At 36.1% G+C, this 57,671-nt stretch carries 59 protein-coding genes, 2 pseudogenes and 1 riboswitch (2 of these 62 only partly in view); of the genes and pseudogenes, 15 read left to right on the top strand and 46 right to left on the bottom strand.

The features are described from left to right. Nucleotides 1-336, bottom strand: the 5' portion of a protein-coding gene (locus LCM23_RS01465) for a TetR/AcrR family transcriptional regulator (protein ID WP_224934906.1). The gene continues 270 nt to the left of window position 1, outside the view; 336 of the gene's 606 nt are visible here — the first part of the coding sequence; its start codon is at nt 334-336; its stop codon lies beyond the left edge, outside the window. A 29-nt stretch (nt 337-365) separates the two neighbouring features. Beyond that, the gene (locus tag LCM23_RS01460; RefSeq protein ID WP_224934904.1) at nt 366-800 is read right to left on the bottom strand and encodes a DUF5392 family protein; all 435 of its coding nucleotides are present in this window, start codon (nt 798-800) and stop codon (nt 366-368) included. A 368-nt stretch (nt 801-1,168) separates the two neighbouring features. On the opposite strand from LCM23_RS01460, the pseudogene LCM23_RS26030 reads away from it, so the two are divergent. From LCM23_RS26030 to LCM23_RS01450, 3 genes and pseudogenes are all read left to right on the top strand, one after another. Next, nucleotides 1,169-1,345: pseudogene (locus tag LCM23_RS26030) on the top strand (MerR family DNA-binding transcriptional regulator); the annotation flags it as partial. A gap of 33 nt (nt 1,346-1,378) precedes the next feature. After that, on the top strand, nt 1,379-1,597 hold the full coding sequence (locus tag LCM23_RS26025; protein ID WP_251162868.1) for a hypothetical protein: 219 nt from the start codon (nt 1,379-1,381) through the stop codon (nt 1,595-1,597). Nucleotides 1,598-1,735: 138 nt separating this feature from the next. Continuing rightward, nucleotides 1,736-3,070 carry a hemolysin family protein gene (locus LCM23_RS01450; RefSeq protein WP_224934902.1) on the top strand — a complete coding sequence of 445 codons (1,335 nt, stop codon included), beginning with the start codon at nt 1,736-1,738 and terminating at the stop codon, nt 3,068-3,070. Between the two features lie 21 nt (nt 3,071-3,091). On the opposite strand, the gene LCM23_RS01445 is transcribed toward LCM23_RS01450, so the two are convergent. The 6 genes from LCM23_RS01445 to LCM23_RS01420 all read right to left on the bottom strand — a co-directional run bounded on the left by LCM23_RS01445 (nt 3,092) and on the right by LCM23_RS01420 (nt 7,865). Beyond that, nucleotides 3,092-3,310: a hypothetical protein gene (locus LCM23_RS01445; protein WP_263624089.1), complete on the bottom strand. Its 219-nt coding sequence runs from the start codon at nt 3,308-3,310 to the stop codon at nt 3,092-3,094. A gap of 262 nt (nt 3,311-3,572) precedes the next feature. Further along, nucleotides 3,573-4,766 (bottom strand): thiolase family protein, encoded by a 1,194-nt coding sequence (locus LCM23_RS01440; RefSeq protein WP_224934900.1) that lies wholly within the window; start codon nt 4,764-4,766, stop codon nt 3,573-3,575. Next, nucleotides 4,763-5,407: a 3-oxoacid CoA-transferase subunit B gene (locus LCM23_RS01435; RefSeq protein ID WP_224935716.1), complete on the bottom strand. Its 645-nt coding sequence runs from the start codon at nt 5,405-5,407 to the stop codon at nt 4,763-4,765. Before LCM23_RS01435 ends, LCM23_RS01440 begins: the two co-directional genes overlap by 4 nt. Before the next feature lie 7 nt (nt 5,408-5,414). Further along, a complete protein-coding gene (locus LCM23_RS01430) occupies nt 5,415-6,101 on the bottom strand; it encodes a CoA transferase subunit A (protein ID WP_224934898.1) in 687 nt (228 codons plus the stop codon). Beyond that, nucleotides 6,098-6,817 carry a carboxymuconolactone decarboxylase family protein gene (locus tag LCM23_RS01425; RefSeq protein WP_224934896.1) on the bottom strand — a complete coding sequence of 240 codons (720 nt, stop codon included), beginning with the start codon at nt 6,815-6,817 and terminating at the stop codon, nt 6,098-6,100. Before LCM23_RS01425 ends, LCM23_RS01430 begins: the two co-directional genes overlap by 4 nt. Before the next feature lie 202 nt (nt 6,818-7,019). After that, the gene (locus LCM23_RS01420; RefSeq protein ID WP_224934894.1) at nt 7,020-7,865 is read right to left on the bottom strand and encodes an alpha/beta fold hydrolase; all 846 of its coding nucleotides are present in this window, start codon (nt 7,863-7,865) and stop codon (nt 7,020-7,022) included. 322 nt (nt 7,866-8,187) lie between these two features. Here LCM23_RS01420 and LCM23_RS01415 point away from each other — a divergent pair, with 322 nt between their 5' ends. Beyond that, nucleotides 8,188-8,496, top strand: a complete 309-nt coding sequence (locus tag LCM23_RS01415; protein ID WP_095370307.1) for a hypothetical protein — start codon at nt 8,188-8,190, stop codon at nt 8,494-8,496. A gap of 451 nt (nt 8,497-8,947) precedes the next feature. Here LCM23_RS01415 and LCM23_RS01410 read toward each other — a convergent pair whose 3' ends face one another. Next, a complete protein-coding gene (locus LCM23_RS01410; protein ID WP_095370308.1) occupies nt 8,948-9,073 on the bottom strand; it encodes an FbpB family small basic protein in 126 nt (41 codons plus the stop codon). 530 nt (nt 9,074-9,603) lie between these two features. Between LCM23_RS01410 and LCM23_RS01405 the strand changes: the two genes are divergently transcribed. Then, nucleotides 9,604-10,047: a GNAT family N-acetyltransferase gene (locus LCM23_RS01405; RefSeq protein ID WP_224934892.1), complete on the top strand. Its 444-nt coding sequence runs from the start codon at nt 9,604-9,606 to the stop codon at nt 10,045-10,047. 117 nt (nt 10,048-10,164) lie between these two features. Here LCM23_RS01405 and LCM23_RS01400 read toward each other — a convergent pair whose 3' ends face one another. Continuing rightward, complete coding sequence (locus LCM23_RS01400) at nt 10,165-10,431, bottom strand: hypothetical protein (protein ID WP_224934890.1); 267 nt, start codon at nt 10,429-10,431, stop codon at nt 10,165-10,167. Nucleotides 10,432-11,133: 702 nt separating this feature from the next. Next, nucleotides 11,134-11,178, top strand: a riboswitch (PreQ1 riboswitch). Nucleotides 11,179-11,184: 6 nt separating this feature from the next. Between LCM23_RS01400 and LCM23_RS01395 the strand changes: the two genes are divergently transcribed. Then, on the top strand, nt 11,185-11,703 hold the full coding sequence (locus tag LCM23_RS01395) for a QueT transporter family protein (RefSeq protein ID WP_224934888.1): 519 nt from the start codon (nt 11,185-11,187) through the stop codon (nt 11,701-11,703). A gap of 37 nt (nt 11,704-11,740) precedes the next feature. On the opposite strand, the gene LCM23_RS01390 is transcribed toward LCM23_RS01395, so the two are convergent. From LCM23_RS01390 to LCM23_RS01375, 4 genes are all read right to left on the bottom strand, one after another. Next, complete coding sequence (locus LCM23_RS01390) at nt 11,741-12,562, bottom strand: TerC family protein (RefSeq protein ID WP_224934886.1); 822 nt, start codon at nt 12,560-12,562, stop codon at nt 11,741-11,743. 317 nt (nt 12,563-12,879) lie between these two features. After that, the gene (locus LCM23_RS01385) at nt 12,880-14,505 is read right to left on the bottom strand and encodes a M20/M25/M40 family metallo-hydrolase (protein WP_224934884.1); all 1,626 of its coding nucleotides are present in this window, start codon (nt 14,503-14,505) and stop codon (nt 12,880-12,882) included. A gap of 325 nt (nt 14,506-14,830) precedes the next feature. Continuing rightward, nucleotides 14,831-16,201, bottom strand: coding sequence for an aspartate kinase (locus LCM23_RS01380; protein WP_224934882.1), 1,371 nt, complete (start codon nt 16,199-16,201; stop codon nt 14,831-14,833). Between the two features lie 431 nt (nt 16,202-16,632). Next, on the bottom strand, nt 16,633-19,380 hold the full coding sequence (locus LCM23_RS01375; RefSeq protein ID WP_224934879.1) for a GTP-binding protein: 2,748 nt from the start codon (nt 19,378-19,380) through the stop codon (nt 16,633-16,635). Nucleotides 19,381-19,710: 330 nt separating this feature from the next. On the opposite strand from LCM23_RS01375, the gene LCM23_RS01370 reads away from it, so the two are divergent. Further along, complete coding sequence (locus LCM23_RS01370) at nt 19,711-20,628, top strand: DUF1002 domain-containing protein (RefSeq protein WP_224934877.1); 918 nt, start codon at nt 19,711-19,713, stop codon at nt 20,626-20,628. 448 nt (nt 20,629-21,076) lie between these two features. Here LCM23_RS01370 and LCM23_RS01365 read toward each other — a convergent pair whose 3' ends face one another. The 3 genes from LCM23_RS01365 to LCM23_RS01355 form a co-directional block, all read right to left on the bottom strand. Beyond that, a complete protein-coding gene (locus tag LCM23_RS01365; RefSeq protein WP_224934875.1) occupies nt 21,077-21,970 on the bottom strand; it encodes a M23 family metallopeptidase in 894 nt (297 codons plus the stop codon). A 113-nt stretch (nt 21,971-22,083) separates the two neighbouring features. Beyond that, nucleotides 22,084-22,437, bottom strand: a complete 354-nt coding sequence (locus LCM23_RS01360) for a hypothetical protein (RefSeq protein ID WP_224934873.1) — start codon at nt 22,435-22,437, stop codon at nt 22,084-22,086. Between the two features lies 1 nt (nt 22,438). Next, the gene (locus tag LCM23_RS01355; protein WP_224934871.1) at nt 22,439-22,906 is read right to left on the bottom strand and encodes a GNAT family N-acetyltransferase; all 468 of its coding nucleotides are present in this window, start codon (nt 22,904-22,906) and stop codon (nt 22,439-22,441) included. Between the two features lie 194 nt (nt 22,907-23,100). On the opposite strand from LCM23_RS01355, the gene LCM23_RS01350 reads away from it, so the two are divergent. Continuing rightward, a complete protein-coding gene (locus tag LCM23_RS01350) occupies nt 23,101-24,759 on the top strand; it encodes a glutamine--tRNA ligase/YqeY domain fusion protein (RefSeq protein WP_224934869.1) in 1,659 nt (552 codons plus the stop codon). Nucleotides 24,760-24,908: 149 nt separating this feature from the next. Here the strand turns inward: LCM23_RS01350 and LCM23_RS01345 are convergent, their stop codons facing one another. The 3 genes from LCM23_RS01345 to LCM23_RS01335 form a co-directional block, all read right to left on the bottom strand. After that, nucleotides 24,909-25,232 carry a hypothetical protein gene (locus tag LCM23_RS01345; RefSeq protein WP_224934867.1) on the bottom strand — a complete coding sequence of 108 codons (324 nt, stop codon included), beginning with the start codon at nt 25,230-25,232 and terminating at the stop codon, nt 24,909-24,911. A gap of 577 nt (nt 25,233-25,809) precedes the next feature. Then, nucleotides 25,810-26,160: a DUF4260 domain-containing protein gene (locus tag LCM23_RS01340; protein WP_224934865.1), complete on the bottom strand. Its 351-nt coding sequence runs from the start codon at nt 26,158-26,160 to the stop codon at nt 25,810-25,812. Continuing rightward, nucleotides 26,153-26,587 carry a MerR family transcriptional regulator gene (locus LCM23_RS01335; RefSeq protein ID WP_224934863.1) on the bottom strand — a complete coding sequence of 145 codons (435 nt, stop codon included), beginning with the start codon at nt 26,585-26,587 and terminating at the stop codon, nt 26,153-26,155. Before LCM23_RS01335 ends, LCM23_RS01340 begins: the two co-directional genes overlap by 8 nt. Before the next feature lie 167 nt (nt 26,588-26,754). Here LCM23_RS01335 and LCM23_RS01330 point away from each other — a divergent pair, with 167 nt between their 5' ends. Continuing rightward, nucleotides 26,755-27,402: an SIMPL domain-containing protein gene (locus LCM23_RS01330; RefSeq protein ID WP_224934861.1), complete on the top strand. Its 648-nt coding sequence runs from the start codon at nt 26,755-26,757 to the stop codon at nt 27,400-27,402. A gap of 56 nt (nt 27,403-27,458) precedes the next feature. Then, complete coding sequence (locus LCM23_RS01325) at nt 27,459-27,704, top strand: DUF2164 family protein (RefSeq protein WP_224934859.1); 246 nt, start codon at nt 27,459-27,461, stop codon at nt 27,702-27,704. Between the two features lie 44 nt (nt 27,705-27,748). Here the strand turns inward: LCM23_RS01325 and LCM23_RS01320 are convergent, their stop codons facing one another. After that, a complete protein-coding gene (locus tag LCM23_RS01320; protein ID WP_095370323.1) occupies nt 27,749-28,468 on the bottom strand; it encodes a glycerophosphodiester phosphodiesterase in 720 nt (239 codons plus the stop codon). A 157-nt stretch (nt 28,469-28,625) separates the two neighbouring features. Between LCM23_RS01320 and LCM23_RS01315 the strand changes: the two genes are divergently transcribed. Then, nucleotides 28,626-29,468, top strand: a complete 843-nt coding sequence (locus tag LCM23_RS01315; RefSeq protein WP_224934858.1) for an MBL fold metallo-hydrolase — start codon at nt 28,626-28,628, stop codon at nt 29,466-29,468. A 93-nt stretch (nt 29,469-29,561) separates the two neighbouring features. After that, complete coding sequence (locus LCM23_RS01310; RefSeq protein WP_224934856.1) at nt 29,562-30,521, top strand: D-2-hydroxyacid dehydrogenase; 960 nt, start codon at nt 29,562-29,564, stop codon at nt 30,519-30,521. Between the two features lie 94 nt (nt 30,522-30,615). On the opposite strand, the gene LCM23_RS01305 is transcribed toward LCM23_RS01310, so the two are convergent. The 5 genes from LCM23_RS01305 to LCM23_RS01285 form a co-directional block, all read right to left on the bottom strand. Continuing rightward, complete coding sequence (locus tag LCM23_RS01305) at nt 30,616-31,563, bottom strand: DMT family transporter (RefSeq protein WP_224934854.1); 948 nt, start codon at nt 31,561-31,563, stop codon at nt 30,616-30,618. A 150-nt stretch (nt 31,564-31,713) separates the two neighbouring features. After that, nucleotides 31,714-33,111 (bottom strand): M20/M25/M40 family metallo-hydrolase, encoded by a 1,398-nt coding sequence (locus LCM23_RS01300; RefSeq protein ID WP_224934852.1) that lies wholly within the window; start codon nt 33,109-33,111, stop codon nt 31,714-31,716. 418 nt (nt 33,112-33,529) lie between these two features. Next, the gene (locus tag LCM23_RS01295; protein WP_224934850.1) at nt 33,530-34,090 is read right to left on the bottom strand and encodes an NAD(P)/FAD-dependent oxidoreductase; all 561 of its coding nucleotides are present in this window, start codon (nt 34,088-34,090) and stop codon (nt 33,530-33,532) included. A gap of 85 nt (nt 34,091-34,175) precedes the next feature. Next, nucleotides 34,176-34,622, bottom strand: coding sequence for a GNAT family N-acetyltransferase (locus LCM23_RS01290; RefSeq protein WP_224934848.1), 447 nt, complete (start codon nt 34,620-34,622; stop codon nt 34,176-34,178). Between the two features lie 12 nt (nt 34,623-34,634). Then, entirely contained in the window at nt 34,635-34,814 is a 180-nt protein-coding gene (locus LCM23_RS01285; protein WP_224934845.1) for an excisionase family DNA-binding protein, read from the bottom strand. A 175-nt stretch (nt 34,815-34,989) separates the two neighbouring features. On the opposite strand from LCM23_RS01285, the gene LCM23_RS01280 reads away from it, so the two are divergent. Further along, entirely contained in the window at nt 34,990-36,642 is a 1,653-nt protein-coding gene (locus tag LCM23_RS01280) for a PAS domain S-box protein (RefSeq protein WP_224934843.1), read from the top strand. Between the two features lie 162 nt (nt 36,643-36,804). Here the strand turns inward: LCM23_RS01280 and LCM23_RS01275 are convergent, their stop codons facing one another. The 5 genes from LCM23_RS01275 to LCM23_RS01255 form a co-directional block, all read right to left on the bottom strand. Continuing rightward, a complete protein-coding gene (locus LCM23_RS01275; protein WP_224934841.1) occupies nt 36,805-37,986 on the bottom strand; it encodes a toxic anion resistance protein in 1,182 nt (393 codons plus the stop codon). Further along, complete coding sequence (locus LCM23_RS01270; RefSeq protein ID WP_224934839.1) at nt 37,983-38,639, bottom strand: 5-bromo-4-chloroindolyl phosphate hydrolysis family protein; 657 nt, start codon at nt 38,637-38,639, stop codon at nt 37,983-37,985. Before LCM23_RS01270 ends, LCM23_RS01275 begins: the two co-directional genes overlap by 4 nt. Before the next feature lie 297 nt (nt 38,640-38,936). Then, entirely contained in the window at nt 38,937-40,379 is a 1,443-nt protein-coding gene (locus LCM23_RS01265; protein WP_224934837.1) for a PAS domain S-box protein, read from the bottom strand. Nucleotides 40,380-40,440: 61 nt separating this feature from the next. Continuing rightward, nucleotides 40,441-41,364 carry a ketopantoate reductase family protein gene (locus LCM23_RS01260; protein ID WP_224934835.1) on the bottom strand — a complete coding sequence of 308 codons (924 nt, stop codon included), beginning with the start codon at nt 41,362-41,364 and terminating at the stop codon, nt 40,441-40,443. 140 nt (nt 41,365-41,504) lie between these two features. Further along, nucleotides 41,505-42,038 (bottom strand): class D sortase, encoded by a 534-nt coding sequence (locus tag LCM23_RS01255; RefSeq protein ID WP_404826575.1) that lies wholly within the window; start codon nt 42,036-42,038, stop codon nt 41,505-41,507. Between the two features lie 387 nt (nt 42,039-42,425). On the opposite strand from LCM23_RS01255, the gene LCM23_RS26145 reads away from it, so the two are divergent. Next, a complete protein-coding gene (locus tag LCM23_RS26145) occupies nt 42,426-42,497 on the top strand; it encodes a ZinT/AdcA family metal-binding protein (RefSeq protein WP_373370939.1) in 72 nt (23 codons plus the stop codon). A gap of 182 nt (nt 42,498-42,679) precedes the next feature. Then, nucleotides 42,680-42,928 (top strand): annotated as a pseudogene (locus LCM23_RS01250) (ZinT/AdcA family metal-binding protein); the annotation flags it as partial. 115 nt (nt 42,929-43,043) lie between these two features. On the opposite strand, the gene LCM23_RS01245 reads toward LCM23_RS01250, so the two are convergent. The 15 genes from LCM23_RS01245 to LCM23_RS01175 form a co-directional block, all read right to left on the bottom strand. Then, a complete protein-coding gene (locus LCM23_RS01245; protein ID WP_224934831.1) occupies nt 43,044-43,871 on the bottom strand; it encodes an STAS domain-containing protein in 828 nt (275 codons plus the stop codon). Nucleotides 43,872-43,987: 116 nt separating this feature from the next. Then, nucleotides 43,988-45,253 (bottom strand): dicarboxylate/amino acid:cation symporter, encoded by a 1,266-nt coding sequence (locus LCM23_RS01240; protein WP_224934829.1) that lies wholly within the window; start codon nt 45,251-45,253, stop codon nt 43,988-43,990. A 142-nt stretch (nt 45,254-45,395) separates the two neighbouring features. Beyond that, a complete protein-coding gene (locus LCM23_RS01235; RefSeq protein WP_224934827.1) occupies nt 45,396-46,313 on the bottom strand; it encodes a phosphotransferase in 918 nt (305 codons plus the stop codon). A 220-nt stretch (nt 46,314-46,533) separates the two neighbouring features. Beyond that, nucleotides 46,534-47,253 carry a glycerophosphodiester phosphodiesterase gene (locus tag LCM23_RS01230; protein WP_224934825.1) on the bottom strand — a complete coding sequence of 240 codons (720 nt, stop codon included), beginning with the start codon at nt 47,251-47,253 and terminating at the stop codon, nt 46,534-46,536. A 4-nt stretch (nt 47,254-47,257) separates the two neighbouring features. Continuing rightward, nucleotides 47,258-48,583 (bottom strand): ABC transporter substrate-binding protein, encoded by a 1,326-nt coding sequence (locus tag LCM23_RS01225; RefSeq protein ID WP_224934823.1) that lies wholly within the window; start codon nt 48,581-48,583, stop codon nt 47,258-47,260. 22 nt (nt 48,584-48,605) lie between these two features. Continuing rightward, entirely contained in the window at nt 48,606-49,418 is an 813-nt protein-coding gene (locus tag LCM23_RS01220; RefSeq protein WP_224934821.1) for a carbohydrate ABC transporter permease, read from the bottom strand. Beyond that, a complete protein-coding gene (locus LCM23_RS01215) occupies nt 49,415-50,326 on the bottom strand; it encodes a carbohydrate ABC transporter permease (protein WP_224935715.1) in 912 nt (303 codons plus the stop codon). Before LCM23_RS01215 ends, LCM23_RS01220 begins: the two co-directional genes overlap by 4 nt. Before the next feature lie 19 nt (nt 50,327-50,345). After that, nucleotides 50,346-51,431: an ABC transporter ATP-binding protein gene (locus LCM23_RS01210; protein ID WP_224934818.1), complete on the bottom strand. Its 1,086-nt coding sequence runs from the start codon at nt 51,429-51,431 to the stop codon at nt 50,346-50,348. Between the two features lie 339 nt (nt 51,432-51,770). Then, complete coding sequence (locus LCM23_RS01205; protein ID WP_224935714.1) at nt 51,771-52,031, bottom strand: YciI family protein; 261 nt, start codon at nt 52,029-52,031, stop codon at nt 51,771-51,773. A gap of 39 nt (nt 52,032-52,070) precedes the next feature. Next, nucleotides 52,071-53,390 carry a GntP family permease gene (locus LCM23_RS01200; protein ID WP_224934816.1) on the bottom strand — a complete coding sequence of 440 codons (1,320 nt, stop codon included), beginning with the start codon at nt 53,388-53,390 and terminating at the stop codon, nt 52,071-52,073. A 37-nt stretch (nt 53,391-53,427) separates the two neighbouring features. Beyond that, nucleotides 53,428-54,711 (bottom strand): histidinol dehydrogenase, encoded by a 1,284-nt coding sequence (gene hisD / locus LCM23_RS01195; protein ID WP_224935713.1) that lies wholly within the window; start codon nt 54,709-54,711, stop codon nt 53,428-53,430. Nucleotides 54,712-54,919: 208 nt separating this feature from the next. Next, nucleotides 54,920-55,903 carry a LacI family DNA-binding transcriptional regulator gene (locus tag LCM23_RS01190; protein WP_224934814.1) on the bottom strand — a complete coding sequence of 328 codons (984 nt, stop codon included), beginning with the start codon at nt 55,901-55,903 and terminating at the stop codon, nt 54,920-54,922. Between the two features lie 144 nt (nt 55,904-56,047). Beyond that, on the bottom strand, nt 56,048-56,590 hold the full coding sequence (gene lepB / locus LCM23_RS01185; protein ID WP_318247521.1) for a signal peptidase I: 543 nt from the start codon (nt 56,588-56,590) through the stop codon (nt 56,048-56,050). Nucleotides 56,591-56,671: 81 nt separating this feature from the next. Then, nucleotides 56,672-56,857 carry a cysteine-rich CWC family protein gene (locus LCM23_RS01180; RefSeq protein WP_224934812.1) on the bottom strand — a complete coding sequence of 62 codons (186 nt, stop codon included), beginning with the start codon at nt 56,855-56,857 and terminating at the stop codon, nt 56,672-56,674. A gap of 102 nt (nt 56,858-56,959) precedes the next feature. Further along, on the bottom strand, nt 56,960-57,671 hold the 3' portion of the coding sequence (locus tag LCM23_RS01175) for a helix-turn-helix domain-containing protein (RefSeq protein WP_224934810.1). Its footprint extends 167 nt past the window's final position; only the last 712 of its 879 coding nucleotides appear in the window; its start codon lies off the right edge, out of view — the gene reads right to left on this strand; its stop codon occupies nt 56,960-56,962.

The raw sequence follows: 57,671 nt of genomic DNA, 5'->3' as shown, positions 1-57,671 counted from the left end.
AAACAAATTTTTGAGAAAGTTCCGATTCTCATCTTGTTCTGTAATCACCTTTTCGAAAAAAGCAATCATCATTTCAAAAATATCCCCATTGTGCTTATTCAATAAAAAGTAAACTTCACTTTGATTCCTTTTTACTCTCTCTTCTAGCAAGTAAAAAAAAGCATCTTCCTTATCTTCAAAATATTGATAAAAACTCCCCCTTGGAATACGGGCAGATTTTACAATATTACTGATGGATGCTTGCGATAGTGGAACTCGAGAAAACTCTTGCTTCACAGCATTGATAAGCTTTTCGCGTTTTTCAATTGATAAATTATAAAAAGTGATTTTTGGCATTATATACTCCCCTCCCTAAAGGAATCAATCTAAAACGAGGAACGGCGCTGTTCTTCACGCAGGAATTCCATGAATTGTGCAAGCGCCATAACAGGCTTCTCATTAATAATTATGATATATCTTTTTTTCATTTGTTCAGTTGCTATTTTGCTTTCATTAATACGTTGGATCATATAATCAACGCTTATTTTCTCAATTGCTTTTCTGCGGATTTTCGATTCTTTTGATAAAGCCATACCTACAGCACCTAAAATGGAGTAGATGAGCAAAGTAATCCAAGTGTTTTCATCCATGGGCATGGTGAAAAGAACAATGATGATATTCATGATTGAGAAAACAACAAGCGGAAATGAAAATAACGAATAACGAGAAGCAACTCTCATCGTTGGCGCTAAACGTTCATTTAATAATTCAATTTCTTTCTTAACAAATACAGGCATATCAGTAAAAGGATTCATATTCATGTGAATGCCATCCTTCCTATTTTATTTAAAAATAAATAAGGTTTTCCCCTATCTATAGTTTCCCCTCACCTAATGGGAATACTGCCGGTAAATACATGCCGATGTTACCAAAATCAGCTGTGCATATTCCTTAAACCTTGTGGCTTTTTACATATAGAAGCCTTTATCCCTTGCAAACGAAGTTTCTTAACGATTTGGTTTAATGGCGTATTCAATATTTCCCCTCCCAAAAATGACAGTGTGTCATAATTAGTTTTAATCTTAAATGACAACGTGTCATATGTCAATTGAAAAACGATTGGATTTATTTTGTAAGTCGAAACTATTGTCAACTAAACTGGACAGGAGTATAATTTAACCATAACGTTATAGTTTGGAGGTATCACGTTGGGAACGAGAAACTAAAAATCGGTGAATTAGCAGAAAGAGTAAATTTAACTAAAAGAACCATTGATCACTATACAAACCTTGGGTTGCTTGAAGCAGAACGTTCTCCTTCAAATTATCGCTATTATGACGTATCAGCCATAGAAAGATTACATTTAATTGAAAAATGGAAATCAGAGGGTATGTCATTAGTGGATATTAAGAAAAAGTTGGATGAAAAAGATGTTCAAGAAGCAGAAGAAATTGATGTACGTGAATTAAGAATTAAGATTAATGGGTTAAAGGATGATGTTTCAGAGGTGCTTGCCCATTTAAACAAGACTGATGTAACAAGTCAGGAGTATATTAAGAAAAATGTCTCTTCCGAAAGTATGTCCCTTATTCAAACATTGCTTTTACTCTTAAAATAAACAAATAAAAAGGCATTGCTTATAGGAAAGTTGGACAATGTAATGGTAAGACATGAATTCTCGTCACTTCCTGAGACTTACATTCATGAAGCAAAATATAGGAGGTGAAAGTCTTACCAAAAGTAAGACGATTACATTTTGACGGTAACGTTAAATTTAATATTACTTGTTATACTTATTGCTTTAACTGCTTTTTTCGTGTCGACGGAATTTGCAATAGTTAAGGTTCGAATGTCTAAGATTGATCAATTGATAGCGGAAGGGAATAGTAAAGCTGTCTCAGCAAAAAAAGTAGTCACCCATTTAGATGAATATCTATCCGCATGTCAGCTAGGAATCACTGTAACAGCACTTGGATTGGGGTGGTTAGGTGAACCCACAGTACTCAAGTTATTACAGCCATTATTTAATAATTTTAATCTTAATGCCTCTCTTACACATGTGATTTCGTTTGGTGTATCATTTGCGATTGTGACTTATTTACATGTGGTCCTTGGTGAATTGGCCCCAAAAACGATCGCTATTCATAAGGCAGAAGCCATTACTCTTGGTTTTGCTAAACCTATTATTTGGTTTTACCGCATTACCTATCCTTTTATTTGGGTGTTAAATGGATCAGCCCGTCTAATTGTAGCTCTTTTCGGTTTTAAACCCGCATCTGAGAGCGAAGCAGCACACTCGGAAGAAGAGTTACGAATTTTAATGTCTGAAAGTTATAAGAGTGGGGAAATCAACAAAAACGAATTAAAGTACATGAATAATATATTTGAATTCGACGAAAGAGTAGCGAAAGAAATCATGGTACCACGAACAGAAATTATTACTTTTTCTATCGATGATTCCTTTGAAAACCTTAGAAATATTATCAAACAAGAACGTTACACTCGTTATCCAGTTGTCGACGGTAATAAAGATAATATTGTCGGTTTTGTTAATGTTAAAGAGTTTCTCACCGCAAACCTTCAGCCTGAACAAACAAAGAAGCTTTCTATACATGATTTCATTAATCCTGTGTTGCGCGTTATTGAAACCATTCCTATTAACGACTTATTAATAAAAATGCAAAAAGATCGTATACATCTCGCAATCTTAATGGATGAGTATGGTGGAACGTCAGGATTAGTAACCGTTGAAGATATTGTTGAAGAAATTGTAGGTGAAATTCGTGATGAATTTGACGAAGATGAAATTCCTGAAATTCGTAAGATAAAAGAAGGCCATTATATTCTTGATTCTAAAGTATTAATTGAAGATGTTAACCATTTGTTAGACCTTGACTTGCCGGATGATGAGATTGATACAATTGGAGGATGGTTCCTCACATTAAATTTTGATGTTAAACTTGGTAGCCAATTAGAGTTAGATGGATACTTGTTTACTGTAACCGAAATCGATGGTCACCAAATTCATTATCTCGAGGTAAAAAAAATGGATGATCCTATCATAATAAACAAAGAGCCGCTTATTGATTAATGAACGGCTCTTTGTTTTCACTTATACTAACTTTTTATCATCGAGTTTGAGCTGTGCTTCTAATTCTCTTCTCATTTTATCCGTTTCTAATAAATAATTTTGATGTTTTAGTTCTTCTAATTTTATTTGATCTTCAATTATTTTCGCCTTTAATTCGGTTTGAGAACTTAAATGGCTAGTAATAATCGCAACAATCGGTATACCAAAAATCATTATGACTGATACTAATCCAATAATCATTCTGCCTATCCCTCCTCTAACAAATCGATCTTATTTACTATATTCTATGTTCAAACAGCATTTCCTTTACTCTTAAACAACAAATGAGGTAATGCTTCACTTATCAAAAAGCAAAGTCCTGACCTATATTCATTCATTTATGAAGTTACTTTCTTGGTACGAACCTTTATATATATACGGTTTGTGCGTAAAGAAGTTTCATTTTTCAGGTATGAATGACTATTTCAAAATAAAAAGGACACCGTCAATCGATGTCTATTGGTTAAATTTGTAAATTTTCTATAATGGTGGATATACCAAGTCCACCGGCGATACAAAGTGTAACAAGAGCATATCTCTTTCCTGTTCTCTCAAGTTCATAGATAGCCTTTGTTAAAAGAATTGATCCAGTAGCTCCAATTGGATGCCCCATAGCAATGGCCCCTCCGTTCGGGTTTACTTTTTCTATGGGTAATCCAAGCTCTTTTATAACAGCTAGAGCTTGAGCTGAGAAAGCTTCATTTAACTCAATAATATCCATATCCTCTATTGTTAAATGAACTTGTTTTAACGCCTTTTGTGTGGCAGGTACAGGACCTATCCCCATATATCTAGGGTCAACACCAGCAGCTGCTTGAGCAATGATTTTCACTTTCGGTTGAATTGAGAACTCATCTGCTTTCTCCCTTGACATCAAGAGTAATGCAGCTGCACCGTCATTTCTACCACTGCTATTACCTGCAGTGACTGTCCCTCCTTGTTTGAATACGGGCTTCAGCTGTGAGAGTTTTTCTATTGTCGTTACACGGGGATGCTCATCCACCATAAAAGTAGACGATTTTTTTCTTTCATTCACAGTGTAAGGAAGAATCTCCTTTTCAAAAAAACCAGCAGCAATAGCTGACCTTGCATTTTCTTGGCTTCTTAGCGCAAATTCATCTTGCTCCATTCTTGAAATTCGATACTTTTCTGCTAAGTTTTCAGCTGTCATCCCCATCGTTAATTGACCATATTCTTCCACAGGTTGTGAACCAGGCTGACTTTCCGTATTGGGATCAAGTAAAAGCCCATTTCCTGACTTAAGGCCGAAGCGAATATTCCGCATATAATATGGTGCTGTGCTCATAGATTCCGCTCCACCTGCAATGACAACATCGGCGAATCCACTCATGATTTGTTGGGCAGCTGAGTGAACGGATTGTACTCCTGAGCCACATTGGCGATGTAAAGTATAACTTGGTATACTTTCAGGAAAACCCGCTCTTAATGTAGCTAGCCTGGCTAAATTAGAAGCATCTGCACTTTGTTTTGCTTGTCCGATAATAATTTCATCGATTTCATTTTTAGGTACCTTCATCTCTTCCATTAACCCTTTAAGTACATGGCTAGCTAAGAAATCGACCGTTTCATTACCTAAACTACCACCAAGTTTCCCAATTGCTGTCCTCTTCGCTTCCACAATCACTACATCTTTCATCGCGCTTGCCCCCCGTTATTATGCCAATCTTCCTTAAAAGGAGCTTTCGTCTTTTCTCTTATTTCTTCAATAGAGCTATTTGGCATAATTTCTATACAGTATAATTCTCCATTTCTCACCTCAAAAACAGCGAGCTCGGTAATAATTAAATTGACACTTCTTGTGGATGTAATTGGATAAGTACATTCTTTTAAAATTTTGCTCGTATCATCTTTGGATGTATGAGACATAGTCACAATAATTTTCTTTGCCCCTGTAAGTAAATCCATTGCACCCCCCACACCCATAATATTTTTTCCTGGCACTGCCCAATTGGCAATTAACCCTTTGGCATCCACCTGTAATACACCTAATATCGCCACATCTACATGTTGTCCACGAATCATAGCAAAGGATTCCGCACTATTAAAATATGAAGCTCCAATGGCTTCACCTACAGGTAACTTACCAGCATTCACTATATTTGGGTCAATATCAGCCTCGTTAACATCCGTTACCCCTAATAAGCCATTTTCTGTATGGAAAAATATATCACCATCTGCAATATGATTGGCAACAAGAGTCGGAATACCAATCCCCAAATTGACAACTGAGCCACTTTTTAGTTCTTGAGCAGCACGTTTAGCAATTAAATTTTGCATTTCATTTTTATCCAATACTTTTCACCCCATCTTTCGTTAAAATCTTCGCTGCTTTCACGATCCCATTTACAAATAGATGGGGTGTAATGATTTCTTCTGGAGATAGTTCACCGGGTTGCACAATTTCGTCCACTTCAGCAATCACATAATCAGCAGCTGTCGCCATCATCGGATTAAAGTTTCTAGCTGTTTTGTAATAAACAAGATTCCCTAATGTATCAGCTTTCCATGCACGAACTAATGCTACATTCGCTGTTAATGCGGGTTCAAAAATATATTTCACACCATTAATCTCTTTTTCTTCTTTTCCTACGGAAAGTTCCGTGCCTACACCGGTGTTCGTGTAATAGCCACCAATACCTGCACCACCTGCACGAATCGATTCTGCCAAAGTTCCTTGTGGAAGAAGCTCTAGCTCTAACTCACCTCTTTGATAGGCATCACCCACATCTCGATTACTCGTAAAATAAGAGCCAATTCCTTTTTTTACTTTCTTTTGATTAACGAGTATCCCTAATCCTTTTCCCTTTTCGCCGAGATTGTTAGAAATAATTGTTAAGCCTGAGACATCTTTTTGTGTAAGTTCATCAATTAATGTCAGCGGTGCACCAATCAAGCCAAAGCCGCCAACCATGATTGTTTGATTGCTTTCCAATTTTTCAATTGCTTCTTTTGCCGTAGAAAAAATTTTCATTGCTCCTGCCCCATTCTTAAAGAGTCGCTTGCTTCGAACCAAGCTGGAATACCGGCTGTCAATAAACAAATGGCACCTGTTTCAGCTAACTCGGGCTCTTCTGCCCCACTTCTTCTCGCTTTTTCCATCCACGTTCCGGCTATCTTACCATTGAGAATAGTAATATAAATACCGCTCATTAATAAAAGCTTGTTCTTACGAGAAACATGACCATCACGAAGAATGACCTCTTCCATATCTCCGCCATCTTTTTTCGTTTGCAGCACGTTCACAATAAACGCAGCATTCTCACTACCAATCATTTGTATATATTGACACAATATTTCTTCAACAGTATCTATATTTATTCGGTCTAATGTCTCGTCACCGACTAACTCACAAGCATATTGCATGGACTTTAAACCAGTTAGAAGAGCTTGTTCTCCATTATATAAATAACTAACTAATAAATATTCTGCTAATTCCGGTAACGAGGCTCCACCATCTATAGCACCTTTCGTATGGTAGACCATACTCCTTTCATATAATCTTGCCGCATTCATACCGACAAGTAATATATCTTTTTCTTTTACAGACAATGCGCCTGGTTTCATAATGTCCCCACGGAGACTTGTATACTGATCGAGCATGTTTGGACTATAATCATGCATCTGTTGTACCCATCCAGGAACTTGATCATATACTTTTTTAAAATAGGCCAATCCCTTACTACTCATATTAATATCCCACCTTTTTATAAATGTTTATTTATACGCAAAAAGGCTACTTTAAACGAGACGCCTACAAAAAGGGTAAGAGTCTGAAGAGTTTAAAGTAGCCAGTATGTCCAATAGCTTAATTAAAAAAGTTCGTTTTCTAACGGCTAATGAATAGGCTTTCATTCTGTTTGTTTTTATTTTACACCACTTTTGAAAAATTTCAACTAGTCGCATCAATATTTCTTAAAAAAGCTTTTATGCCATTGTAGATTTCTGGTCTTGAAGTAAACACTAATGTATAGTGATTGCATGGCGTCGTTATTTTCTCTATTTGCTTCGCATATACCATTGTATCAATATAATCTGCTGCATGAAATAACGGGTCCATTGCACCAATTCCACCCTCTGCATGAACAAGAAAGACTGGGCAATTCACTTCTTTAAATATTTCTTTAGGATCAAATGTATAGAAACTGTCAAAATCGGTTTTAATCTTTCCTTCACTTGCATGATTTCTCCACTTTTCACCGATTTGATGAATCTCATATAAGCCAACGTTTTGCATATGATCATCCCAAGGTACACCTAAGTTTTGATAAATTTGTTTAATCTCGTCTAAGTATGCTTGTTCACTTTCATACGCTTTGCTCAATCGGGCAAGAGAGGGTTCAACAATCTTCTTTTGATGTGGTGTACATGTCGCTGCACCATCTAGCAAGATTAATCCTCGAACTTCAGATTGAAGTCTACTCGCCACAATAGAACAGATAAAAGCGCCCATACTATACCCCATCAAAATTGGTTGATCAATATTTAACTCTTTAATCAATGCTTCAACATCTAAAGCATGCTTCCATATGCTCGTATCCTCATCTGCATCCGCACTTTGCCCTCTACCTCTGACATCAATACTTACAATACGATAATCTTTTAAACTTTCTGCATAATAGTGCATTTGCATATAATTACCCGTTAACCCATGGACAGCAATTATCGTCCCTTTCTCACCTGGGTAATCAGCTATTTGTATACTTCGACCATTAATATTTTTTTGATAACATTCCATTATGACACCTCTTTATAAAAATATAAAACTAGTTATACTCCTTATTATTTGAAATGTCAAAAACTTTTCCCATCGTTATATCCTGTAAAGTCCCTTGTTGATGTTGATGGTTATACTATAAATACCACTTGTTTTTTAGAGCAATTATAAGAATAAAAAATGATACGTTTAACTATTTACTTTTAGTCATCTTTTCGAATGTGATTAATAAATTATATTGAAAGTGGAAGAATCAGATGGATGATTTCTCTTATTCTTTTATTTTACAAATCAGCTAAAGTGGGTATAATGAATAGTAACTTGAAAGAAAGGTGGGGTACGGATGACTGGCAAAAAGATATACTCTTTTGGATTACTTATCATGTTCTGTGCATTTTTAGTTGTCCACTATCCTAGCGATCATTCAAGTTTGAGCACTTGGGGAGACCATCAGCACGCAGTCTTTAACGACTCCCATTTAAGTGATACCTCTCCATTAAAAGATGAGCTCAAAAAACATCCTCTTGTTTTCGAGCATGTTTCACTGATACTCATCAGCTTACTCTTACTTGGCATCTGCCAACTCGCTTATGTTTCTATGCAAAACAGTAGACATAAGCAGCCGATTTTCTTCCAATCTAATTATCTCTAATTATTCCTTAAATTTGTAAGAATATAACACAAATTTAAGGAGGATATGATAATGATTGTTCGTATGATTATGATTAGTATGTTTTCAATAACTGCAACTACACTTTTATTTTTCCAAGGATTAGAGATTTTTCAAGCTTTCTTTGACTATTATAAAAATAAATAAAATTTAGCCGCTCACTTTACTTGAGCGGCTTTTATTTTACTCACTTCTTTTCCTTGTTTTTTAGTAACAACCATTAGCAGGGTAACTAATCGATTTGCCTCATAAACCACTAGATATTTTTAATGGGATTTGGTGGTATAGTAAATAAAAAATGGGCAAAATCCATCCAGCCATCCTGTTGAGAGGAACTAGATATTAAATTAAACAATAAAACGAGGTTCCCCCATTCACTACAAGTAAAAAGACCAGAATAATAATTATCCTGGTCCCCTTCTATATAAAAGCTTTATTTCGCTTTTTCATGCCTTTTTTCTAAACGTTTTTCGATGACTTCAAGCTGATCTGGATTTTTTAATAACTCTTCTTTATTACGACGAACTAATTCGATGTATGATAACTTTTTCTTTCTCATAAATATTTCTCTCCTTATTCAAATGACTTTATTTTCTGAAAATAAAGTGCATATCTTTTTAGAAGAAAACAGTTTTGTAAGATTTTCTGACAAATTTAATTGTCCATACAAAATCCTTTTGAGTTTTCTTTAAATTCAGATTAATATGAAACAGAAGAAATGTCAAGACTTTTGAACCAAAATGCTATCTTTATATAATTATGTCATAAATTCTTCACAAAATTTTAACAATTAAACAAACCTTATTAAATACTGTTTTATAACATATTCAAACAATAATGAGCTGTATTCATATAGGATAATTTTCATAGACTCATTAACTATCTGGTATATCAAAAACATATTGACATAAATACCCTTTTATATTACATTTTCTTATTTATCAATGTAACCTGCCCTCTTTAGCTAAGGTCCCTGACATAGAAAATTAACTACGAAAGCCAAATAAGCAAATTTTCTGTGGTAGAATAATCCATAAATAACCGGTTTGGCTGGTTTAATAATACATTTAGCGATAAGGAGAATTTACCTTGGAATTTAAACTATTAGAAAAGCATGATTTAACTAAATGCACAGAAACATTTATTGAAGTATTCAATGATGAGCCTTGGAATGATGAATGGACATTTACAAAGGCTAAAAAATATTTACTGAGTTTTTATCAGACACCTGGATTTTTAGGCATTTTAGCGGTAGAAAACGACGAAATTATCGGCTTTATTCTTGGTGTAAAAAGAGTATGGTGGAGCGGAGATGAGTTTTTTATTAATGAAATGTGTGTAAAAACACAAATTCAAAATAAGGGTATTGGAAAAGCGATGTTAAATCATTTAATAAAAGAGCTTCATAACAGTAATATAAGTAACATTACACTTCTCACAGATAGAGGTATACCTGCAGAAGAATTTTATAAGAAAAATGGTTTTGAAGAAATAGAAAGAATCATTTTCTTGCATAAAAACATCCAACTTTAGTTCTAATTGGATAAGAGTAGACAGAAGTTAATACTAATTATTGATAAAAATTTCTAATTGAAAAAGAAGGTCTTTTACTAGCTAAAGAGCCCATCTCGATTGAGAAGGGCTCTAGTTTTATTCATCTCGATTATTATTATCATTCATATCTTCCGGGTCTTCAACGGCATCTTCTGGGTCAGGATCACTATCTTTTTCATCATCTTTAAACATAGTATCATCTTCATCTACTCCAGGTATATTCTCATCACCATTATTATCATTTTCTACACCATTATTGGTTTCTGGAGGTGGATTCTGATCTTGATCATCATTCGCTCCACATGCTGCTAATGAGAAAGACAATAAGATACTTGAAAGAATGAATAAAAACCTTTTTGCCATAACTTTCAACTCCTTTTAAATTATTGACTCTTAAGTCGTAAATATTTTCCCCTTTTATCAGAAAAATATTTATAAAAAAGTAAACCTCCCACTTAGAGGAGATCTACTTGGAAGGAGTTATACACCAATAGTATGTTCTTGACGTTTAAAAAGTATCCTTTTAATAAGGTTATTACTCTAAAAATATTGATTAACATAAATGAAGTTGATATCGCTTCTTGTTGGTGCATTCAATGCAGAAAAACGTATCAGATTTTAGTGCTAAAAGAGTAACAGAGCCAAAGCTGGATGATAAGTATCCGATAGAGGATGATGTAAAACCAACTAGACTAAAAACTCTAGATGGATAAACGTCTATGGATATTTTTAAAGAATTTATTTGAAGTAACATCTGAAAATATTCTTAACCCTAATCTAAATTAAAAGTTTTAATAATACTGGTGTAAATAAGACCCTAGTCATTTGCTTAAAGATAAAGATATAGATGAAATATCAATTCACGGACTACACACACGGAAGTATTTTGTTTATAAAAGTCTTTCTCTAAAGGGCATGCTGATGTACATATAACCAATACATGTACTTTATAAGGGAATTAAAAAAAGTTGACGAGGATTTTACTGTGATAGTTCAATCAGCCTTATCATTTTTTCAAAAAATACCATTTACAAACACTCCTAAAAGCTGATATTATAACCTATTGTTGACGTGGTTCGAAACCATCCCACGATAAAAAACTAGGAGTGTAATCAAATGAATATTAGAATGATTGTAGCTAATGGTCTTTTGGCTGCTATGTATATTGCCATATCAATGGTATTACAGCCAATTGCTTTTTCAGCTATTCAGTTTCGTTTTGCTGAGATATTTAATCATCTCATTGTTTTAAACCGTAAATTTATTTATGGCATTGTCCTTGGTGTTTTCTTAACGAACCTATTATTTTCACCAATGAAGCCATTTGATTTAACATTTGGGGTCGCCCATTCCATTATCTGTTTACTAATTAGCTTGGTACTTTTTAAATTTGTTAAAAATATTTGGTTACGGATGTTAGTAAACACCATCGTCTTTACTGTAATGATGTGGATTATCGCCTTACAGTTAAAACTTGCTATTGGCCTTCCGTTCTTATTCACATGGCTCACAACTGCCATTGGCGAATTTGCGGTATTAATTATCGGGATGCCTATTATTTACTTTTTATATAAGCAATTGTATAAAAGCAATTTAGATTTATCTAATGATATGAAAAAGCGTTCAACCTTTTAATGAGGTGAACGCTTTTTTTGGTAACTCCACTCAAATTTTACAATTGTTCTTTTTCTTCCTTTAATGCCTGATCTAAACGGTCGTCGTCTCCAGCTCCATCTTCATCTATTTTTTCTTTAGATAAAAACCAACCGCCTACTGCGATAAGAATAAGAACGATGTAGAATGTTGCTTTCCAAACAGTTGAATGAGAGAATCCCTCCGGTAATACAGCCAGTGCAGGGTGTGCAAGAGTTGTAACTGCTAACTTTACACCTACCCAACCGACGATCAAAAAGGCAGTAATTTCTAATCCAGGACGTTTATGAAGTAAGTCAACAAAGATATTAGCTGCAAACCTCATAATAATTAGCCCAATCATACCACCTGCAAATACAACGAGGAATTGTCCTGTATCCATACTTCCAATTGTACCAATACCAGTTGGTGGTAATGCCATTGCTAAAGCAATTGCTGCCAAGATTGAGTCAATTGCAAAGGCAATATCAGCTAACTCAACTTTAAAAACCGTCATCCAAAAACCTGATTTCTTTTTCGGCTTGGCTGAAGGATCAGGCACGTCATGCTTTTTGACCAGAAACTTCCGGAATATATGATTCGCTGCGATAAAGATTAAATAAATTGCACCTAATGCTTGAATTTGCCATACATCAACAAGAAATGAAATAGCGAATAATGAAGCAAACCTAAATACAAACGCTCCAGCTAAACCATAAAATAATGCTTTCTTTCTTTCCTTTTCAGGTAAGTGTTTGACCATAATGGCTAGAACAAGTGCGTTATCCGCTGCTAATAATCCTTCTAATACAATAAGAACTAAAAGCACCCAACCATACTCTAATAATAATGCTGCTTCCAAATGAATTTTCCTCCTTCATATATGTAACATCCCCTGCGAATATCATCTTCAAGTAAGAAAAACAGTATTAGCATTTGCTTAACATTGCCTGTTTATTTCACTTAAAAACAAAAAACCTTTACCGATTATCGGTAAAGGTTTAAAACATAAAAGGCCTTCACCGAATTTGGTAAAGGTCTTGCTAACAACGATCAGAATTGTTGCCAACAAAGCCGAGAGCATGATACTCCGAATTGACGACTTTGCTGTAAAAGCTACTCCCCTTTGGAGATGCTATTCATTTGATACCTCTATCATATGCAATCATACCTCAGCTGTCAATCATTTTTTTGCTGTTCATGTTTTTTTATTAAATGTGCTAATAGTTTTGGTAAAGTTTCGAAAGCAAAAGGAATTTGCAGACGCTCTGTTTTTTGATGTGCGTCCCTTCCCATTGGTCCAACATTAATTACCGGGGCAGTTATCTTTGCCATTTCCTTAAATGGGATGGAATACAATTTCTCTCCTCCTGGCAAATTATCGTTATAAATATCCATATCCTTTAAATCAGCATGTAGGCCTGCATAACTCAAATCAGATATACCATTGAAATAATTGACTGGATGAATACGCTCTTGATATTTTGTGTCAGCAAACGCTATTAAAGAAGAAGATAATTCAGCAATACACTCATTCTCACTGGAATTAACAGCAGGATAATACGGTGGGGCGTAAAATAAAATAATCATCGGACCTAATTCTTGACACAGCATTGCCAATTGGTCGACAATTTGTATCGTTTGATCGCGAATATCGCCCTCAGTCTCCTTGGCAATCGATTGCTCTAATATATCTATATACTCTGCACTTGTTTTCTTGACTGCGTAAGCCCTGATCTCCTCATACAAATAAACGTGAATATGTGATAACTGTGACTCATCCAAACCATTTAATCGATATTTATCTCTTATAAATGCTTCCATTTTATCAGCGGCCTTTATAGCCACTTCCTTCATTTCATGCATGACATCAACAGGATTTCTTTTCATTAATAACACATTATAAAGACTTGCTGAGCGATGAGGAATTTGTGTCGTATAGCCTTTTTTCAAATCTCGTTGCCAAAGCAATGTCGGTGGAGGAGACATCACACCATTTACCTGCTCTGAAAGCTCTTCATTCCACTCAACTTCATTCGTTAAAATAGATGACATCCAACAAGCATTCATCCCAGAAAACGGCTCGCCGACATGAGATTCTTTCCCAAAACACAATGCTCCCGGCATAATTTTGCCTATCGTTCCTGTATAAAAGTAATGATTATCATCTTGAGGAACTTGAGAAAACATCGGCTCGGAATTTAAATATAATGTATAATTGAGACGATGTTCTTCTCCAAGAGAAACTAATCTTGGAATCACTTCTCTCATACCAACTGAATTCACTTCCTCGTCTGGGACAGCTACTAATAACAAATTGATGTTCCAGTCTTCATTCGCCGCTTTTTCTAACAAAGACATATGTTGAACTAATCCGCATTTCATATCCATCATACCTCTACCAAACAACCAATCTCCACTAATTAAATCCTCTTTTGCATCTTCCGGTAAGGTATCAAGCCGATTATGCAGCTCTCTCGTCAATTCAACAGGATTAAAAGCGAGATGCTGCAGATCACCATAGTCTTCAATATCTACTACGTCAAAATGACTAATCATCACTACCGTTTTTTCTGCTAAGTTATTTTTATATAGAGCCGTTAATATAGAACGACCATCTGAAGTCGGATGATTTACTACATACCCGGGATATTTTTGGTAATAAGGTAAAGATTTTAATACTTGTTCCACTCTTAAAGGAAAGTATTTCTCTCCTGGTGATAGGCTAACACTATCAATGGACACAAGCTCTAATAAAGTGGCCAACATTTGACTTTTAGATTGAATAAACATTTCTGTGCTCATATCACTTGCCCCCTTATTATTTTCATCACCTAGGTGGTTGCCCTGAGATACTATATGCTTATGAATAAATATAATGATGCGTGTTTTTTACTACTGTTTAAAGAATATATTAGTCCTTTGTACCAGCTAAGTAAATATATTTTTAGAAAATTGGAAAACGGGATATATGTTAAACAAATAGAGGCACGCATGTGGATATAACAGAAACTACTCGGAGTATTTATTAAACATTCAGTAACTTAGGTATCGCTAAATACAAAGAACCTGCCTACACACTCTTCTACCAGTGTATAGGCAGGTTTCCCTAAAGACCCCTAACATAGCTTTATCCAATTGGTAATGCGACCTCTGCAAAAAATTCTTCATACAATGCCTGAACAGCTTTTTTCTCATCTACCTCTTTAACCGCAAACATCATACTTACCTCTGAAGATCCTTGGTTAATCATTTCAATATTAACATCCGCTTTGGCTAAAGCATTCGCAGCCCGAGCCATCGTGCCAATGTTATGACGCATACCTTCGCCAACAACCATAATCAACGCCAAACTATGTTGAATATGTACTTCATCGGCTACTAATTCACTTTCTAAACGTTTAAGTAAAACTTCTTCTTCATCTTCTTGTAGTTGATTCTCTTTAATAATGACAGTCACATCGTCAATACCAGATGGTGTATGTTCATAACTAATCCCGAACTCTTCTAAAATGGCATATAATTTTCGACCAAATCCGATTTCACGATTTAATAAATATTTACTGACATAAATACTACAAAAACCAGTAGCACTCGCAATCCCGACAACTGGACCATTTTGATTTTTTCTTGTCCGTAAAATCGTCGTGCCTCTTGCACTGGGATTATTCGTATTTTTAATTTGCACAGGAATTCCTGCTTGAATGGCAGGTATAAGCGCCTCTTCATGTAAAACAGTAAAACCTGCATACGATAATTCGCGCATTTCTCGATAAGTTAATTCTTTAATTTCTTTTGGCTGATCAACGAAAGTTGGATTCACTGAAAAGACTGCATCCACATCAGTGAAATTTTCATATACATCTGCCTTTACCGCATAGGCTAAAATCGACCCGGTGACATCAGAACCACTACGAGAAAAAGTAAATATCCCTCCATTTTGGCCATAACCAAAAAATCCTGGAAAAATAATCAGTTCACAAGACTCACGTAGACGTCTAAGCTTTTCATAAGATTTAGGTAACACTTGCGCATTGCCATGCTCATTTGAAACAATTAGCCCTGCTTCTCTAGGATTCATATACTTAGCTTTCACGCCTTGTTCTTGAAAATAGCATGCAACCAATTTAGCATGATTATCTTCTCCACTTGCTTTTATACAATCTAAGTATTGTTCAGGGTTGTTTTTATCTCCAGCCAGCCTCACTAATAAATCATTTTGAATCGTCTCAATGATGGTTGGCGGTAGTATAAGGTCGTCAGCAATTTCTTTATACCGAGCGACCACTTGCTCAATATAAGGACTCGGATCTTCATTATTGATTGCATGCAAACCACATGAAATAAGTAAATCAGTCACCTTTGTATCATTCTCATGTCTTTTACCCGGAGCCGATACCACAATTATTCTTCTTTCATTGTCAGAATGCACAATATCAAACACACGCTTTATATGCTTAGCATCGGCAAGCGATGAACCGCCAAATTTAACAACTTTCATCAAGACATCTCCCAATTTATTCTCTATTTTATATCTTCATTCTACTACTGAATGAGAAATAATCAAGAACTTTTTCTACTCAGTGAGAACAAATGTATTTTTAGAAAGGACATAAATGTGATGAAATGAACAATTTGTTAGTAAATTTCAATACGAAAAATTCTTGTTTTTGTAAAGTATACCAGTGAAATACCCTTCATTTTTCTTCAAATGCAACTGATGTGCTTTTTCTTAACAACAGCTAGTTGAAAATAAATGAAGTACTACTTCTAAACAACCTTTAATCGTTATTTCCTATCGCAACTATTACTCCATTCCTTACTTCAGTACTTTTGTCTTTTACTGACATTAGGTAACTTATCTAAAAACACCGTAGACATAGTCTACGGTGCTTCAGTTCATTCATACGGGTATTTTATCAGCTATATTGATTAAATATATTGCTTTGGTGTTTGAGACTTCTCCGTCATCCATTCATATTGCTTCCATTTTAACTCAAATAATTTTAATGGATCATGGTAGACTTCTGGATTACTTCTCATTATCTCTAGTTCTTTGTTATCATTTGCAATTGTCATATGAGATTCTTTTACTGTTTCTTCTAATACCGCAAATGGTGATTGGAAAAACATTTGAATATCACGATCCAACGCTTTCTCGAATAGTTCAAATTGCTGAATAAAGTTGTCTGTAATTTGACTTGCTACTTCACGATAGTCCTCATTGTCAACAAATTGTTTATACTTATTGTAAAGCATTGTTTTATTTTGTGGAATGAGTCCAAAGATTTTCCCTGCGCTTTTCAATAGCATTTGCGTTGGTGTATGACGCAGCATAATATTCGCTTTATCTAACCTTACAGTACCGTGAGTCAGGCGATCAGCATCGCGCTTCCAATCTTCGAGAATACGGAAATCACAGTTTAATTGTAATTTTTCAAAGCCGTATAATTCATTGAAGCTATCCGCCATCTCTACTAAGAAAGCCTGGCCTGTCAAAAATTCTTGCTCACTTTCCATAATCCAAGCTTGAATGGATTCCCTATATTCCGGTAATACCTTTTCGGATATATACTGTTGGACTCGTTCATTCATTTCATCATTCAACTCAATATGAAGCTTACTGAAGTCACTATCTTCGCGAATCAATTGGCTACACTCACGTAAAATATCTGGAATAGCTGCAGCTAGCTTATCTTCCATCGTCTTTTTAATATCACGATAAGAGTGACTGATATTTTTCACTTTTTCTTCTTCCATATCTTCTAATTGATGAATAGCACCATTCAACTTTGTTAACATTTCTTCATGCCAGTTCATATCATCAATTAGCGCATTTTCTTTTTCTACTCGTTTATCAAGAAGAAACTTAATCGATTTTTGAATATAATGCAGCATCTTCTCTGTCCGCTCTTGCATTAAATGACGTCCTTCATTTAACCCAGCTAAAAATACTGCAAAGTCTTTTAACTGCTCTGTAGGATCATATTGCGGTGAGTAAGCAAAGATTGTTGCTTTTGGAAAATAAGTAGACACTCTATCAGCCGTTTCATCCATCCATTGCATGGCTTCTTCCTCACTACTAGCTGCATCCATATGATTTAAAATAAAATGCACCGGTAGACTAGGTGATTGCTCTCGAATTTTCACGGCAACATCTAATTCTCTATCTGTTAACGGGTACTCTGCATTTAGGATAAATAACAGGCTATCGGCAAAATGCAAATATTGAAATACATCATTTCTAAACTTGTTACTGCTAGAGAGGCCCGGTGTATCCATGACCGCCATTCTTTGCTGCGATAGGAAAGGTAGAGAATGTTTATAATCGACCAATACTTGTTCCGATCTTTTTTCTCCTGTTCTTAAATCATCCATAGAGTCAAGCGGGATAATAGCAGTATCAGAAATGGAAGTGAGTTCTTTATAGTCAGCATGCTTATACATCACAGTTGCCGTTGTATTCTCTGCTTTCACATGATCTCCAAGTAATTCTTGGACAAACTCAGTCTTCCCACTCCCAGACATCCCCGCAATGATGACATGATTTGTTTCTAAATCAAGTAGTTCTTTTACCATCCATTCAAATCTTGCACCCATTAATACATCGTGTCTTCTTGCCCATTCCATGATGGATTGGAATAATTGATAATTCTCTTCAAGCGTATGCTCCACTGGCGCTGCTTCTTCTATCATTCTTTCCGCATCATTCATCACTTCAGCATCAAAACTCTTAGTAAATAGATCACTCCATGCAAGAACTGAAGCCGATGCAATAAGGCGGTAAGTATCTGAAGAGATTCTCAACCAGTTTTGTAAATGAGGTGGAACGATTTTTGAAATCTCTTTTATTTGTTTTTCGCCATTGATTAATTCGAAATAAGTATCATGATAAATAACCGATAATTCGTTCCAATGATACCCGCTTTGTGTATCTAACTTTTGCATGAGTTGGTTAAATTCTTCTAACCAGTTAAAATAGTATTCTTCCCCTTTATAGCTTTGCCAAAATGCGACAGATACAGCTTCGAACTGACGAACATCATTTTGATAAAGGATCGTTAAGGCCTCAATAAAATACTTGGGAGCCGTTTTTTTCGTTTTCCCTTCTATAACATATCCCTTTAATGTGTGGAACCAGCTAATTTCTTGCGTTCTCATGGCTTCATTTACAGCTAATTCCACTGCATTTTGCCAATCTTGATGGTCTTCAAAAAAGACGCGTGCGATTCTTGTTACATCTGGATAATCAGGATTTAAGAAGACTGCTTTTTTAATAGCATCTACTGCCTTCTCTAATTTCCCCTGTTGTATGTATAGAGAGAATAATTGGAGGAGTACTTCTATCTTCAATACATCTGAATCTGTATCAATTGATAAATAGATTTCCTCTGCAGTTCCTAAGAGGTCTAATTCAAAATAAGCATCTGCGACATTTTTCCGTGCCCATGGTTGAAACTCATTATCTATATTTTCCCATTTAAAGATGGCCGCTTCATAATCTTTATGATGAAAATATACTTCACCTTGTGCAAACCGAATCATTGTCAGATCTGGCGATTCTTTTAAATTCTCTTGCATATAAGCATTCCCTAATACTTCAACGGGATGTGTATGTTCATGATTAATTGTAAATGTGTCATGGAATTGTTTATTAATTAATTGATTTTCTATACTCATGATTGTTCCCTCTCTTTGCAATTTAGGATAGAACCATTATCCTATCTGCTTCTATCCTGTTATTCTAACAAAATAATCACTGCAAATAATTTCATTTAGCTATCATTTTTGATACATAAATGTTGAAGAATGTAATATTTTTAACTTACATTTATATTATTCGTTGCATTGTTACCTTTTTTGCACGTTGAATAGGAATTAGTTATTGATAGGATTATATTTTTTAGAGTATGCCGGGTTTATACTATACATACCTCTCATCAATTTCTTTAAAATGAAACCTTTTTTATCCTGAAACGTCTATAATCTTAGTGAAAGGAGCGTCATACGATGAAGAAAAAATCGAGGGTTTTATCTATTATTACAACTATTACCCTATTATTCTCATTACAAACCACTGTTTTTGCTTCAACAGGGTCAGCCGATTCTGAGGAAAGTATTAATGAGAAATATGGATTACCAATTGTTGCCTATGGTGAGGCTTTAAGTTCAAGCCAGAAAGAAGAAACGAAGAAGCTATTAGGTGTAAAAGAAAACAGCAAAGTAGAAGAAATTATTATTACTGCTGATGATATTGTTCATTATATTAAAGGTGATCCCCGCTCTAATATGTATTCCTCTGCGAAGATTACGCGCACAGATACAGGTAAGGGTGTAATCATCAACCAAATGACACCTGAAAACATTACTGAAGTAACTGATGAAATGTATGCCAATGCCTTACTTACAGCTGGTATAGAAGAAGCCATAGTTGATATCGCTTCTCCAGTAAAAGTCAGTGGTCACTCAGCTCTAGTTGGAATATACAAAGCCTATGACCAAGGTGAAGGCGAGAAGTTGGATGAGGAAAGAACAGAAGTAGCTAACGAAGAACTAAGTATTGCGACAAATTTAGCGAAAAAAGAAGGTATGGACCAAGAAAAGGTAACCGAACTGCTCACTGAAATCAAAAAAGAAATAGCGGAGCAAAACCCTGCAACAAAGGAAGATATCCAACAAATTGTTGATGAACAAATGCAAAAGCTAGAAATACAGCTTAGCGAAGAAGACCGCAAGCTCCTTTATGACCTTTTTGAAAAAATGCGAGAACTTAATATTAACTTTGATAATGTCAAATCCCAATTAGAGGATTTGGCCAATAGTGTACAGGAAAAAATTTCAGAAGCAGTTGGTGATAAAGGTTTTCTTCAAGCTGTATCTGACTTCTTTAAGAATTTAATCGATTCTATAAAAGGAATTTTCTCCTAATTAATTTGAACCAACTCCAATTACAGAGTTGGTTCTTCTCTTTTTTAAAGATTTGAGTAGGCCAAACAAGACCCTTTTGCGAAACTCACTTACTTTTTTATTTCTAAAGTAGTAAATGCATGATAGTTAACTATCAATATATAAGTGAAGAGACACCATGCCGGTAATCATAATAGATAGCTTGGGAAATCGAGGGTGCACGGGCTTCTTTTGGTTTTCAGCATAGTTATCTGGACAAATCGAGTTTGCTCGGGTTTCTTATGAGTTTTCAGCTTACTTAGCTGGGCAAACCGAGATTGCTTAGGTTTCTTTAGAGTTTTCAGCTTACTTAGCTGGGAAAAAATCATGTGTTTGACTATCACTTGAATTTCTGGCAGCAAACCTCCATAACTTTGTTAATCACCCAAGGGGACCAAACGATTGACATATAGCCTTTCTTCATTGACAATCACCAAACGATGCTATTTCTAACTAAAAACCTGCCATCAAATTCAATCGGAACGCCTTTTCCGTCTTTTTCAGCATGAATATGTAGATGTGGTTCTGATGTATTACCTGAATTGCCAACTAAACCGATTGGCTCGCCTACTTCTACCCTGTCACCTGATTGCACACGTACACTACCTTTTTGCATATGTGCTAGTAAAACCTCTACACCTTTACAGGATATAACAACTGAATTACCTGCTGCATTTTTAGGGTCTGCATTGGGAGGGACTAAATCTGCTAAATCATTCTCCGCTTGGACAACCTCTCCAGTACACGGACTTGTTAGCTCATCACCGAATATTTCGTATTTATCCAACTCATTGGGATAAATTCCAGTTGCTCGACTACCTAGGGCATTTAATTTCACGATATCTACCGCATAGGCTTGACTCTCATGAGCATGATGATAATTGATTTGGACATGACTGCCACCTTGCCCAACATAATAAACCCCATCTTGCAGCGGGAAATCTAACTGTACTGCCTTCATATTCGTTGAGAACCCACTAAATGTCGATACATTATAATAACCAAAAACAAGAATAAGAAGCCCGTAAATGACCATTGATATTTTTTGCGATAAATTGAATTCTGTTTTAAACGGTAGTTTGTTCACTTTCTTCCAAGATAAAAATAAAGCAACAATGAAAAAGGCCAAAATAAAAAATCGTAAGTAGTAACTAAACAAATCCCAAGGAGAGGAAAAGAACAGCCAAAGGATGAGTAAACCTGTCATCGTAGCCTGTAAAAGCCAGTCTAGCTTACTATGAAGCTTTCCTTTCCATAATGAAAAAGAAAAAACAACAGGTAAAACAAACTGAATAAACAATAAAAAGAGGATATCAAAGGTCATCGAATGTCTCCTTTTCTCGTAAAGTTATCTAAGATACGTCTGACGACTATTAAATGTTCCCTTTTTTTATGAAAATGACTTTTGACCCTGTAGAGCGACTGAATAAAGTACCTTCATTGCTCAGATATATTTTGTAATAACCTCTCCACTCTGTCCAAACTAATAAATAAAACAAGCATTGATCCTATGCCCCAAAAGTGCCAATATCTTGTATGATGGAAGAGTAGAACTGCTCCAATGAAAAACATTAGTAAGGAAAAAACGATACTAAGTAAGACTTTCTTATCTTTCAAAATAGTCGTTTTTAAAGAAACTCTCCTTTTTCTTACTACAATAATAGCCAAGAAACACATCCCTAAAGCAATAATATGCATAATTCCATTTCCGTTTCTACCTAATTGATCAACTGTTAAAGATAACAAAAAGCTTCCAACTACAATCATGCTCACACTTAAAATGACGCGCATTTCACCCCTCACTTCCTCTACTTAGACATCGGATCCACTCATATTCAATTGCAGGTAGCCCTTCTTCGTTATCCCTATTAAAGGCAATCTTTTTAAATCCTTTGCCTTCGTAAAACTGCTGTGCTTTTTTGTTTACTTCGAAAGTATATAATTTTAAACGCCCGCATGAACGAGCTTTCGCATGCTCTAATAATGCCCCACCAATCCCCACTCCTTGATGAGCTAAATGTACATATAGTTGATTAATCTCGCCTTCATTATAAGCAATCATGCCAATTGGCGTTTCATTTAGCACCGCTAAATCTACTTGAAATTGTTTTGTTAACATATGATTGAGAAAATAGATATGCTCTGTCATACTATGTATTTCCTTTTGACCAATAGCAACTTCTTTACTCTCCCTCCAAAAGCTAACTGTCGAGGGGGCATACTTCTTTTCATAAGCAATGATTCGGCAGCCTTTCACCATATAACTCTCCCCTTCATTGTCCAACCCTTATATATATTCATGACAAAAAGTTGATCCCCTCCTTATTTATATGGAGAAAAACTTTTTAAGCGCGCTTTTTTTGTATATAATAGATAGAATCAACAGGCACTTTATTTATAGGCTTATTCAGATTAAAATAAGGTAAAGAACAAGGTAGAAAGGCTGATATCGGATTGGAACAATCAAACTTTATTCGTACAATTATTAAAGAAGATTTAGAAAATGGAAAGCGCGACACTGTTGTAACCCGTTTCCCACCTGAACCAAATGGCTATCTTCATATTGGACATGCCAAATCCATCATTATTAACTTTGGTTTAGCAGACGATTTTAACGGGCAAACAAACTTACGCTTTGACGATACAAACCCACTGAAAGAAGACCAAGAATATGTCGATGCCATTAAAGAAGATGTAAAATGGCTCGGGTATGATTGGGAAGAGCTACATTATGCATCCAATTACTTTGATGAAATGTATAACCGTGCAGTGCTTTTAATTAAAAAAGGCAAAGCATATGTCGATGATTTAAACCAAGATGAAATTCGTGAGTACCGTGGGACTTTAACTGAGCCTGGTAAAGAAAGTCCTTATCGTAACCGTTCAATTGAAGAAAACCTAGACCTATTCGAAAAAATGAAAAATGGGGAATATGAAAACGGTCAAAAAGTTTTGCGTGCAAAGATAGATATGTCATCACCAAACTTAAATTTACGCGACCCTGTCATTTACCGTATCTCTCATGCGACTCATCACAATACGGGTGATACATGGTGTATTTATCCTATGTACGCTTTTGCCCATCCGCTTGAAGATGCAATCGAAGGTGTAACGCACTCATTATGCACGACAGAATTTGAAGATCAACGTCCTCTTTATAATTGGGTTGTAGCGGAATGTGAAATGGAAAACCAACCACAACAGATTGAATTCGGACGCTTAAATATTACAAATACAGTAATGAGTAAGCGAAAACTAAAGCAATTAGTAGATGAAGAAATTGTTGATGGCTGGGATGACCCAAGAATGCCAACGATATCGGGTCTACGTCGCAAAGGGTATACTGCTAGTGCCATTCGTGAGTTTGTTCAAGAAACTGGTGTCTCTAAAGGTAGTGGTGCAGTGGATGAAATGATGCTTGAGCACTATGTGCGCGAGGATTTAAAACTCAGTGCCCCACGAACAATGGGAATCTTGAAACCTTTAAAAGTTGTAATCACCAATTACCCTGAAGGTGAATCCGAGTGGTTAGAAGCGGAAAACAATCCTGAAAACGAGGAAATGGGCACAAGACAAATTCCATTCTCTCGTGAAATATATATAGAACAAGAGGACTTTATGGAAAATCCTCCAAAAAAATATTTCCGTCTTTTCCCTGGAAATGAAGTGCGCTTAAAGCATGCTTATTTCATCAAGTGTAATGATGTGATTAAAGATGAAGATGGCAATGTTGTTGAATTACACTGCACTTATGATGTTGAAACGAAAAGTGGTTCAGGTTTTACAGGACGCAAAGTCAAAGGTACATTACACTGGGTTGATGCCAAAAGTGCCATCCCTGCTGAATTCCGTCTATATGAACCTTTAGTATTAGACGAGCAAATGAAAGAAGAAGCATCAGAAGACAAAGATTTCTTAGACTATATTAATCCAAATTCACTTGAAGTGGTGCAAGGATTTATTGAACCTAACTTGAAAGAGGTTCAACCACAAGATAAATTCCAGTTTTTCCGTCACGGTTACTTCAATGTCGATTCTAAATATAGTACACCTGAAAAACCAGTCTTCAACCGAATTGTATCGTTAAAAAGCTCTTTTAAGCTAAATAAGTAAGATATCTTACGCGAATGGTTCTACTTAATGAATCATTCGTGTTTTTTTCGTGATCTGATCTTTACACCGTTCACTTTATAGATTATTTACTTGTCCCTTCACTAAGGGAATGCTAAGGAACTTATAAAAAGACAAAAAGAATGTTGAAATTAGCTTGCATCAATATGCGAGAGCGTTAATTCTTTCTCACATTTGTAGGCCCTTTTTGCCCTACTCATTTCTTTATTCCTCCAACTATTAGTCGCGATTTCTCCTTTTGCCCTACTCATTTCTTTATTCCTCCAATTATTAGTCGCGATTTCTCCTTTTGCCCTACTCATTTCTTTATTCCTCCAACTATTAGTCGCGATTTCTCCTTTTGCCCTACTCATCTCTTTATTCCTCCACTTATTAGTCGCGATTTTACCATTTGCCCTACTCATCTCTTTATTCCTCCAACTATTAGTCGCGATTTCTCCTTTTGCCCTACTCATCTCTTTATTCCTTCACTTATTAGTCGCGATTCTTCCTTTTGCCCTACTCATCTTTTTATTCCTTCACTTATTAGTCGCGATTTTACCATTTGCCCTACTCATCTCTTTATTCCTCTAACTATTAGTCGCGATTTTACCATTTGCCCTACTCATCTCTTTATTCCTCTAACTATTAGTCGCGATTTCTCCTTTTGCCCTACTCATCTTTTTATTCCTCCAACTATTAGTCGCGATTTTACCATTTGCCCTACTCATCTCTTTATTCCTCTAACTATTAGTCGCGATTTCTCCTTTTGCCCTACTCATCTCTTTATTCCTCCACTTATTAGTCGCGATTTCTCCCTTTTACCCTACTTCGATTTCTCTATTCCTTCACTTATTAATCGCGGAAACCCTTAATCAACCTTCCACTTCATCGCCCTATTAACTTACCTGGCAAGCCGGTTATTTTCGTCTTTCAGATTAACTAACATTTCTGATAATACCAATGATATTTATGGAGCATTTTGCTTACTAACACTTTCTTTCCTATAAAAAAATGGTTCGCTACCTTACCTAAATGACAGTACTTTGTTTTCTATATTTTTTGTAAATGTGTTACTTTAAACCCTTCTTCATATTTAAGGCCGTATCCTAAGGCTCTATCCATACTAATGTGAGCAGACCAGATCAAAGATACCATTAATAATATAGGTTCTTTTATTACAAAATAAATTCCTAAAATCAATAAGGGGAAAATAAATGTATGGCCTATATTATAGAGAATCGTCCCTACTTTATTGTTGAGGAGATAGCCAAACATAAAAGCATCTGGTAAAAACAAAAATAAAAAGAAGGCAAGTATTGAGAATTCCCATGTAATATAAGCTACTACTGTTAATAATAGTAAAAGAATATATTCCCACTTAACAATAATGCGATTACTCATTTTCCACACCACCTATTTTCATCTGTTCATATACATTGTGAATGACTTGATCTAAGTTTCTTTGGTTCTCTTTAAAGTTTCCTTCCTTTATCATGAAACGAATCTCTTTTAAAGCTTCCAAAGCAACTGTCAAAAAGTGAAGTTTCGCTTCAACACTTTCAACCTTTACACCTATTAACTGCTCCGATTTTATTTTACAATCCTCTGACGGCTGAGTCCGATCTAATATAAACAGTTCACTGATTTCTTGTAGAGAGAATCCTAATTGTTTTAACACAATGATATATTTGAGTTCTCTTTCATTTTTGTCTGAATATAATCGATAGCCATTTTCAGATCTTTCTGGAGTAATTAAACCGATTTTTTCATAATAACGGATTGTCTCACTAGAAATATCATATTGAGAAGCGATTTGTTTAATATACATTTCCTTCCTCCCTTTCTTCTTATTTGAAGATAACATTGAAGCTTACTACAAGGTCAATATATTTTTGATTTTTTCCAACCTTTATCTACATCACAACGATACAATCATTTCTAAAAAATGTGATACGACATACACTTAATAAGATAAAGAATTGAAAGGTGATGACCATGTACCCTTATTCATATAATGAAGTGCGAAACAAAGAACGGAGATTACATGTGAATGGTTTAGGAAGACTTTCCGTCCAACCTGATATAGCCACTATTCATATCGGTGTCATATCGGAAAATGAAGAAATACAGATAGCTGAAAAGGAAAATACACAAGCCACAGAATCTTTTCTTTCTGCTTTAAAACAAGCCGGTATCAACGAAAAGCACATACAAACGACTCACTTTAATGTACATCCCATCTACCATCAACAAGATGATTCTTCGCAGATTTCAGGCTATCAAGTGATAAATGAAGTTCGCGTTACCGTCAGTCAACTTAATCAAATAGGTACAATTATTGCTTTAGCAATGGAACACGGAGCCAATCAAATAAATAGTCTTGAATTTGGATTAACGGAGAAACAGAAGTGGTATTATAAGGCATTAAATGAGGCATTAGTGGATGCGATAAGTAAAGCCCAATCTATAGCTAATGTTTTAAATGTAACAGTAGATCTTACCCCGATAAAGATTATCGAAGACAGCAGACAAATACAGCCCTTCACACAGAAAGTTGCTCTTCAATCTATTGCTTCTCCGCCCATTGAACCTGGTGAAATCATCGTGGAAGCCGTAATAACTGCCGTTTTTCATTATTCATAACATGCATCTTCATCATTCATGGTGTATGATGGTCGTATAGAAATGGAGGTCATTACATGTTTTATCGACTGACAAAAGAACAGCAACAACAAATGATTGAAGAAATCCAACAGTTTTTTCTTCAGGAAAAAGACCAAGATCTTTCCGAATTCGCTGCTGAACGTGTGTTAGATTTTTTTAAAGAATCACTCGCCCCTCACTTTTACAATGCAGCTATCCAAGAGACTCAATCCATGCTAAAAGAACAGTTTGCTAGTATTGAAGATGAAGTATTAACCTTAGAACGTCCCATTCGACGTTAATGAAAAAAAGTGGCCAATTCAGCCACTTTTTTTGTCTATTCCATTTATTGATAGTTGGATACAAATTCATCACAGAAATCGGTCATAACCACCTCAACGCCTTGGTTGAGTAGTGATTGAGCATCGGACCATCGATTAATTGTATAAGTACGTAATGGGATTTTGTTTTCTATTGCCTGTATACCATGTATGGATTGCACAAATTCTTTTTGACAATGAATAGCATCGGCTCCAATATTCTGAGCTACCTTAATTGCATTAGCATGTATACCTAGAATTAAATACCCTGTATTTATTTCATTATCTAATGTTCGTATTCTCTTCACACTCTCAGGGTTAAAAGATGAAAGAATGATTCGATCTCTTAAACCATATTGCTCAATTAAAGTTAACACCTTCTCCTCCATACCATCGTAACGAAAGACATCATTTTTCAATTCTACATTTATAACCAATTCATTATTCTCCTCTTTCGCCCATTGAAAAACCTCTTCTAATCGTGGGATTCTCGCATGGTTAAATTCGGTGTTAAACCAGCTCCCTGCATCAAATTGCACAATATCTTTATATTTAAAATCCCTGATAAACCCTGTACCATCTGTTGTGCGATTGATTTTCTCATCATGAATGATGACAAGTTCACCATCTTTAGATAATTGGACATCTAATTCGATTCCGTGAACACCAGCTTTTCTTGCAGCTTCAAAAGCAAGCATTGTATTCTCCGGAAAGCGACCACTTAATCCACGGTGGGCAAATATCATTGCTCAACCATCCTCTCCCTTTTCTACAATTGTATAAAAATTATTTAAACACAGTATGAATCGTTTGTAAAAAATTCCTTTTTATTGATGTTAAAGATTAATCGAATGTAAGCAGGGTATACTCTCATATAAAGACATGTAAAGGAGATAAAATCTTATGAGAGAGTATGATTCTGAGCAACATTATATGCCTATCACCTCAACAACGAGCGGTATGATTGTTAATTCTGCAGAAGGTGTTGATTATATAAACATTCAAATCGTTAATGTTTGTTTTGTTAAAACAGCAGAGGATGCATGGGTCCTTGTTGATGCTGGTATGCCAAAATCAGCCCAAAAAATAATTGAAGCTGCAGAAGAATTATATGGAAAGGGTGCGAAACCTGTTGCGATCATATTAACACATGGACATTTTGATCACGTAGGGGCGATTCATGAGCTCTTAGAAGTATGGAATGTCCCTGTTTATGCTCATTCGATGGAATTACCTTATTTAACTGGTCGGAAAGATTATCCAGAACCTGATAATACCGTTGATGGTGGATTATTAGCTAAGTTTTCGAATTTATTCCCTAATGAAGGTATTAATATTTCACAGCATATAAAACCGTTACCAAGAGACGGTCATATTGACGAAATGCCCGGTTGGCAGTGGATTCATACCCCTGGACATACAGAAGGTCATATCTCGCTTTACCGCAAAAGCGATGGTGTCTTAATTGCTGGGGATGCCTTTTGTACCGTTAAACAAGAGTCCCTTTTTAAAGTGATGACACAGGAGCAAGAAATTAGTGGTCCCCCAAGGTATTTAACCACTGATTGGCAACTAGCAAGAGAATCTGTCAGAAAACTTTCTGACCTTAATCCTCATATCGCCATCACAGGACATGGTATTCCTATGGCTGAACAAACTCTCCAACAAAGCCTTATTACTCTTGTAAGGGAGTTTGATGACATCGCAATGCCTGAAACTGGTAGATATATAAAAGACGACGAATAATAGTAATATTCAATATCTTTTATTTCGGTATCCTGAAGATTTTGCTATTATTAAGGGTAGACTTGAAAAATTTCTACCGATGGAGGATACCTTATGTCTAAAAGAAAAATGATTATCACACAAAACTTAAGCGAGGAACTTAAAACAGCCATTACAGAAATCACTCCTGATTGGGAACACATCATAGGGAAGGATCACGAGGTTTGGGAGAGTCATATGAAGGATGCAGAAGTGATTGTTGCTTGGAAACATCGTATGCATGATACCTATGCGAATAATGCTAACCTTCGTTGGATTCAAACATGGAGTGCTGGTGTGAATTATTTGCCACTCGAAGACTTTGACAAGAAAAACATCCTTCTAACAAGTGCAAACGGGGTACATGCTTATCCAATTTCGGAGACGATTTTTGCATTGATGTTAGGTTTAACAAGAAGTATCGACCGTTATGTTAAACAACAACAAGAAAAAGTATGGGATGGAACTGGTAACAAACTCGAAATGCATGGAAAGACCATCGGTATAATTGGTGTTGGAATGATTGGACAAGAAACTGCTCGCATTGCCAAAGCGTTTAATATGCATGTCATTGGTGTTAGACATTCAGGCAAACCTGTCGATTACGTAGATGAAATGTATACTTCACTGGAACTTGACGACATCCTACCTAAATGTGATTATATTGTCGTCACCCTGCCTTTAACGAAGGATACATACCATATGTTCAGTAAAGAACAGTTCAAACGCATGAAACAAACAGCTTTTTTTATCAATATTGGACGCGGTGAAATTGTTGATGAAAACGCACTTTATCATGCACTTTCAGAAGGAGAAATTAAAGGTGCTGGTATTGATGTTTTTGAAAAAGAGCCGCTCCCTGAAGATAGTCCATTATGGGGATTAAATAACTTAATCATCACCCCACATACATCTGGCTCAACCGAACACTATAACGAAAGAGTCATTAAAAACATCTTCATTCCTAACCTGAAAAAATATTTGAATGGCGATGCTCTTGATACGAATGTAGTGGATTATAAAAAAGGATATTAAAAAACAAAATCCGAACGATTATTTAAACGCTGCTAAAGCTTCGAATAATTGTTCGGATTTTTCATCCCTTTTAAGAGGAAATTCATTTACAAACCTATTTGTTTGCCACGTTTCTTTCTTTTATTGGCGGCTTCATCTTCTCTGTTCTTCTTTTTCTTAATAATGATTCAATCGCACCTGATCCAAGGAGTACACCAGGAATGATAAAGACAAGACCAACCCAATGGTAAATCGTGATTTGCTCCCCTAAAAATAATGCCGATCCGACAAGAGCAAAGAATGTATTTAAGTTTAAAAAGATGGCCGCTTCAGCAGGACCAATTTTACTAATAGCATAATTGTAGCCCATTTGTCCAATAGCCGTTGCTAAAATGGCAGATGCTAAGAATAAAATCCATAAAGAACTTGGAGCATCTAATAAATTTGTAAATGCCAAAGGCTCTGAAATCAAACCTATGATGGCGAGGATGATGCCCCCAAAAACCAGCATATATCCAGTGAGTAGTCTACTATCAATAGTTTTCGCTGCCTTACTAATAAGAATAAAGCTGAACGCTTGGGATAAAATCGATAAGAAAATATAAATATCACCAAAAGAAAAACCAGATAACCCTCCATTACCGATTACAACGATAAAAGAAACACCAATAATGCCGAAGATAAAACCTATAATCTGCATACGTGAAGGCATGGTTTTAATGATAATGGCGGAGAGAATAGCCGTCAAGACTGGCCCTGACCCTAAAATCAATCCTCCGTTAGCACCAGATGTTTCCATTAACCCATGTGCTAGGAAAAAATGATGAGCCGTAATATTAAAGAGACCACCATATATAATATATTGAAATTCCTTCCGATTTGGTCTTCTAACTTTCCCTATCACCCCGAGCATAAGAAAAACAAAAAATCCCGCAACTAGAATCCTGATAGCAGTAATCGTAATCGGTGGGAAAGATGAGACAAGGATTTTAATAGCGGACACATTAAATCCCCATATCATCATTAATATTGTCATAAATAAAAATAGACCGAGCTTGTTCATTCCCATCCTTCTTTCCGTCTCTGTAATGAAGTAAATTTTAACATATATTTTCTTCGTATGGATAGAAAGTGAGCAATTGATGACCAATCAGGAAAATGAGCAAGAAAAGATAGGAACATCCGCCCCCACCTTTACAGAACTGAACCTTACCTATTTTAAATCCTCTTCAAGAAACATTTGTGGCTCTACCTTTTTCTCTTGTTGCTTTCTAGGCTTGAACATCCGATCAATTTGCGCTTGTTGATATACCGCCGTTCCAACAATACTAGCTACATCCTTTAGTTTTTCCTTACTAATTTTATCAATCGTATCATCTGGTGTATGGTACCAAGGCTCTGAAGGGCTGTGAATAAATAAAGCTGCTGGAATACCTACCTCTGCAAATGGCACATGATCACTGCTTCCACCACTTCTAATCGGTGTCGCTTCTCCATTTAACCTCGTGCTAGTCTCTTGAGCTAACTCGGTGACAAGGTTTGGCTCCCCATCAATTGTGGCCAAAACTAAATTGCCTGCATCTCTACTCCCAACCATGTCTAAGTTAAAATTCGCCACTATTCTATTTCGCTCATCTTCCGGTAAACTATTTACATAATGTGTAGAACCAAGTAATCCTACTTCTTCAGCACCAAATGTAATAAAACGAATTTCTGTATCAGTTGGGAATAACTTAAGTACCCTTGCCAATTCAAGAGTCATCGCTGTTCCTGAAGCATCATCATTGGCCCCTGGTGCACCAGCTACAGAATCATGGTGAGCACCGATAACAATAATATCATTCGTATCTCTTAATTTTGAGGTTGGCTTTTTCTTCGCTATGACATTATGAGAAGTTTTTTCTCCTGTACTTGCCCCTTCTATATTGATAGCCGCCTCTGTAATCTCTCCGGCTTCTATACTAGCAAGCAACGCATCTCCCTCTGCTTTTGACAAAGAAATAGCAGGAACAAATTGATCATTATGTGCTCCCAAAGTTCCATTTAAAGAGCCCTCACTATTATTATAAATAATCACACCCGCTGCCCCTGCCTCTCCTGCATTCAACACTTTCTCACTGAAGCTTAACTCTCCCCGTTTGATTAAAACAATTTTCCCTGTAACATCACCTAATTCATCTGGTTTACCTAGACCGCCATTGACGATTTCCCCACTCACATTCCCACTAATAGAATACGTAAAGTAGTCAGGGTTTAGTTGTTCATTATATCCATCTACTTGTAGTTCAATCGTATGTGGGGGTGTATATCCAACATAGGTAAACGGTTGAATATCTGCACGATAGCCGTAATTCCTAAACTCTCTTTTGATAAATTCGACAGCCTCATCTTCCTCATCTGTTCCTGCAACTCTCGGCTCTTTTGCAAGATGAGCAATATTGCGATAGATTTTGTGCTCATTTACTAACTTTGTAATTAAATAGTCATAGAAGTGATGTGAATGACTCTGTGTATCAGCAGCTTCGACAGGTTTAACAACATATCCTTGAACACCTAATGCACCAAATACAAGAGTAGTCGCTAAACTCAATTTTAAGATAGATTTCTTCATTTTTTCCTCCTATTAATTGATTTTCTAAAAGTTTAGACTATTAATTCCGAGTTATTAAGTGTAGTATTCACTATCTTTCAATAGGGAAAAAATGCTAGTTTCTCATATACGAACCTTTTAACTACAAATGATAGATGACAAATGATGGATAGAAGAGGATGATTACTATAAGGTAAACATAAATAAAAAGGAGTGATAACGAGAAGATAATTTAATGGAGAGCTTATATTTAGACCATTTTATAGATCCCTTCATTCCGTAAATTTAAAGGGCACTTCTTCTCTCCAAAATGATGGTTTTCCAATACATTAAGAATGCAAGATCGTCCTTCCATTCTCGGTCAATAGAACATGTTCTCCAACAATCGACTTCAAACCAAAAAAGCTGACCATAACAGTCAGCGTTCTTAAACAACTATTTATTTCAATACATCATGGTCAACATAACGCTCACCATTTATCTCACTAATTACATTAATAGCTACCTTCGCGCCATCTCCAGCAGTAATAATTGTATGTACACTTACACCTGCTGTCGTACCTGCAGCCCAGATGCCAGGAATATTGGTTTGACCTGATGCATCTACATCAATAATGGTTTTTACTCTTGGCTCTGTTCCCGGTTTCGTTTGTACACCTGCTTTTTCGGCTAAATCAGCCAAGAACCCTGTTGCTAAAATCACATGTTTCGCTTCATAACTACCTTCAGAAGTAGTAACAACGAAAGCTTCTTCTTTTTTCTCAAGAGATTCTACTGTTGCATCTACTAACTCTGCCCCAAATTTCTCTGCCTGTTTTTTACCCGTGCTAACCAAATCCGGACCTGATACCTCTAATACTCCATAATGGTTTTCAACCCAAGCCCTTTTTGTTACACCTTTGTCATTATCAATAACAATCACTTTCTTCCCCGCTTTAGCAGCAAATAAAGCTGCACTCGCACCAGAAGGCCCTGCTCCAACGATTAGAATATCATACATCTTCCATTCCTCCTCTAGAAATACTCTCTCTTTTCTAGAATAGACAAAATAATTAGAAATGTAAAACATTCTATCCTTTTAGAGGTCAAAGCTGCTTTTGTAAAATCACCATATGAATGAGTTGTTTACCCCCCTCATAAATAGGGCGGTCATAATGTTTCACAAAGAAATCATCAATCTGATGAGAAATATGAAATCCACACGCCTGGTAAAAAGGGATCGTAAGGGGACTATCTCCCGTTCCTACTTGAAGCTTGCGGGCTCTCCCTTTATAGATATCTTCCACAAGCTGAATCATCTTTTTGCCATATCCTTTTCGTTTTAAATGTGGGGCAACAGCCAGATTCTTTATTTCATATATATCTTCATTCTCCTTTGTTACAACACAAACGCCGATTAACTTTTGCTTTTCCTCGAAAATATAAAGGTCTCCACGCTCTAAATACTGATCAATCATATTCTCTTGTTCATCCGCAAGCAGTAACAGATCTATATATCTTTTCTTACCTTCATTAACGAGCTTTAACTTCAACATGTCACATCCTTACGCCAATTTCTTATATTTTTCTAATTGTTGAAAGTGGCTTTTAAATTGGTCTTTATAAATGAGTACTGCTCCCTCACTATCATGAATGACACGAATTTTACCTTGGAGGATCAACTCTTCTACATAAGTGACTGACACCGATAAATATTGAGCTGTCTCTTCTATTGTTAAATACATGATTAATTCATCTCCTCCAACTAGTTTCTACTATTATAACTTATTTTTTTATCGCTTATTTATCCTACAATCATACTTAATTATTAAAATACTCAATCTTTAATGGCAAAATTTTTCATAATCGATTACTATAAAATAATAGTGATTATTTGTCTTACAGAACAGGAGCATAGATATGAAAACAAAATTCTTAATCTTCTTTTTTCTAGGGAGTATCATTTGGGTCATTTCAACAAACCTACTCATTAGTGAATTTCATACATCATCTAACCTAATCTCCATGATACATATAAAAGAAATTGTATATATCTCCTTTACAACTTGTCTCTTCTACTATTTTATAAAAAGAATTGAAGAATTAAATACATCGAAAGAAGATAAAGAGAGATTATCCACACTTATTAATGCAATGGTCGATTTCGTGAATTTTAAAGACGAAAAAGGGAGATGGATCGAAGCGAATAAAGTCGCTCTTGAACTATTTAACCTTGAAGAAGACCAATATCGGGGAAAAACAGATATTGAACTCGGCGATCAAGCAAGAAGTTTTTACAAAAACTCCTTCGCTCATTGTATGATTTCAGATGAGGAAACATGGGATAGTGGAAAAATTGCGAGAATCGAGGAAAATATTTTACAACCGGATGGAACAAAGAAGACATTCGACACAATTAAAGTTCCTCTTTTTCATGAAGACCGGAGTAGAAAAGGGCTTGTAATTATCGGTAGAGATATTTCCGAAAAAAAGAGATTGGATGAATTATTACAAGAAAGTCAACAGCAATATAAATCGCTGTTTTTGTACAGCCAAGATATGATCGTCATGATGGATCTATCCGGACGGATTACTCAAGCAAACCCCCAATTTAAGGAGATAACCGGTTATCAGCCAGAAGAAGTACTCCAACAACCTATCACCCACCTATTTCCTAAAGACTTACATGATGAAGTATTTAAAAGTCTTGAACACATACGACAAACGAATCAACATATACAATGTGAGATGGCGATGAACCATAAAAATGGGCCGCAAATCATCTTAGAATGTACAGCTGTGCCTATGATTATCAACAATAAACAAGCTGGTATTATTTGTTATGGGAAAGACGTCACAAAGCTACGATTAGCTGAAGAACAATTAAGAAAAACGGAAAAATTATCTGTTGTTGGTGAACTATCAGCGAGTGTGGCTCATGAAATAAGAAACCCACTCACTTCGTTAAAAGGATTTGTACAAGTATTAACGACAGAAGACAGTAAACATGAATTTTATTATCGCATTATGGAAGAAGAATTGGATCGCATCAATCATATTGTTAGCGAACTATTACTACTAGCCAAACCACAAGAGATTAAATTCATTCAAGCAGACATCTTTGAATTACTCCATAATGTCATTTCACTATTAAAAACGGAAGCATCACTCCATAATATTCAAATTCAATTAAAGTCATATTTACGTACGCAAATTTCTATACTGTGTGAACCTAATCAACTTAAACAATTATTTATCAATTTAATTAAAAATGCTATTGAAGCCTCAACTGACGGAGACGGTCAAATCATGATTTCATTAGAAAAGGAAGAGGATACTGCTATCATAAAAATATCTGATAATGGCGATGGCATGTCTCCAGAATTATTAACAAAACTCGGAGAACCTTTTTATTCATCCAAAGAAAAAGGTACTGGTCTTGGTTTAACTGTCAGCAATAAGATAGTTCAAAGCCACAATGGTTCCATTCATTTCTCAAGTGTTTTACACGAGGGAACAACAGTAACTGTCAAGCTACCGATACAAATCGCTTCGCGTGTCCCAGTTGGATAATGAAAAAGCCAAAAGCCGGAACATTGGTATTTTGCTTGGCTATTCTTTAGTCTTTAACATAAGTATTGATCCTTTCTAGATATGCCCTTTCAGTTCAATTATTCTTCCACTCAAAAAGGCACAAACAAATACTAAATTAGCATTTGTTCGTGCCTAATGACATTATTTATCTTTTACTTCTAATAGTTTTAGCCTCAAGTCGTTTTCCATATGGGCTAGATCACTTTCGGCTTGTTTTCTTTTATGTCGACCTTCTTCTTGGATGCGCAATGTTTCTTCAATCGTTTCCACTAGGTTTTGCTGGGTTTTCTTTAATGTTTCTATATCTACTAAACCGCGTTCATTTTCTCTCGCTGTTTCGATGGTGTTCATTTTTAGCATTTCTGCATTCTTCAATAGTAAGTCATTCGTTGCCTTTGAGACGTGCTTTTGCGCTTCTACTGCATGGCGTTGGCGGATCAACGTTAAAGCAATAGAGACTTGATTCTTCCATAATGGAATGGCGGTCATAATGGATGATTGTATCTTTTCAACTAGCGCTTGGTTTGTATTTTGGATCAATCTAATTTGTGGCGCACTTTGGATGGTGATTTCTCGACTTAACTTTAAATCGTATAAACGTTTATCCAATCTTTCAGCAAATTGGACTAAGTCATTCACTTCCTGTACTTTCATTTGATCCTGTGATGATTCAGCTTTCTTTTTTAGAACCGGAATCGATTTCTCTCTCATTTCCTCAAGCTTTAGTTCCCCTGCAGCGATATAAATATTTAAGGCATGGAAATATTCTTTATTACTTTCATATAGCTTATCTAGCATAACAATGTCTGAGAGAAGCAAGTTTTTACTACGCTCTAACTTCACACTGATGCGATCAATTTGTGCACCTACCTTTTGATATTGCGACAATACTTCATGGACAGAACCTGAAAGCTTGCCGAATATCTTTGAGAAAAAGCCTTGTTTTTCATGTTTTAAATCATCCGGGTTCACTTCATTAAATTTTTGCATAAGTTCGCCCAAAATTGAACCTACTTCACCGACATCTTTTCTTTGCACATGGTCAAGCATCGCATGTGAAAAATTGAGTAACTTTGATTGAGCAGGCGTACCATATGAAATCATAGCTTGATGATTACTTGGGTCGATTTGTTCAGCTAATTGGTAAGCTTTTTGCCGGTTTTCCTCTGGAATGACATCAATTAATTTTACACGACTGGATGAGTCCTCACTTTTAACCTTTGTGACTGTCTCGTCGTCATTACCAAAAGGGTCCGCTAAAAGATCATCCAATATATCTGCACCAAGGGTAGGTTGATTTGACGTATTTTTTTCTTTTGTCATTTTAATCGCCTACTTTCATCATTCGTTTTCTCATCTTTTAATTTCTTAATGTTATGTTTGGCTACATCTATCTCATAATGAAGATCATCAATATCATTCGCTAGCACTGAACGTAAATCCTTATCCACATGAACCATTAGCTCTTGCAAAGTTTTTCTGGTCTCTGTTAATGATTGCTCAAGTTCCCAATCCTTCTTCGGTTGTGAGGAAAGAAAAACATATCTTTCAGCGAGTTCTACCGCTGAATCCAAATGCGAATAGAAGAATGATTCAGCTTGATAAAAGCGTCTCGGCTCCTTTTGCACAAGTTGGTAAATCCTTTTTGTCACTTTAATAAAATCTTTACGTTGACGACCAGACGGCCAATGGCGAATCGCCATTAAAGCACGATGTAAACGACTCATCTTGATTCGGGCATCATCTAAATTATCTTGTATAAAACGAAACTCTTTCCGCTTGAGTCCCTTACTTTTCAACCAACGATGGACAATAATTATTCCACTCAACCAATACGTAAATACACCCACACCAGCACCAATTAGTCCACTCATCCAAAAACCGTAATTCATAAAAAAGTAGCTAATTAACCATGTCAACACAGACACAGGTACAGTGATAAGTATCCGTAGAAAAAACACATAGAACGGGTTCAAAATTATCGACTCCTGACTTTACCGCTTATACTATTTACGTAATTCGTCTTATTTAAGTTTCAAAATAAGTGAACTTATTTTTACTTACCCTTACAGTATAAGAATACAACATTTGAAGGAGTTTTTTCCATGGACTAAGATTGTAATTCCAACTAAGCCTTAAGTCTTAAAGAAGATATTTACAAAAAAACTCGCTTAAATAGCGAGAAAGGCTGAAATAATGATCAAATATAAAAAAATGCATTTTCAAATATTAATGCATTCATTTATGTATCATTCTTAAAACGATGAATCTTTTTATGAATAGCCTAGTTCAACGGTTACTATTGTACCGCCACCTGGTTTACTATCAATCTTCATCGTTCCATTATGCTCTTGAATAATTTTATTACTAACAGTTAGTCCTAAACCGATTCCTTTATCCTTTGTAGTATAAAAAGGGGTACCTAAATAATGCAAACGATCTGAGCTTATACCTATACCCTCGTCTTTAAAATTAATTCTTACTCTTTTATTTCTTAATACTTCTATAGCTATAATTACTTCCCCACCATTTGGCATTGACTCCATAGAGTTTTTTAAGAAATTAATAAATACTTGCTTTAATTGATTTTGATTACAAAGTAATTCAATTTGTTGATCTGGCTTTATGAATCGAATTTGGACATTACACATCATGGCTTGTGGGTGAAGAAATTTGAATGTAGCTTCTAAAATCTCATAAAGGTCAAAATAATCATAATCAACTACTTGCGGCTTAGCTAAAGACATAAATTCATTGACAATTCCGTCAATACGCTCTAGTTCATGAGAAATAATTGATAAATACTCTTTCTGTTTATCTTTCTCCTCCATATAATGTAATAGTTTTGAGAAACCCTTTAACGATGTCAGTGGATTCCTGATCTCATGAGCCACACTTGCCGCTAGTTGACCAATAATGGATAGGCGATCTAAATTTCTTAGAGCGTCATCATTTTTCACACGATCAGTGACGTCCCTACCGACACAAACATACAATTGAATTTCATTAAATTCATTAAAAATCGGAGAAATATTAGACTCAATATATATGATATTCCCACTACTCGTTTTCATGCGTGATTGTAGAATTTGGGATTCTCCGGTATCATTAATTTTTTTATACAATAATTCACTGTATTCTCTTTCTTCTTTATTCATATGATCCATTACACCTTTACCCAGATAGGTGCCTTTTTCCAACCCTAATAATTCTTCAAAGGACGGGGATACATAAATAACCTTCTTATCTAGTCCGTACAGTAAAATTAAATCTGACGTGTGCTCTGTAATTAATCGACTGATTCCTAAATTATTTGAGACGATATCCTCAATACATTCAGAATCCGCCAATTCATTAATAAATGTAATACCACCAGCAATTTGCTCTAATGAATCATAAATGGGATAATGCGATAATTCCAAATTAATAAGATGGCCATCTTTATGAATACCCTTTGCTTCCGCTTTATCTTGAAAGGGCTTTAATATATTGTCTTTCTTCAACCGCAAATGAGTATATAAATTCGTACCAAGTGCATCTTGTTCACGATAGCCCAATAGATCCGTATACGATTGATTAATTTTATTTATCCGATGATTTATGCTTGTCAAAACGATAGCTGCAGATGTATGGTTCATTAATAAGTGAGTAACCTCAATTGGGTAAACCACCTTTAGGCTACTATGATTTTGAAAAAGCGCATCATTCTTTGACATAGAAACCTCCAAACTTCCTCTAACCCAGTTTATTCTACAATTTTATTCCTTTTCAGTGGTCTTAAACTGAATGACTATCAATATGTTGAATGTTTTCATATAACATCTTATTTGTGGTTGGTTGTGCTAGCTTGTGCTTTTTATACAATGCTATTACCGTTCCCGCAAAAAGCTCCACTTCACTTTTCCTTCCAGCCTCGACATCTTGTGCCATAGACGGCTTTCCCTCTGCATTTAATTGATCGAGAACATTTAACCAATAAGATAAGTCATCTTCTTTTAAAGTGACCCCTTCATACTGTGCTATACGAATCACTTCTCGCATTGCTGCAATCATCGTTTCTCTCGGCTCTCCCTCTACTTGAATGGTTCCATAATTCCCCCGATAGACTGCAACTGTCTGATTCACACCCACATTCAACATGAATTTGCCCCACTGTCTCTTTATCATATTAGTATCTACTTCATACGGAATACCTGTGCGATCGAAAAATTCAGCTACTTCCTTTGTCATTTTTGATGTCTCACCAGCCTCCTGATCGCCAAAACAAATCATCCCCATATGATGATAGCTTAGTATATTGTTTACTTTAACAGCATCCATCCCTTGGGCTACGCTATATAAAACCTTGTCTTCTCCAAATACACTACCTAATATGCGTTCACTTGAAATCCCGTTTAATAAAGAAAGAATGATTGTATGCTCACTGACAATTGGCTTAGCTAATTCAATGGCAGCATCCAACCCATCTGCTTTAACTGAAAAGATGAGTAAATCAACTGGTTTTTCTATGCTTTCTGGTGTTCTATAATCAAAATCGCAAAACTGTTGGTTTGCATAAACTCCTCTCTCTTTATATTTTTTCACTCTTGCCTCATCAGCAACAAATGTAAGTGCACCTTTTGATAATGAAAGGTTCATTTGGCTACCAAAAAGAACGCCCAACGCACCCAATCCAATAAAAGAAACTGATTGAATCCCCATTCATCTAACCCTTTCATACTTTTATTGAAAATTTTATCACAAAATTCTAAAAAAATAAGGGGCTAGAGAAAGTTAGTTTAATAATTTTATATGAATAAGGATTTCTTACCTATTTATTGCTCTATATTTTCGTCTTAAGACTATTTAACTCGCTCGGCATAAATAATGTATCTCTCAGGTGCATCTCCCACAAAACTAAAAGGGTAGCAAGTAGTAACAATTAATTCTTCTTCTGTTTGTTGCAATGTAATGACACTTGTATCTCCTTTATCTACAATTTTTGTTTTAGTAATTTTATAATCAAATTCTCCATATGGTACTTTTATAGTGAAAATATCATTTAATTTTAACTTGCCCATGCCTCTAAAGACAGTGTCCCTATGACCTGAAAGTACAATTTGACCTCCTTCATCCGGATATAAACTCCCTAGATAATGGCCAACTCCTTTTGCCAGATCATCTGCATCAACTCCCTCAATAATGGGTAATTCTGCATCAAGCTTTGGTATCAAAAGTATCCCTGCTGCTTCTCCTTTTTTTGGCAAATAATCTTCTGCCTTTTTCGCCCCTTCAGCAACCTTTGCCTTGGCCACTTGTAATGACTGTGATTCCTTCACATTACCAGCAACAATTGTCCAAACACTAAACCCAATAAATAATAAACCAATAAACATCAGACTAAGACCGACTTTTTTCAAGCTCGTCTACACTCCATTCAGTAACGAATTAATCTACTAAATCTTAATTCCAGTATATAGTAAATCGTTAGTAATCTGGTAGCAATATTTTATTTTTTCCACCCGCCATAAATAATAACAATTACGACTTATATTAAAAAAACTGCATACCAATATATATCAACAAGTGCAAAAAAAGAAGGATTACGAAAAATGAGAGAACAAAATGAAAAAATGAAATTTATTTTCTTTGGGAGCTTCCATCTAATTATTTTAGCTGCTTGTGCAGTGAAGGAAGTCACAGATTCATCTGCAAAAAATTAGGCTGTAGATGAAACAGATACTCGTGGTCATAGTCATCACCAAGAAGACAATGACCAGCAAATTTATGAAGGATTTTTCGGTGAGGACCAAGTAAAAGACCGCTCCCTTTCTGATTGGGAAGGAGACTGGTAATCTGGAACACTAGATGAGGTATAACAGCACAAAGTTAAAGAGCATGTAGAAAAAAATACAAAGAGTATTATACGGTAGGTTACGAAACAGAGATTGATAGAATAGAAATAGCTGGTGAAAAAAATGATATTTCATCATGAAGAAACTACACTTTCTGGAACATAGAATAGGATGGATTAAAGGTTCTTACTTATGAAGCTGGTAATCAGGGGGTTCAGTATTTGTTCAAACGAGTGGATGGAGATCAAGCCGCACCAAAGTTTGTGCAATGTAGTGACCATCATATATATTCAACACCAAGCGCTCATTTTCATATTTATCTAGGTAATGACGATCAGGAAACTCTCCTAGAAGAACTAACAAGTACGCCAACTTATGATCCATCAGATTTGAGTGAAGAAGAAATTGTTCACGAGAAGATCGTACATTAAGACCTAAATGATATAAAAGAACCTAGGTTTGTAAGAGAAAAGAAAACAGGTTCACTCACTATGAAAATAAAATAGAACACGAAAAATTTTTCATGTTCTATTTTATTTTAACTATTTATAATGTCTTTGTATGATGAATGGCTTGTGCCAATGAAGAATAGATTTTAATATTACGGAAATTAATACCTAATTGAACAGCTGTTTGCGCAATTTCTGGTCGAATACCTGAAAGACTGGCGACGGTACCAATTAATTTCAAGCCATCTATAACCTGAAAAATTTGAGCAGCCACCATTGTATCTATGATTGCTACGCCAGATAAATCAATCACAAGCTCTTCAATTTGCATATCGTTACATTGTTCGAGTGTTTTATCAAAAATGACTTGCGCACGATGAGTATCAATATCTCCAACTAGAGGGAGAATAGCTACATCCTGTTTAATTTTTATCACTGGTGTACTTAGTTCAATAATCATCTCTTGCTGTGCTTTTAACATACGATTAGATTCTTCGATATTTCTTCTACTAAATTCACTCATAATTTTTCTAAATGATTGCGAAATCAATCGATTAAGCGTGTTAACCTCTTTATGTGATAACACCGTCGTTGATTCCTCAATATAATATTGAACTACATCGAAATATTGCTCTTGCACACTAAGAAATTCACTAATGATTTCATCTAAGGGCGTGCTTAAATGGGCAGGATCCTTTGCAATAGAAGTAACCCATTCATCGAATGCTTCTGTTGGTGCCTCAGATTCTGTGTTAAATAACTCTGCAAAGATTTCATGGAATGCATGATTTTGTTTCTTTAATGTAGTAATTTGAGAATCGTCTGTTGTGCTATAGACACCATCTTTACTCTTATCTAATTCCGCATACCAATTCTCTGTTAAATCCCAAGTTTTCTCCTTAAAGTACTCGTAAAATGATTTCATCCGCATTTTCTCCTAATCATCAACATTGTGAGTATCACTTTCCCCAAAATATGATACCAGAATTCTTATACCCAATCACCTAAAACTATAAACCTATTTTTATAAATTTTTTTAAATTAAACTGTTTTTACATGGAGCGCCTTTTTCAACCAATCTTTTCCCTCTACTAATCTACTAACCATCATCGCGCACACCGTATTACCTGTTGAGTTCAGAAGTGTGGCTGGCGCATCAATAATTGTACTGATCACAGCTATAATCGGCAGTACTTCAGGCGGAAATCCAAATACACTCAAGATGAGCATTTCACCAATTAATCCCCCACTAGGTATCGCTCCCATAACCGCACCTACTAAAAAGGCGACAGCAATGATACTTAATATTGTTGGCAAATCTGTCATACTTTGCCCAAACAAGCTAAATATAAAAACAATCTTAATCACGCCACCAAAAACTGAGCCATCTTTATGGGTGTTTGCTCCTAATGGGATAACTGTTTCAGCAATATCCTTAGGTACGCCCATTTTCTTCGTCGCGTCAAGATTCACTGGAATACTTGCCGCACTTGAACATGTTGCAATTGCAGTCACTGAGGGTGAAATCGCATTTTTCCAAAATACACTGATTCCCTCTTTCCCACCAGCAATAAAGGCATACAATGTGAAAAAGCCAAAATAATAGACAAGTGTTATACCTAGATATAAAACAAAAGCACGAACATACCCACCTAAAATCTGCGGTCCTAATTCACCAATGATCGTTGCAAAATAACACCCTAGACCAATCGGCGCATAATACATAACAATCTTTACAATTTTCATCATAATATCTGTGCCTGATTGTAAGAAGGTAGCCATTGGTCTGCCTTTCTCACCTACTAGTGCGGTAGCCAAGCCAAATAAGATAGCGAAAACAATAAGCTGTAACATATTGCTTTTAGAGAATAAAAGATGGAAATCATTAACAGTCACTGTCTCAACTAGTTTTGCAAGTAACGAAATATTCTCAGGTTCCTCTTCTGCCACTTCCGCCTCATCCATCATAGCAATAATACTTGAAGTATCCGTATCTTTTAATGGATCGAATAGAGAGGTACCTGCGAATCCTAATACAGCAGAAACGACTGCTGTTAAAAAGAAAACGAGGAATGTACTTCCCATAATTTTACCTAAACGTTTCATTCCACTAATATTCGCAATCGCCGATGCTATACTAAAAAAGACGAGTGGAACAATAATCATAAACATTAAATTTAAAAATAGATCTCCAAAAGGTTTCACAACAGATGTCGCAGGCCCGAACACTACCCCTGCTATACCACCAATAAGAATAGCAGCTAATAACAAAATAGTCGTACGATAGGTCGAAAATAACTTCTTCATTATAAAAAACTCCTTCCTCTCTTACTTCATGACACAAAAAGAAAACTCACCCATTGGCGAGTTACTAATGGTAGCATTCAAATGTTCTAACTAAATTGATAACCCTTGTATTTTAGCGTATTTTTAATCTTTAAGCTAGCTATTAATGATTGGAAATGAGATTCGCTAACCCTACTTTCGCTTCTCTTATAATGCCTTCATCCTGTTTATCCATCCCATAAAAAAGTAAATAGCACATCACATGCAACCCTCTGAACATAGCTAACGATTCCGTTTCTTTATCAATTGCACCATAAATAGAAAAAAAGCGTTCCCTCATATATGATGGAACGAACGTATAAGCAACAGCTAAATCAACCGCCCGATGGCCAAGATGCATATCTCCAAAATCGATTACACCTGCAAGCCGCAAATTATTACAAATCAGAAAGTTGCGGAAATAAAAATCCCCATGAACCAATGTATTCCTTGCCGTTACACTCGTATTTATTGCTAGTTGAATGATGGCTAAAAAAGGTTTTCGCGAGTCAATAACTTCATTTGCCTCCATCCATTCTAATCGTTGAATAACTTCTAGTTTTTTTGCATGAACGTCTAGCCTGCCAATTTCATCCCCTATGATTCCATGAAAATGACTACTTGGTATTTGATGAAGTGCTTTTAAAAATAAGGCAATGTCCTCAACGATAATGCCACGATTTTCCACGCTTATCTCTCGTTCATTGGTAGAAACACCCTTAATCAACGGATAACCTGTGAATAGGTATGGAAACTTACTACTTGGTTGACCAATATATATAGGTGCAGAAATTTGAATATTACTGTGTAAGTGTTGCTTTAATTGTGGTACCAATCTATTTTCTCTTTCTATTAAGGGCACAGCAATTTTTCTTCGTGGAAATCTAAAAATGACCGATTCATTTACAACGAAGACTTTATTATCCCATCCTTCACCGCTCTCTTTAATAGTGACAGGTTCAAGTATCGGAAACTGTTCCCTAATTATTTGTTGTGCTTCGTCTATAGTAACTTCAACATCGCTATCCCATATTGCAGACAATATTCAGCCCTCCTCTTTAATAACAGTTTGCTATTTACACCTGAATCCTATCTTATCACACTAACTAAAGCTTCCTTATTTATGCTTGTAAAACTTCAATATTAAATTCCGGAGTAAAAGCTCTTTTAGACACGAAAAATACTCCCCTTTAGTTGTCAGATTTTTTAAAAATCTGTCTACTAAAGGGGAGCATACAATCACACTACACTTGCCTTACTTTTTATTTAAGTTGTTCGGGTACGTCTGTCATAATGACCTCGACACCTGTTTCAACTAATTGTTCCTTTACTGCTCTTTCGTTTACGGTATAGACACGAAGAGGATATCCTTTTTCTATCGCTTCTCTTCCATAAGTAGAAAGAGCGAAACTTGGTTGACAATGAATGGCATCGGCACCGATATCCCTTGCTACTTTAATAGCTTCCTGTTTCACACCAGCAATTAAATAACCAACCGAGATATTCGGATTTATCGCTTTTACTTTCTTTAAACTAGGTGCATTAAATGAAGAAATAATTACTCGGTCTTGTATTTGGTACCGATCAATCAAATCTAAAACTTTTCTTTCCATCCCCTCATAAGCAATGATATCGTTCTTTAATTCTATATTTAATGTAAGGTCATTGCCCTCCTCTACAAGCCACTCTAATACTAGTTGAAGTGATGGTAAACCCTCGCCGATAAAATCAGAAGAAAACCATCCTCCTGCATCTAAGCCAAGGAGTTCTTCTAAAGTTAAATCTTTAACATAACCCTTGCCATTCGTAGTACGATTGATTTGTTCATCGTGAATAATGACTAGGTGGCCGTCCTTACTCATTTGCACATCTAATTCGATTCCCTCAACTCCAGCATCTAAGGCAGCTTGGAATGCAGTCATTGTATTTTCAGGAAAGGTACCACTCATTCCTCGATGAGCATAAATAGAAACTTCATCCACCCTCTCACTGACTCCCATTTTTTCTGTTCGCTGCCTCTAATGACTGATCTATTTCTGCTGCCGCACGATCCAATGCTTCTTTCGGTTCAACACCTTGATATAGGCTTTCCATTGCACTCACAACTTTTTGACGCGCTTCTGGGAAGACAGAAATTAATGCCCCTTGAGTCGCCTCAGATGGAATTGTATTTTTCAACTGATCAACCGTTACTTTTAGCTGTGGATACTTCTCCCACTCTTCTTGTACAACCGGTAAGTCATAGGCTGCTGGGTTAATAGAAAAATAACCTGACTTTAAATGCCATTGTGCCTGTACGTCAGGAGTGGTCACATATTTCATGAACTCCCATGCAGCACGCTGTTTTTCCTCATCAATATCTTTCGCCATCCATAAAGAAGCGCCGCCAATAATTACCCCTTGTCTGTCTACTCCATCCGGTACAGGTAAATATCCTGCACCGACCTCAAACGGTGCATTATCAACTGTCGCTCTAATACCTGCTGATGAATCTAGGTACATAGCAATTTTGCCAGATTGGAAAGCGGCCCGGATATCATCCCAATTTTGTCCAGTATTATAGAAGGTACCTTCTTTATGCATCTCACTAATTAATTCAAAGACTTTTAGCCCTTCTTCACCATTAAATACTGCCTTTTCCGCATTACCAGTACGTCCGTTATCATTATCAACAAATAATCCACCTTGGACCGCGATTAATTCCTCAATAAACCAGCCGTAATTTAAAATTGAAAAGCCCACTTGGTCATCGTTCGTTAATTTCTTAGCTGCCTCTTTTAACTCACTATACGTCTCAGGCGCTTTCTCTGGATCTAATCCAGCTTCTTTAAAAGCATCTTTATTGTAAATAAGTACCGGAGTGGATGAATTGAATGGCATCGAATATTGCGTGTCATCTACAGAATAATAATTAGTGATATTCTTCTCCCATTGATTCATATCGTATCCTTCATCATCAATAAATTTCTGCACTGGTTGTATTTTCCCTGAATCAATCATATATTTCGTCCCGACTTCAAAAGTTTGCATGATTGCTGGGGCATCTTCTGTTCCAGCTACCGTATTAAACTTCGTAATCGCTTCTTCATATGTCCCTTGAAAAACAGGTGTAACTGTAATCTCATCTTGTTCCGCATTGAAACCATCAGCTACTTCTTGCACAACATGCTCAAGCTCGCCACTCATCGAATGCCAAAATATCACTTCTGTTTTTCCATCTTCACTAGCTTCCTCTGTATTTGCCGAATCATTTGAACATGCCGTCATGAATATGAGCATACATAAGATACTGACCACCCAAAGCTTCTTCATTCTTTTCATCCTCTCCCCACTTCTACTTTATTGCTCCTCTAGTTAACCCTTCTTGTAAACGTTTTTGACCAACAAAGATTAATAGTAAAGTTGGCAAAATGACGAGCATCACCCCTGCCATTACCACCCCCCATTCAGAGGCAATTTCTTGTGTCTGCATCTGCTTTAAGCCAATTTGGACGGTCCTTACCTTTTCATCATTCGTGACAAGCAATGGCCATAAGTACATATTCCAAGCCGTCAAAAAGCAATAGATTCCGAGCGTTATTAAACTAGTTTTCGAAATCGGCAAGACAACCGTTAAGAAGAACTTAAAGCGACTCACCCCCGAAACCTGGGAAGCTTCATATAATTCAATAGGAATCGTCTTAAATTGTTGTCTAAGCAGAAAAGTCCCAAAGGCCATAGCGAAGAAAGGAATCGTTAATCCTGGAAAACTATTTAACCATCCCAGTGATTGTATCGTTTGAAAATTTGGTACCATCGTCGCTTCCCAAGGAATCATCATCGTGGAAATAAAAAGCATAAACAAAAGGTTTTTCCCTTTAAATTTTGTAAAAACAAAAGCAAAGGCTGCTAAACTGCAGAGTAGTAATTGTCCCAACATAATGACTGTGGATACGACCAAGCTATTGATCAAATACCGCAGTAACGGAACCTTTTCGAAAGCATTCAGATAGTTGGTTAGTGTAAAGTTTTCTGGTATGAGCTTTCCTTGCAGAACTTCTCCCCCTTGCATAAAACTAATCATAAAAGCGTAGACAATGGGAAAAAACATGATAAAACCTGAGAGAATAAGGACTAAATATAATAAGATTTTCTTCCCGATTGTCATTGATAATGCACCTTCCTCTCACCGAGCTTGAACTGGATCACTGTCAAGATGAAGACACATAGAAAGAGAAGAACCGCCTGTGCGCTGGCAGAACCAATATTATAGTTAATGAAGGCATCTTTATAAATGGAATACACAATCACATTGGTTGAATCGATTGGTCCTCCCTTTGTCAAAATATCGATTTGCCCAAATGACTGAAATGAATTAATCATCGTCACTGTAAGAACAAAGAAAAGTGTTGGTGATAGCATTGGGAGTGTGATTTTTCTAAAGGAATAAGAAGAACTTACCCCAGCAATTCTTGCGCTTTCATATAATTGGGAATCGATATTTTGTAAACCCCCTAGCAAAATGAGAAACGTAAACCCTGTATTCATCCAAATCGTCGCGATTGCGACTGAGAGCAACGCAGTATTCGGATCTAATAAGAAATGCATATCAGCAAAACCAAAAACGTTTAGTATTTTGTTCGCTATGCCAATCGAAGGGTTATAAATAAACATCCATATGACTGATGAGGCAGCTACGCTCATGCCCATCGTTGAGGAAAAGATGGTTCTAAAGAAACCAATGCCTTTCAATTTCTGATTAGCTAGTAAAGCCAAAGCAAGAGCGAGAATCACACCAACTGGTACCGTGTATAAAACGAATAAGAAAGTGGCCTTAGCACTTGTTAAAAAACTAGTTGAAGAAAGCAATGTAGTAAAGTTCTCCCAACCTGCAAAAGACAACGGTTTTCCTTGTGTATCAGTATAGAAAAAGCTCAAATATACCGTCCTAACCATCGGATAAAATAGAAAAATAATAAATAAAATAAAAGATGGTAGTACATATAACCAGCCTTCAAAAGATGCAAGGGAAAATCGATTTTTTCTTAGAGTTGGCCGCTTTGGGTCAACGTTCATATTAAGTGATGACATAAAACTAAATCACCTCCACACCTTCAAGAAAAGTATTCTGTTTCGTTTGATCATCAAAGAAAACTAAGTCCTCTGTTTTGATAGCAAAAGAAACCTTCTCTCCTAAAGGGATCGCATGTTGACCTTGCCACCTTGCTGTCCACTGCAATTTATCCGTTAACTGAAAATTAATTAGTGTTTCTGTCCCAAGCATTTCTACATTTGTAACGATAGCTTGCAATGTGGCCTCATCCGTATTCGTTGCTCTTACTAAATGCTCAGGTCTAATTCCAATCGTGAATTCACCGGTTAAATTATGATGAATTTGCGGGAGCGTTGTATCGCATGGCAGATGGACATTTCCATTTTGAATATATCCATTCACCATATTCATCGGCGGTGCACCAATAAAGGATGCCACAAACGTATTCGCCGGGTGATTATAAATATCAAGCGGCTTCCCAACTTGTTGCACTTCACCTTGATTTAAAATCATCATGCGATCGGCCATCGTCATCGCCTCTGTTTGATCATGTGTGACATAAATCATCGTAATACCCAATTTTCTTTGTAACTGCCTTATCTCTGAACGCATTTTTGTTCTCAATTTTGCATCAAGATTTGAAAGTGGTTCATCCATTAAACATATAGGATCTTGTGTAACGATTGCTCTAGCGAGTGCTACACGCTGCCTTTGACCACCCGATAATTCCCTTGGTTTCCTTTTCAAATATGGTGTGAGTCCAAGCATTTCTGCCGCTTCCTTACACCTCTGAGATTGTTCAACTTTCGTCAGTTTTTTCACATGTAGACCAAAGGCAATGTTTTGTTCAACTGTCATATGAGGAAACAGAGCATAATTTTGAAACACCATAGATAATTCTCTCTTACTTGGCTTTAACTTATTTGCATAAGCCCCGCCAATATAAAGCTCACCACTACTTATTTCCTCTAATCCAGCAATCATCCTTAACAACGTACTTTTTCCACAACCAGAGGGCCCGACTAACACAAAAAATTCCCCAGGCTCAATCACTATATCAATCCCTTTTAACACTTCTATATCCGCTTGGTAAGACTTTCTCATCTGTTTTAATTCCAAAGCACGCATATTCTCTCACCCCTTATACCGCCCCCTAAAGAAAGCCATATACCGATGAAGTAAAAAACCCTTTACTCGTCGAATATACGGCTTTTTGAAAGAAGGCAAGTCTATCCACTTGTTATATATTCATGATACTTTTGGAATATGAAGGAAATATTAGATTCCCGTATAATAATGTAAAATACGCTTAAACTTTATGGATATACGGTAAAGACAGTGGTGAGAACAGATTATATAATCGGTTGTTCACATCGCCGTTATCCAATCCAGCACCTACTTCCTATCTACTCTTCAAACAAAAAAAAGAACATACATAGATATGCATGTTCTTATTCCAATATATGACTACTCGATGATAGACCATTCCTTTAGCTCTAATCGACGAGCATGATGGACAATATATGGGTCATTTTCTGCTAATGTCATTGCTTCATCGTAACTATCGGCATTGTATACGACTAGCCCACCAGTTCCATCAGCAAAGGGACCTTTGGCGAAGATTTTCTGTTCTTTCTCCAGTTTGTTTAAATACGCTAGGTGATCTGGACGAATCTCCTTACTTTTCTCAATATCTACCATATGCAGAATTGCCACAAAATAAGATATGACGATAACCTCCTATGAATCTATTTACTTTTTTCTAGATTATACACCAACACCGAAAGAAAATAGAATAACCGCTAGTACAACAGCAGCAATTGGTACCACTACAGTCATTAAACCGAATGCGGGATAAGCATCTTTATGCGTTTCTCCAGCAATAGAACGAATGGTTGTCACCGCATATCCTCCATGTGGTAATGAATCAAGCGTACCTGAAGATAAGGATACCGTTCTATGGAGCGCTTCTGCATTCACACCCATATCTAAATAATGAGGTGCTAAGATTGGTAAAGCAATTGTTTGCCCGCCAGATGAGGAACCGGTTAATCCAGCGATAACCATAACAGACAATGCCCCTCCAATTAATGGTGAACCGGGAATACTGGTCATAAAATCTACAGCAGAAGAAAACGCAGGTGTGATTTTTGCTACACCGCCAAAACCAACAACAGCAGCCGTATTTCCAATTGCTATAAGAGCTCCCATTGTTCCTTCTCCCACAGCTTCCCAGAAATTTCTGAAATATTTACGATTAAGTAGCCATGTAGCTATAACACCACCTGTTAAGGCAAGAATTAATGCGGATTGCGCTAAAGAATCGTGGAAAACAAAGGCAACAATAAGAACAACTAATAAAGGAATAAGGCTTAATAAAGGATGAGGTAATTCACTTCTTATTTCATTGTTATCTGTATCTCTTCCAACAAATTTTTCTCCCTTCCTTACCGCCCTTCGTATCACTTTCGTCAATAACCAATAGCCAAATATAAGCATAAATATCGCTGTTATTATACTAACTTCCCATCCGGCATATGGGTTTGTCCCTAAATAAGGAATTGGAATCCAGTTTTGTATTTCTGGTGAACCTGCAGATGTCATTGTAAAAGTTGTTGACCCAAAAGCAAGTGCAGCCGGAATAAATCGCCGAGGTAAATCGGCTTCTTTAAACAAACTTACTGCCATCGGGTAAACAGCAAAGGCAACTACGAATAAACTAACACCACCATAGGTTAATACTGCACAAGAAAGGACTACTGCAAGCACAGCATGCTTCATCCCGATTTTTGTTACAATCCAATGGGAAACGCTTTCAGCAGCACCGCTATCTTCCATTACCTTCCCAAATATAGCCCCGGCTAAAAACATCAAGTACCATGAAGTAATGAAACCGGCAAAACCATCCATATAACCCGTAATGAAATCTACTTCATCCTTACCTGCAAACTGTGGAAATAACGGAACACCATTCAGCACTGCAACAAACAGTGCTGAAAGTGGCGCTACAATTAAAAGGTTCATCCCACGCATCACAAGGACAGTAAGTAAGACTAATCCACCAATTAAACCGATCATACTTAACATTGAATATCACCTGCTTTTTATCTAGTTAAAAGCTCATTTACTGTTGATTTCCGTATCTTCTCACACGTAGTAAAGCTTGTTCTGCATGTCCTGCGAAATTCTCTAATTGACATAAACGTGCAGCATATTCACCAATATAGGCACTTTGTTCTTTTGATGTTACCTTTTGATAGGTCACTGTTTTAAGAAACTTGCCTACCCACAAGCCACCAGTATATTTGGCTGCCCCTTTTGTTGGTAGTGTATGGTTGGTACCAATCACCTTATCACCGTATGCTACATTCGTTTCTGGTCCTAAGAACAAGCAGCCATAATTCGTCATATTCTCTAAAAAGAAGTCTGGGTTTTTTGTTAATATCTCTACATGTTCAAATGCAAGTCTATCTGCTTCTGTTAAAGCTTCCTGCTCGTCCTCAACTAAAAGGATTTGTCCATAATCATTCCAAGAAACACGTGCTACATCAGCAGTCGGTAATATCTTTAATTGGCGTTCAATTTCCTTCACTGTTTCCTCTGCAATTTTTTTAGAGGTAGTGATTAATGCACCTGGAGATGTCGGTCCATGCTCTCCTTGACCTAATAAGTCAGTAGCAATCATTTCAGGATCACTGGTTTCATCAGCCACGACTAGTGTTTCCGTAGGTCCAGCGAATAAATCGATACCCACGCGACCATATAATTGACGTTTGGCTTCTGCAACAAAAGCATTTCCTGGACCAACAATCATATCAACCGCTTCCATTGTTTCCGTGCCAATTGCCATACCAGCCATTGCCTGAATTCCACCTAAAATATAAATTTCATCTGCTCCTGCTTTATGCATAGCGTACACAGTTGCTGCAGGGATTTCACCATTGATGGGAGGAGTACAAGCGATGACCCTTTTTACCCCAGCAACTTTCGCAGTTAAAACACTCATATGCGCTGAAGCCACCATTGGATAACGTCCACCTGGGATATAACAACCTACACTATTAACTGGAATATTCTTATGACCTAAAATAACACCTGGCATTGTTTCAACTTCAATGTCTTTCATTGATTTTCGTTGCTCTTCGGCAAAATTCCTAATGTTATTTTGAGCAAACTCAATATCTAAAATAGTTTGTTCAGGAATCGAAGCGCAAATCTCCTCTATTTGTTGCTCACTTAAACGAAAAGTTTCTGGAGACCATTTATCAAATTTTTCCGATAGTTCTTTTAAAGCCTGATCCCCTTCTTTTTCAATTTTATTAATTGTGTTTCTTACAATCTCAGAAACTTTTAAATCTTCTTGTTGAATATCCTCTTCTACTTTTCCTCTTTTTAGGTAAATGACCATCATTCATTTCCTCACTTTCTGGATTTTTGCATACGTATGCAAAAACTTTTAAAAAAAATATCATTTTGTTTTGCATACGTATGCAAAGGTTATGAAATAGATGATAAATGAAGCGTTTTCATTTGTCAAATATATATTTTGTTATTTTCCTATATTCAGAAATTTTTACATAAAGAAAAATCCTTGGGCTGCAAGGACTTTCCTTCTTTTATTTTGTCGTTTGACGATGGATAAACTTACCTTGAACCTTCACTGTCTTATGCCCGGTTTCCCGCTGATTTCGTTCAAGGAGGCGAATGGTTTCATCCACCATCTCTTCAATAGGTTGAACCCATGTAGAAAGATTATAATTAGGCCAAGAGGACATTTTGATATCATCAAAACCAATCACCATTGTCTGTTCTGGCACCTTTATTTCCTTGCTTTTCAATGCATCAAGAGCACCTAATGCCGTAATATCATTAGCCCCAAATATCACATCTGGTACATACTCTTTTTCAATCAATTCTTTTGTTAAGAAAAAGGCTTTCTCGTATGTATAGTCACCTTCAAGAATCTTGACGGGGATTCCTTTGTTTTTGAAGTAATTAACAAATCCTTCTTGTCTTTCCTGACTAGTTGATGTATTTATTTTACCTGTAATAAAGACGATTTTTTCACAGTACAGGCGATCGACATATTTTGCTATTTCATTTGCTGCATTGATATTATCACAACTGACAGAATTACACTCAAGATTCTTATCATAGCGATTAAACAATGTCACTGGAATATGATTATTTTTTAGTTTAGTCACAATGTTAGATGAGAGCATTGCATCTGTAATTATAATCCCCTCGACATTATATTCAAGAAAATGATTGATTTCCTCTTGCTGTATCTCTTCATTTTCTGTATAGACAAATAAAACTGAATATCCCTTCGCTTTTAGCTTGTTCGTAAAAATCCCTAATACTTCATGGTAAAATGGGTTTTGAATATCCTTCATTGCTAATCCAATCATATTTGTTCGTTTCGTTATAAGACTTCGTGCAAGAGCATTCGGCTGATAGTTTAACTGCTCAGCCACCTCAAGCACTCGCTGTCTCGTCTTCTCGGACACGCTTGCACCTGGAGTAAATACTCTTGATACAGTTGACTGCGAAACATTTGCCAACCTCGCCACTTCCATCGCCGATACTATCCTTTTCACTGTTTTTTCGACTCCTAATTATTTTGATATGTTATAGTTTAACATTTTTTCGAGTGAATGTTAGAACCTAACATGACGTTATCAATAAAGTTCTATTCACGAAAAAAACCTAGCGAATCAACAAACTAGGTTTTTCCTTCTCCCTTATTTAACGACTTCCATATGATCCATCGGCCAAATAACCGCTTTGGCTTTCCCAAGGATTCTTTCTTCAGAGATGACACCTATGACCCTACTATCAAGACTTCGTTTTCGGTTATCTCCTAATACAAAATAATGCCCTTCAGGAACAACGGTTTGACTTACTTTCGTATCTTTGAGCTCAAAATCATCTGTAAGCATGCCTCTTTCTAGTGCTTCTTTTAACTCATTTAAATAAGATTCATCGTATTCCTTACCATTTATGTATAAATGATCATTTTCATAGGTAATTTCATCTCCTGGCAGGCCAATTACTCTTTTAATAAAATTACGCTCTCCATCACTATCAAAGACTACAATATCAAAGCGGTCAGGTTCACCTAATTTACTCATAACAACTCGGCTTTGGTCATGTAATGTCGGTTCCATTGAAGCCCCATCTACAACGACAGGAGAAAAGATGAAAATACGGATAAGAAAAGAAATAATTAGTGCAATTATCAATGCTTTGATCCACTCAAACATTTCAGTTCGGACTTTTTGCACACACAATACCTCCTAATATTTCTCCATTTTCTATTCGCTATCAAGCGAGCAAACTCCTCCTGAATGTAAAATATATACATCTCACTTTTTATATTTTCTTATACATCTCTCACAAACACAACTTTTTCCCCTATTCTCCTGAGGAATTAATTCTAAGAGTGTTTGTGGGATACCACCAATATGGAAGCACCAACAATCCTTGAGCTTGCTCTCTTCAAGCCCACAGTTGTTTTGCTCACCACAAACTGGACATTGTTGTTTATTCATCCTTTCACCTCTCACCCAATACTACTCAGCTTTTATTATGGCATAAACAGGAGATGAAGTTCACAGAAAAATAGGAAAAGCATGTAGCCTTTCCTTTAGCATCTATTCACTAAAATCAAGATTTTGCGGTTCTTTTGGTAGACTCTCTTGAAAAGAAAGGTTCGTTGTTGGCACATGTTCACTGACCTCTACTAATTGAAACCCATCCATCCAGACCTTCCCTTTTCCAATGAGTAATACCCCGAAATGAATGGACATACTCTCTTCAGGCACATCTAATACAATGGTATAATGATTCCACGCATTTGTACCCGTAATGGGGCGATTATCCATATTATCGAACTGTAGCACATCACCATTATTGTCATCTACTCTCATCCAAGCCCCACATTTTTCTACATCTTCCGTCTTTATATAACATGTTAGTTTCAGTCTTTTCCCTCTATATTTCTCAGCTTGGAACTGTTGCATAATAGTAGCGAATTGCTGGCTATTTACATCACTAATATTTTTAAGTAAAGCAGATTGATGCCCCGTATGGAAAGTTTGTTGGTCCAATGTCATTTGATAATATTCTGGGGCGCTTCCACTTAATATCCAGCCATGAATAATTGTTTCTCTCGTCATCTTATTGTTCTCCTCCTTTAAATGGATAAGACTAAATAACTTACGGTACTTGCCCGGTGGTAGAGAATAAATCTCTTTAAAGGCCCTCGTAAAAGCCTCTTGAGATTGAAAATGAAGCAAAAAAGCAATCGAAAGAATAGATTCATCACTGTCTATTAATAACGATACTGCTAAAGCAAGCCTACGA

This window comes from Cytobacillus kochii, from assembly GCF_020171845.1.
Lineage (GTDB): Bacteria > Bacillota > Bacilli > Bacillales > Cytobacillaceae > Cytobacillus > Cytobacillus kochii.
Note: the sequence above shows the minus strand (reverse complement) of the source record. Positions and strands in the feature narration are given on the sequence as shown.

Coding starts and splice junctions, on each gene's coding strand:
- LCM23_RS01460 (WP_224934904.1), bottom strand. CDS start 800: ATGAATATGAATCCTTTTACTGATATGCCTGTATTTGTTAAGAAAGAA.
- LCM23_RS01445 (WP_263624089.1), bottom strand. CDS start 3,310: ATGATTATTGGATTAGTATCAGTCATAATGATTTTTGGTATACCGATT.
- LCM23_RS01440 (WP_224934900.1), bottom strand. CDS start 4,766: ATGAAAGATGTAGTGATTGTGGAAGCGAAGAGGACAGCAATTGGGAAA.
- LCM23_RS01435 (WP_224935716.1), bottom strand. CDS start 5,407: ATGCAAAATTTAATTGCTAAACGTGCTGCTCAAGAACTAAAAAGTGGC.
- LCM23_RS01430 (WP_224934898.1), bottom strand. CDS start 6,101: ATGAAAATTTTTTCTACGGCAAAAGAAGCAATTGAAAAATTGGAAAGC.
- LCM23_RS01425 (WP_224934896.1), bottom strand. CDS start 6,817: ATGAGTAGTAAGGGATTGGCCTATTTTAAAAAAGTATATGATCAAGTT.
- LCM23_RS01420 (WP_224934894.1), bottom strand. CDS start 7,865: ATGGAATGTTATCAAAAAAATATTAATGGTCGAAGTATACAAATAGCT.
- LCM23_RS01415 (WP_095370307.1), top strand. CDS start 8,188: ATGACTGGCAAAAAGATATACTCTTTTGGATTACTTATCATGTTCTGT.
- LCM23_RS01410 (WP_095370308.1), bottom strand. CDS start 9,073: ATGAGAAAGAAAAAGTTATCATACATCGAATTAGTTCGTCGTAATAAA.
- LCM23_RS01400 (WP_224934890.1), bottom strand. CDS start 10,431: ATGGCAAAAAGGTTTTTATTCATTCTTTCAAGTATCTTATTGTCTTTC.
- LCM23_RS01395 (WP_224934888.1), top strand. CDS start 11,185: ATGAATATTAGAATGATTGTAGCTAATGGTCTTTTGGCTGCTATGTAT.
- LCM23_RS01385 (WP_224934884.1), bottom strand. CDS start 14,505: ATGAGCACAGAAATGTTTATTCAATCTAAAAGTCAAATGTTGGCCACT.
- LCM23_RS01380 (WP_224934882.1), bottom strand. CDS start 16,201: ATGAAAGTTGTTAAATTTGGCGGTTCATCGCTTGCCGATGCTAAGCAT.
- LCM23_RS01375 (WP_224934879.1), bottom strand. CDS start 19,380: ATGAGTATAGAAAATCAATTAATTAATAAACAATTCCATGACACATTT.
- LCM23_RS01370 (WP_224934877.1), top strand. CDS start 19,711: ATGAAGAAAAAATCGAGGGTTTTATCTATTATTACAACTATTACCCTA.
- LCM23_RS01365 (WP_224934875.1), bottom strand. CDS start 21,970: ATGACCTTTGATATCCTCTTTTTATTGTTTATTCAGTTTGTTTTACCT.
- LCM23_RS01360 (WP_224934873.1), bottom strand. CDS start 22,437: ATGCGCGTCATTTTAAGTGTGAGCATGATTGTAGTTGGAAGCTTTTTG.
- LCM23_RS01355 (WP_224934871.1), bottom strand. CDS start 22,906: ATGGTGAAAGGCTGCCGAATCATTGCTTATGAAAAGAAGTATGCCCCC.
- LCM23_RS01345 (WP_224934867.1), bottom strand. CDS start 25,232: ATGAGTAGGGCAAAAGGAGAAATCGCGACTAATAGTTGGAGGAATAAA.
- LCM23_RS01340 (WP_224934865.1), bottom strand. CDS start 26,160: ATGAGTAATCGCATTATTGTTAAGTGGGAATATATTCTTTTACTATTA.
- LCM23_RS01335 (WP_224934863.1), bottom strand. CDS start 26,587: ATGTATATTAAACAAATCGCTTCTCAATATGATATTTCTAGTGAGACA.
- LCM23_RS01330 (WP_224934861.1), top strand. CDS start 26,755: ATGTACCCTTATTCATATAATGAAGTGCGAAACAAAGAACGGAGATTA.
- LCM23_RS01325 (WP_224934859.1), top strand. CDS start 27,459: ATGTTTTATCGACTGACAAAAGAACAGCAACAACAAATGATTGAAGAA.
- LCM23_RS01320 (WP_095370323.1), bottom strand. CDS start 28,468: ATGATATTTGCCCACCGTGGATTAAGTGGTCGCTTTCCGGAGAATACA.
- LCM23_RS01315 (WP_224934858.1), top strand. CDS start 28,626: ATGAGAGAGTATGATTCTGAGCAACATTATATGCCTATCACCTCAACA.
- LCM23_RS01310 (WP_224934856.1), top strand. CDS start 29,562: ATGTCTAAAAGAAAAATGATTATCACACAAAACTTAAGCGAGGAACTT.
- LCM23_RS01305 (WP_224934854.1), bottom strand. CDS start 31,563: ATGAACAAGCTCGGTCTATTTTTATTTATGACAATATTAATGATGATA.
- LCM23_RS01300 (WP_224934852.1), bottom strand. CDS start 33,111: ATGAAGAAATCTATCTTAAAATTGAGTTTAGCGACTACTCTTGTATTT.
- LCM23_RS01295 (WP_224934850.1), bottom strand. CDS start 34,090: ATGTATGATATTCTAATCGTTGGAGCAGGGCCTTCTGGTGCGAGTGCA.
- LCM23_RS01285 (WP_224934845.1), bottom strand. CDS start 34,814: ATGTATTTAACAATAGAAGAGACAGCTCAATATTTATCGGTGTCAGTC.
- LCM23_RS01280 (WP_224934843.1), top strand. CDS start 34,990: ATGAAAACAAAATTCTTAATCTTCTTTTTTCTAGGGAGTATCATTTGG.
- LCM23_RS01275 (WP_224934841.1), bottom strand. CDS start 37,986: ATGACAAAAGAAAAAAATACGTCAAATCAACCTACCCTTGGTGCAGAT.
- LCM23_RS01265 (WP_224934837.1), bottom strand. CDS start 40,379: ATGTCAAAGAATGATGCGCTTTTTCAAAATCATAGTAGCCTAAAGGTG.
- LCM23_RS01260 (WP_224934835.1), bottom strand. CDS start 41,364: ATGGGGATTCAATCAGTTTCTTTTATTGGATTGGGTGCGTTGGGCGTT.
- LCM23_RS01255 (WP_404826575.1), bottom strand. CDS start 42,038: ATGTTTATTGGTTTATTATTTATTGGGTTTAGTGTTTGGACAATTGTT.
- LCM23_RS01245 (WP_224934831.1), bottom strand. CDS start 43,871: ATGAAATCATTTTACGAGTACTTTAAGGAGAAAACTTGGGATTTAACA.
- LCM23_RS01240 (WP_224934829.1), bottom strand. CDS start 45,253: ATGAAGAAGTTATTTTCGACCTATCGTACGACTATTTTGTTATTAGCT.
- LCM23_RS01225 (WP_224934823.1), bottom strand. CDS start 48,583: ATGAAGAAGCTTTGGGTGGTCAGTATCTTATGTATGCTCATATTCATG.
- LCM23_RS01220 (WP_224934821.1), bottom strand. CDS start 49,418: ATGACAATCGGGAAGAAAATCTTATTATATTTAGTCCTTATTCTCTCA.
- LCM23_RS01215 (WP_224935715.1), bottom strand. CDS start 50,326: ATGAACGTTGACCCAAAGCGGCCAACTCTAAGAAAAAATCGATTTTCC.
- LCM23_RS01210 (WP_224934818.1), bottom strand. CDS start 51,431: ATGCGTGCTTTGGAATTAAAACAGATGAGAAAGTCTTACCAAGCGGAT.
- LCM23_RS01200 (WP_224934816.1), bottom strand. CDS start 53,390: ATGTTAAGTATGATCGGTTTAATTGGTGGATTAGTCTTACTTACTGTC.
- hisD (WP_224935713.1), bottom strand. CDS start 54,711: ATGGTCATTTACCTAAAAAGAGGAAAAGTAGAAGAGGATATTCAACAA.
- LCM23_RS01180 (WP_224934812.1), bottom strand. CDS start 56,857: ATGAATAAACAACAATGTCCAGTTTGTGGTGAGCAAAACAACTGTGGG.